The 56,312-nt window shown below is 60.8% G+C and carries 54 protein-coding genes; 23 read left to right on the plus strand and 31 right to left on the minus strand.

Annotation, left to right across the window (positions count from 1 at the left end):
* Nucleotides 1-214 precede the first annotated feature (214 nt).
* The 3 genes from dsbG to dsbD are packed head-to-tail and all read right to left on the minus strand — an operon-like array spanning nt 215 to nt 3,524.
* On the minus strand, nt 215-976 hold the full coding sequence (gene dsbG, locus BMH52_RS25885; protein WP_020302229.1) for a thiol:disulfide interchange protein DsbG: 762 nt from the start codon (nt 974-976) through the stop codon (nt 215-217).
* On the minus strand, nt 952-1,797 hold the full coding sequence (locus BMH52_RS25890; RefSeq protein ID WP_072433718.1) for a TlpA disulfide reductase family protein: 846 nt from the start codon (nt 1,795-1,797) through the stop codon (nt 952-954). Before BMH52_RS25890 ends, dsbG begins: the two co-directional genes overlap by 25 nt.
* Entirely contained in the window at nt 1,797-3,524 is a 1,728-nt protein-coding gene (gene dsbD, locus BMH52_RS25895; protein ID WP_072433719.1) for a protein-disulfide reductase DsbD, read from the minus strand. Before dsbD ends, BMH52_RS25890 begins: the two co-directional genes overlap by 1 nt.
* Nucleotides 3,525-3,699: 175 nt before the next feature.
* On the opposite strand from dsbD, the gene BMH52_RS25900 reads away from it, so the two are divergent.
* The 5 genes from BMH52_RS25900 (at nt 3,700) to BMH52_RS25920 (ending at nt 8,563) form a co-directional block, all read left to right on the plus strand.
* The gene (locus tag BMH52_RS25900; protein WP_014719307.1) at nt 3,700-4,380 is read left to right on the plus strand and encodes a response regulator; all 681 of its coding nucleotides are present in this window, start codon (nt 3,700-3,702) and stop codon (nt 4,378-4,380) included.
* The gene (locus BMH52_RS25905) at nt 4,380-5,699 is read left to right on the plus strand and encodes an ATP-binding protein (RefSeq protein WP_003192853.1); all 1,320 of its coding nucleotides are present in this window, start codon (nt 4,380-4,382) and stop codon (nt 5,697-5,699) included. The genes BMH52_RS25900 and BMH52_RS25905 overlap by 1 nt, the downstream gene beginning before the upstream one ends.
* 122 nt (nt 5,700-5,821) lie before the next feature.
* Entirely contained in the window at nt 5,822-6,595 is a 774-nt protein-coding gene (locus BMH52_RS25910) for an N-acetylmuramoyl-L-alanine amidase (RefSeq protein WP_073845506.1), read from the plus strand.
* Between the two features lie 260 nt (nt 6,596-6,855).
* A complete protein-coding gene (locus BMH52_RS25915; protein ID WP_003192849.1) occupies nt 6,856-8,256 on the plus strand; it encodes an aspartate aminotransferase family protein in 1,401 nt (466 codons plus the stop codon).
* A gap of 82 nt (nt 8,257-8,338) precedes the next feature.
* Entirely contained in the window at nt 8,339-8,563 is a 225-nt protein-coding gene (locus tag BMH52_RS25920) for an MbtH family protein (RefSeq protein WP_073845508.1), read from the plus strand.
* A gap of 117 nt (nt 8,564-8,680) precedes the next feature.
* Here BMH52_RS25920 and BMH52_RS25925 read toward each other — a convergent pair whose 3' ends face one another.
* The 8 genes from BMH52_RS25925 to minC form a co-directional block, all read right to left on the minus strand.
* Complete coding sequence (locus tag BMH52_RS25925; protein ID WP_073845510.1) at nt 8,681-10,027, minus strand: amidohydrolase; 1,347 nt, start codon at nt 10,025-10,027, stop codon at nt 8,681-8,683.
* A gap of 16 nt (nt 10,028-10,043) precedes the next feature.
* On the minus strand, nt 10,044-12,209 hold the full coding sequence (locus tag BMH52_RS25930; protein ID WP_019818612.1) for a mechanosensitive ion channel family protein: 2,166 nt from the start codon (nt 12,207-12,209) through the stop codon (nt 10,044-10,046).
* 72 nt (nt 12,210-12,281) lie between these two features.
* Entirely contained in the window at nt 12,282-12,449 is a 168-nt protein-coding gene (locus tag BMH52_RS29355) for a hypothetical protein (protein ID WP_014719301.1), read from the minus strand.
* 203 nt (nt 12,450-12,652) lie between these two features.
* On the minus strand, nt 12,653-13,942 hold the full coding sequence (locus BMH52_RS25935; protein WP_014719300.1) for a M18 family aminopeptidase: 1,290 nt from the start codon (nt 13,940-13,942) through the stop codon (nt 12,653-12,655).
* 195 nt (nt 13,943-14,137) lie between these two features.
* Nucleotides 14,138-14,773: an RluA family pseudouridine synthase gene (locus BMH52_RS25940; protein ID WP_003192838.1), complete on the minus strand. Its 636-nt coding sequence runs from the start codon at nt 14,771-14,773 to the stop codon at nt 14,138-14,140.
* 201 nt (nt 14,774-14,974) lie between these two features.
* Nucleotides 14,975-15,229, minus strand: a complete 255-nt coding sequence (gene minE, locus BMH52_RS25945) for a cell division topological specificity factor MinE (protein WP_003175252.1) — start codon at nt 15,227-15,229, stop codon at nt 14,975-14,977.
* A gap of 3 nt (nt 15,230-15,232) precedes the next feature.
* On the minus strand, nt 15,233-16,045 hold the full coding sequence (minD, locus tag BMH52_RS25950) for a septum site-determining protein MinD (protein ID WP_003192835.1): 813 nt from the start codon (nt 16,043-16,045) through the stop codon (nt 15,233-15,235).
* 199 nt (nt 16,046-16,244) lie between these two features.
* Nucleotides 16,245-16,982 carry a septum site-determining protein MinC gene (minC, locus tag BMH52_RS25955; RefSeq protein ID WP_014719299.1) on the minus strand — a complete coding sequence of 246 codons (738 nt, stop codon included), beginning with the start codon at nt 16,980-16,982 and terminating at the stop codon, nt 16,245-16,247.
* A gap of 119 nt (nt 16,983-17,101) precedes the next feature.
* On the opposite strand from minC, the gene BMH52_RS25960 reads away from it, so the two are divergent.
* Together BMH52_RS25960 and BMH52_RS25965 are read left to right on the plus strand one after the other, a co-directional pair.
* Entirely contained in the window at nt 17,102-18,037 is a 936-nt protein-coding gene (locus BMH52_RS25960) for a lipid A biosynthesis lauroyl acyltransferase (RefSeq protein ID WP_019818602.1), read from the plus strand.
* Between the two features lie 30 nt (nt 18,038-18,067).
* On the plus strand, nt 18,068-19,216 hold the full coding sequence (locus BMH52_RS25965) for a patatin-like phospholipase family protein (protein WP_073845512.1): 1,149 nt from the start codon (nt 18,068-18,070) through the stop codon (nt 19,214-19,216).
* A gap of 108 nt (nt 19,217-19,324) precedes the next feature.
* Here BMH52_RS25965 and BMH52_RS25970 read toward each other — a convergent pair whose 3' ends face one another.
* The 8 genes from BMH52_RS25970 to puuE all read right to left on the minus strand — a co-directional run bounded on the left by BMH52_RS25970 (nt 19,325) and on the right by puuE (nt 26,535).
* Nucleotides 19,325-20,110, minus strand: coding sequence for an outer membrane protein OmpK (locus BMH52_RS25970; protein ID WP_003192827.1), 786 nt, complete (start codon nt 20,108-20,110; stop codon nt 19,325-19,327).
* 23 nt (nt 20,111-20,133) lie between these two features.
* The gene (locus tag BMH52_RS29075; protein WP_133633034.1) at nt 20,134-20,502 is read right to left on the minus strand and encodes a hypothetical protein; all 369 of its coding nucleotides are present in this window, start codon (nt 20,500-20,502) and stop codon (nt 20,134-20,136) included.
* A 44-nt stretch (nt 20,503-20,546) separates the two neighbouring features.
* The gene (locus BMH52_RS25975; protein ID WP_003192826.1) at nt 20,547-21,890 is read right to left on the minus strand and encodes a nucleobase:cation symporter-2 family protein; all 1,344 of its coding nucleotides are present in this window, start codon (nt 21,888-21,890) and stop codon (nt 20,547-20,549) included.
* 195 nt (nt 21,891-22,085) lie between these two features.
* Nucleotides 22,086-23,369, minus strand: a complete 1,284-nt coding sequence (locus BMH52_RS25980) for a urate hydroxylase PuuD (RefSeq protein ID WP_003192825.1) — start codon at nt 23,367-23,369, stop codon at nt 22,086-22,088.
* A 51-nt stretch (nt 23,370-23,420) separates the two neighbouring features.
* The gene (locus tag BMH52_RS25985; RefSeq protein WP_003192823.1) at nt 23,421-23,924 is read right to left on the minus strand and encodes an ureidoglycolate lyase; all 504 of its coding nucleotides are present in this window, start codon (nt 23,922-23,924) and stop codon (nt 23,421-23,423) included.
* 135 nt (nt 23,925-24,059) lie between these two features.
* On the minus strand, nt 24,060-25,055 hold the full coding sequence (gene alc / locus BMH52_RS25990) for an allantoicase (protein ID WP_014719294.1): 996 nt from the start codon (nt 25,053-25,055) through the stop codon (nt 24,060-24,062).
* Between the two features lie 41 nt (nt 25,056-25,096).
* On the minus strand, nt 25,097-25,612 hold the full coding sequence (gene uraD / locus BMH52_RS25995) for a 2-oxo-4-hydroxy-4-carboxy-5-ureidoimidazoline decarboxylase (protein ID WP_014719293.1): 516 nt from the start codon (nt 25,610-25,612) through the stop codon (nt 25,097-25,099).
* The gene (gene puuE / locus BMH52_RS26000; protein ID WP_073845514.1) at nt 25,609-26,535 is read right to left on the minus strand and encodes an allantoinase PuuE; all 927 of its coding nucleotides are present in this window, start codon (nt 26,533-26,535) and stop codon (nt 25,609-25,611) included. The genes uraD and puuE overlap by 4 nt, the downstream gene beginning before the upstream one ends.
* A 441-nt stretch (nt 26,536-26,976) precedes the next feature.
* On the opposite strand from puuE, the gene uraH reads away from it, so the two are divergent.
* Nucleotides 26,977-27,330 carry a hydroxyisourate hydrolase gene (gene uraH, locus BMH52_RS26010; RefSeq protein ID WP_014719291.1) on the plus strand — a complete coding sequence of 118 codons (354 nt, stop codon included), beginning with the start codon at nt 26,977-26,979 and terminating at the stop codon, nt 27,328-27,330.
* Between the two features lie 148 nt (nt 27,331-27,478).
* Complete coding sequence (locus tag BMH52_RS26020) at nt 27,479-32,764, plus strand: dermonecrotic toxin domain-containing protein (RefSeq protein WP_158068766.1); 5,286 nt, start codon at nt 27,479-27,481, stop codon at nt 32,762-32,764.
* Here BMH52_RS26020 and BMH52_RS26025 read toward each other — a convergent pair.
* Together BMH52_RS26025 and BMH52_RS26030 are read right to left on the minus strand one after the other, a co-directional pair.
* On the minus strand, nt 32,748-33,386 hold the full coding sequence (locus BMH52_RS26025) for a LysE family translocator (RefSeq protein ID WP_014719289.1): 639 nt from the start codon (nt 33,384-33,386) through the stop codon (nt 32,748-32,750). The genes BMH52_RS26020 and BMH52_RS26025 overlap by 17 nt on opposite strands.
* Nucleotides 33,387-33,452: 66 nt before the next feature.
* Entirely contained in the window at nt 33,453-34,799 is a 1,347-nt protein-coding gene (locus tag BMH52_RS26030) for an NCS2 family permease (protein ID WP_073845518.1), read from the minus strand.
* A gap of 290 nt (nt 34,800-35,089) precedes the next feature.
* Here BMH52_RS26030 and BMH52_RS26035 point away from each other — a divergent pair, with 290 nt between their 5' ends.
* On the plus strand, nt 35,090-35,692 hold the full coding sequence (locus BMH52_RS26035) for a glutathione S-transferase family protein (RefSeq protein WP_073845554.1): 603 nt from the start codon (nt 35,090-35,092) through the stop codon (nt 35,690-35,692).
* 102 nt (nt 35,693-35,794) lie between these two features.
* Here BMH52_RS26035 and BMH52_RS26040 read toward each other — a convergent pair whose 3' ends face one another.
* Nucleotides 35,795-36,691, minus strand: coding sequence for a LysR family transcriptional regulator (locus tag BMH52_RS26040; protein WP_073845520.1), 897 nt, complete (start codon nt 36,689-36,691; stop codon nt 35,795-35,797).
* A 111-nt stretch (nt 36,692-36,802) separates the two neighbouring features.
* Between BMH52_RS26040 and BMH52_RS26045 the strand changes: the two genes are divergently transcribed.
* From BMH52_RS26045 to BMH52_RS26055, 3 genes are read left to right on the plus strand one after another with little or no spacing between them, the layout of a single operon-like run.
* Nucleotides 36,803-38,095: a CitMHS family transporter gene (locus BMH52_RS26045; RefSeq protein WP_073845522.1), complete on the plus strand. Its 1,293-nt coding sequence runs from the start codon at nt 36,803-36,805 to the stop codon at nt 38,093-38,095.
* Nucleotide 38,096: 1 nt separating this feature from the next.
* Complete coding sequence (locus tag BMH52_RS26050; protein ID WP_073845523.1) at nt 38,097-39,422, plus strand: acyclic terpene utilization AtuA family protein; 1,326 nt, start codon at nt 38,097-38,099, stop codon at nt 39,420-39,422.
* Nucleotides 39,419-39,739, plus strand: coding sequence for a hypothetical protein (locus tag BMH52_RS26055; RefSeq protein WP_014719284.1), 321 nt, complete (start codon nt 39,419-39,421; stop codon nt 39,737-39,739). Before BMH52_RS26050 ends, BMH52_RS26055 begins: the two co-directional genes overlap by 4 nt.
* Before the next feature lie 73 nt (nt 39,740-39,812).
* On the opposite strand, the gene BMH52_RS26060 is transcribed toward BMH52_RS26055, so the two are convergent.
* The 5 genes from BMH52_RS26060 to BMH52_RS26080 all read right to left on the minus strand — a co-directional run bounded on the left by BMH52_RS26060 (nt 39,813) and on the right by BMH52_RS26080 (nt 42,590).
* Nucleotides 39,813-40,184, minus strand: coding sequence for a glutathione S-transferase N-terminal domain-containing protein (locus BMH52_RS26060; RefSeq protein ID WP_014719283.1), 372 nt, complete (start codon nt 40,182-40,184; stop codon nt 39,813-39,815).
* A gap of 101 nt (nt 40,185-40,285) precedes the next feature.
* A complete protein-coding gene (folE, locus tag BMH52_RS26065) occupies nt 40,286-40,831 on the minus strand; it encodes a GTP cyclohydrolase I FolE (protein ID WP_014719282.1) in 546 nt (181 codons plus the stop codon).
* Nucleotides 40,832-40,909: 78 nt separating this feature from the next.
* A complete protein-coding gene (locus BMH52_RS26070) occupies nt 40,910-41,467 on the minus strand; it encodes a Smr/MutS family protein (protein WP_003192796.1) in 558 nt (185 codons plus the stop codon).
* Nucleotides 41,468-41,542: 75 nt separating this feature from the next.
* The gene (locus tag BMH52_RS26075) at nt 41,543-41,863 is read right to left on the minus strand and encodes a hypothetical protein (RefSeq protein WP_014719281.1); all 321 of its coding nucleotides are present in this window, start codon (nt 41,861-41,863) and stop codon (nt 41,543-41,545) included.
* Nucleotides 41,864-41,999: 136 nt separating this feature from the next.
* The gene (locus tag BMH52_RS26080; RefSeq protein ID WP_072433732.1) at nt 42,000-42,590 is read right to left on the minus strand and encodes a cysteine hydrolase family protein; all 591 of its coding nucleotides are present in this window, start codon (nt 42,588-42,590) and stop codon (nt 42,000-42,002) included.
* Nucleotides 42,591-42,830: 240 nt separating this feature from the next.
* On the opposite strand from BMH52_RS26080, the gene prmB reads away from it, so the two are divergent.
* Entirely contained in the window at nt 42,831-43,739 is a 909-nt protein-coding gene (gene prmB / locus BMH52_RS26085) for a 50S ribosomal protein L3 N(5)-glutamine methyltransferase (protein WP_072433733.1), read from the plus strand.
* Between the two features lie 128 nt (nt 43,740-43,867).
* Here prmB and BMH52_RS26090 read toward each other — a convergent pair whose 3' ends face one another.
* A complete protein-coding gene (locus BMH52_RS26090) occupies nt 43,868-44,671 on the minus strand; it encodes a hypothetical protein (protein ID WP_020302243.1) in 804 nt (267 codons plus the stop codon).
* Nucleotides 44,672-44,770: 99 nt separating this feature from the next.
* On the minus strand, nt 44,771-45,733 hold the full coding sequence (locus tag BMH52_RS26095) for an alpha/beta hydrolase (protein WP_019818577.1): 963 nt from the start codon (nt 45,731-45,733) through the stop codon (nt 44,771-44,773).
* A 143-nt stretch (nt 45,734-45,876) separates the two neighbouring features.
* Here BMH52_RS26095 and aroC point away from each other — a divergent pair, with 143 nt between their 5' ends.
* The 4 genes from aroC to BMH52_RS26115 all read left to right on the plus strand — a co-directional run bounded on the left by aroC (nt 45,877) and on the right by BMH52_RS26115 (nt 49,214).
* The gene (gene aroC / locus BMH52_RS26100; RefSeq protein WP_014719276.1) at nt 45,877-46,968 is read left to right on the plus strand and encodes a chorismate synthase; all 1,092 of its coding nucleotides are present in this window, start codon (nt 45,877-45,879) and stop codon (nt 46,966-46,968) included.
* Between the two features lie 76 nt (nt 46,969-47,044).
* Nucleotides 47,045-48,208, plus strand: a complete 1,164-nt coding sequence (locus BMH52_RS26105; RefSeq protein WP_073845556.1) for an MFS transporter — start codon at nt 47,045-47,047, stop codon at nt 48,206-48,208.
* Nucleotides 48,205-48,735: an acireductone dioxygenase gene (locus tag BMH52_RS26110; protein ID WP_014719274.1), complete on the plus strand. Its 531-nt coding sequence runs from the start codon at nt 48,205-48,207 to the stop codon at nt 48,733-48,735. The genes BMH52_RS26105 and BMH52_RS26110 overlap by 4 nt, the downstream gene beginning before the upstream one ends.
* 209 nt (nt 48,736-48,944) lie before the next feature.
* The gene (locus tag BMH52_RS26115; protein ID WP_014719273.1) at nt 48,945-49,214 is read left to right on the plus strand and encodes a response regulator transcription factor; all 270 of its coding nucleotides are present in this window, start codon (nt 48,945-48,947) and stop codon (nt 49,212-49,214) included.
* 59 nt (nt 49,215-49,273) lie between these two features.
* Here the strand turns inward: BMH52_RS26115 and BMH52_RS26120 are convergent, their stop codons facing one another.
* Nucleotides 49,274-49,552 carry a DUF3509 domain-containing protein gene (locus BMH52_RS26120; RefSeq protein ID WP_003172952.1) on the minus strand — a complete coding sequence of 93 codons (279 nt, stop codon included), beginning with the start codon at nt 49,550-49,552 and terminating at the stop codon, nt 49,274-49,276.
* Between the two features lie 468 nt (nt 49,553-50,020).
* Here BMH52_RS26120 and BMH52_RS26125 point away from each other — a divergent pair, with 468 nt between their 5' ends.
* The 5 genes from BMH52_RS26125 to BMH52_RS26145 all read left to right on the plus strand — a co-directional run bounded on the left by BMH52_RS26125 (nt 50,021) and on the right by BMH52_RS26145 (nt 55,736).
* A complete protein-coding gene (locus BMH52_RS26125) occupies nt 50,021-51,847 on the plus strand; it encodes a long-chain-acyl-CoA synthetase (RefSeq protein WP_073845525.1) in 1,827 nt (608 codons plus the stop codon).
* A gap of 106 nt (nt 51,848-51,953) precedes the next feature.
* Nucleotides 51,954-52,469: an ankyrin repeat domain-containing protein gene (locus tag BMH52_RS26130; RefSeq protein ID WP_060767627.1), complete on the plus strand. Its 516-nt coding sequence runs from the start codon at nt 51,954-51,956 to the stop codon at nt 52,467-52,469.
* Nucleotides 52,470-52,510: 41 nt separating this feature from the next.
* Complete coding sequence (locus tag BMH52_RS26135; RefSeq protein ID WP_032903736.1) at nt 52,511-53,041, plus strand: hypothetical protein; 531 nt, start codon at nt 52,511-52,513, stop codon at nt 53,039-53,041.
* Nucleotides 53,042-53,108: 67 nt separating this feature from the next.
* Nucleotides 53,109-53,300: a PLDc N-terminal domain-containing protein gene (locus tag BMH52_RS26140; RefSeq protein ID WP_003192770.1), complete on the plus strand. Its 192-nt coding sequence runs from the start codon at nt 53,109-53,111 to the stop codon at nt 53,298-53,300.
* Between the two features lie 348 nt (nt 53,301-53,648).
* Nucleotides 53,649-55,736 carry an LTA synthase family protein gene (locus BMH52_RS26145; RefSeq protein WP_034126149.1) on the plus strand — a complete coding sequence of 696 codons (2,088 nt, stop codon included), beginning with the start codon at nt 53,649-53,651 and terminating at the stop codon, nt 55,734-55,736.
* Between the two features lie 99 nt (nt 55,737-55,835).
* On the opposite strand, the gene BMH52_RS26150 is transcribed toward BMH52_RS26145, so the two are convergent.
* The gene (locus tag BMH52_RS26150; protein WP_003192767.1) at nt 55,836-55,988 is read right to left on the minus strand and encodes a DUF3309 family protein; all 153 of its coding nucleotides are present in this window, start codon (nt 55,986-55,988) and stop codon (nt 55,836-55,838) included.
* Nucleotides 55,989-56,312: the final 324 nt, after the last annotated feature.

Consider the following 56,312-nt stretch of genomic DNA (forward strand, 5'->3'; position numbering starts at 1 on the left):
CGTGGTTTGACGGGGCGCTTAAGGTCAAGATCAAAAGCAGATCAAGAGCAAGAGCGACTCGCTTCGCATCGTGGTTACCGTCTGCTGTTACAACCCACAAAGTTGTATAGATACCTATGCTCATCGCAGGCAAGCCAGCTCCCATATTTTGAGTTGCGAATACATTCAAATGTGGGAGCTGGCTTGCCTGCGATGGCGCCCGCGATGGCGGCGCTTATTTTGGTCCGAGAATTTTCACTAACTTATCCGGCGAAGGCGCCCCTTGCTGCTGCTGCAACCCACCCTTGTCATCCAGATAGAAGATCGCCGGCGTCGCCGACAACTCCAGTTCATCCATCAGCTTCATATTGGCATCAAGCTTGGCCTCGACCTCGGCCGGGATCTTTTCCAGCGCCTTGAGCTTGCTGCCCTTGCCGGCGGCTTCGTGTTCTTGCAGGGCTTTTTGCGGGTCTTTGGCGGCGAGCAGGGCGGCGGATTTGCCTGGGCTGTCTTCGCGGATGATGCCGACCATGATGTGGCGCAACTGCACCTTGCCGGCCTTCACCCACGGGCGCGCCTGTTCCCAGAACATGTTGCAGTACGGGCAGTTGGGGTCGCTGAACAGGTAGACGGTGCGCGGGGCATTTTTGTCGCCGTCCTGGATCCAGCTGCTGTTTTCCATCTTGGCCCAGACTTCCTTGGCCATCGGCGCGTACACCAGTTTTTCCAGGGGCGCGGTGCTCAGGTCATTGCCCTGGGCGTCGTACAGGTTGCCGGCGATCACGTGCTTGCCGTCGGCGGTCAGGTACAAGGCCATGCCACGGTTCTGGTACTGGGCGGCGTAGCCGGTAAGGCCACTGGGCGCATCGAATTTGCCGATGATCTTGGCACCCTTGGCTTCGATCTGTTTGATCGGGGCCGGCAGGTCTTCGGCCTGGGCCAGCGTAGCGGCTAGCGTCAAAGGCAGCAGGGTCAGCAGGTGGCGGAGGCGAGGCATGTCGGTTTCCTTGTCGTGGTGTTGTCGAAGGGTTCCATGGCACGAGCCAGGCTGGCTTCGGAGAGTTCGCCCAGGTGGCTGTTGATCAGGCGCCCATCGGCTTGGTAGAACAGCGTAGTCGGCAAGGCCATGGAACCCACGGCCTGGCCGAGGCGGCCGCTGGCGTCGAACAGCACGTTGTCCAGGGTCAGGCCCTGGGTGGCCAGGTAGGTGCTGACGCTTTGCATGCTTTCGGCCTGGTTGACGAACAGGAAGGTCACGTCGGGGCGCATGCGCTGGGCGTTTTCCAGTACGGGCATTTCGCGCCGGCACGGCGGGCACCAGGTGGCCCACAGGTTGATCACCAAGGGGCCGCCCTGATAATCCGCCAGTTGCACCACCTCGCCATTGGCATTGCGCAGGGTGATGTCCGGCAGGCGTGTGCCTTTTTCGTACAGGCTCAGGGACAGGCTGGTCATGCCCCAGAACAACAGGCCGGTGATCACCCCGGCGCTGAGCGGCTTGCGAAGGGCCGGGCGACGCCAGCCGTACGCCAGCGCGCCGAGGATCAGCGCGATGATCCCGGGCCAGGCGAGAAAGCCGCCGTCACGCAGGTCGACCATCTCCACCCAGTCGTTGCTGTAATAACTCCAATACATCAGCACAAAACTGACCCGGGCGGCGAGCAGGCCCAGCAGGAACAGGCTGAACAGCACCGACTCCGGGTTTTCGCCGCCGCGCTTGGCCACGCGCCAGCCCACCAGGGTGGCGAGAATCAGCGCGCTGATCAGCAGCAGGTGATTCAGGGCGATGGCGAAGGTGCCGATGGTAAGGGTCAGCATCAGAGAGCGTCCCGCGTCTGGGTCCAGCGTTGCAGGAAGGCGGCGGCGTCTACTTCCCCGGTGATGCGTTGGGCGCGGCGTTCTTCACCGTCCGGGCCGATCCACACGAAGCTCGGTGGCCCTGGCACTTTGTAGCGGCCCAGCAGCTCGCGGCTGGCAGCGTTGTCGGCGGTGACGTCCAGGCGCAGCAAGCGCACGTTTTTGAGCGCGTCCATCACCTCGGGTTTGCCGAACACCTGTTTTTCCATGATCTTGCACGACACGCACCAGTCGGCGTAATAGTCCAACAGCACCCACTGGCCCTGGGCCTTGGCGCTGTCGAGTTGGCTTTGCAGTACGGCCGGGTCGTTGATCGTGGTGAAGGCATCGTGGGCGCTCGGTGCACCGGCGACCTTTGAGCCGCTGTAAACCTTCAAGGGTTGCCACAGCTCATCGCTGCCACCGGCCGCCCCCACCACCAGCACCGCGCCCCACAGGCCCAGCACCAGGGAACCGGCGCCGAATACCTTGGCCGCCAGGCCGGACTCACGGGCCAGCGCCCAGCCGCAGTACGCCATCACCAGCGCCAAGGCGCCCCACAGGCCGATCCACAGGCTGTCGCCGACTACCGGGCGAATCATCAGCACCGCGGTGCCCAGGAACAGGAAGCCGAAGATGCCCTTGAGCACGTTCATCCAGGTACCCGGCTTGGGCAGGAAGCGGTTGCCCACAGTGACCAACAGCAACAACGGAATGCCGATACCGATGCCCATGGCGAACAGGATCAGCCCACCGTGCAGCGCATTGCCGCTCTGGGCGATGTACAGCAGGGCGCCGGCCAGGGGCGCGGTCATGCACGGCCCCACCAGCAGGCCGGACAATGCGCCGAGCACACCGGCACCCACCAGGCTGCCACCGCTTTGCTGGCGGCTGACGTTATCGAGGCGGTCGCGCAGGAAGGCGGGCAGTTGCAGTTCAAAGAAGCCGAACATCGGCAGGGCGAGCAGCACGAACAACGCCGCAAAGCTGCCAAGGATCCACGGGGTTTGCAGCAACGCCGCCAGGTTGGCGCCGAGCAACGCGGCCATCACCCCCAGGGCGGCATACACCAGCGCCATGCACACCACGTAACTGCCGGCCAGGGCAAAGCCACGGCGCGGGCTGGCGCCACTGCCCACCACCAGGCCGGCGAGGATCGGCAGCATCGGCAACGAGCAGGGCGCAAACGCCAACAGCAGGCCCAGGCCGAAGAACACCAGCAGGCTCCACCCCAGGCTGCGCTGTTGCAGGCCGCTGGCCAGGCTTTGGTCCTGGGCTTGCGCGGTGGCGGCGACGGCCGGGTTGCCGCCCAGGTCCACGGTGATCGACTGCGGCGGATAGCATAGACCCGCATCGGCGCAGCCCTGCCAGCCGAGCTTGACCTGGCCGGTGGTGCCGGCGGGGATCTTCACCTCCAGGCCCTGGCGATAGACTTGCTGCTCGCCAAAGAACTCGTCGCTATGGGCTTCACCCTCGGGCAGCACGGGTTTTTCGGCCAGGCCGTCGAACTTCATGCGTTGCTGGTACAGGTAATAACCGTCGGCAATCTGCCAAAACAGCTGGGTTTCGCCGCTCTCAAGACGTTCGGAGGTAAAGGCGAAGGCTTTGCCCACCGGGAGGAAGTCGGGTTTGGTTTCGAAGGGGCTGCCCGGCGCTGCCTGGGCGAATCCCGCGAACAACACCAGCAGAAAGGTAAACAGATGCCGCATGGTCAAGCCTTAGTTCGATGCAAGTGAGGCACACAATGTGTGGCGTTGATTAACCGATGATTAACCGCCGCTATTCTAGAGCGTAGGGATTATCCGGTGTTGCGAACTTTAGCGGCATAATGCGCGCTTAATCCGTGGCTTTTCTAATCGCGCCATCTTTTATGAAGGGTTAACCATGCACGTACTGGTCTGTGAAGACGACGAACTGATCGCCAGTGGCATCGTGGCCGGCCTGACCGCCCAGGGCTTCACCGTGGAGCGCGTGGCCACGGCCTCGGCTGCGCGGGCGATGCTCAAGGCCGCGGCCTTCGACATTATGGTGCTCGACCTTGGCCTGCCCGACGAAGACGGCCTCAAGCTGCTGCAACAACAGCGCAGCCAGGGGTTGGACATTCCGGTGCTGATCCTCACCGCGCGGGACTCGGTGACCAACCGCGTCGACGGCCTGCAAGCCGGCGCCGACGACTACCTGCTCAAGCCCTTCGACCTGCGTGAACTCGCTGCTCGCCTGCAAACCCTGCTGCGCCGTGTGGCGGGACGCAGCGTCAATCTGATCGAACATGGCCGCCTGGCCTACGACCCCAGCAGCCGCGAGACCTTCCTCGGTGGCCAGCCGGTAGATTTGTCCCGGCGTGAACAGGCGTTGTTGCAGGCGCTGTTGCACAACAAGGGCCGCGTACTGTCCAGTGAACAGCTCAAGGACAGCGTCTACGGCTTTAGCGACGAACTGGAAAGCAACGCCCTCAACGTGCATATCCACCACCTGCGGCGCAAGTTGGGCAATGGCATCGTCGAAACCGTCAGGGGGCTGGGCTATCGCCTGGGCACCGCTGATGGGGGAGAAAACACGCCGTGATGAGCTTGCGCCTGCGCCTGACGTTCAAGCTGGGCGCCGCTTTTGTGCTGATCTGGGTGCTGGCGGCCGCCTGGATGCTCAACGATTTGCGCAACCAGATGATGTTTTCCCTCGACCAGCGCCTGGTGGCTTCGGCGCGCATGGTGGCCGGGCTCACCGAGCAGATGCCGGGCCTGGCCAGCGTCAGCGGTGGCGCGCATTTGCGCACCGAACAACTGAATGTGCCGGGCGGCATGGCCTGCCAGGTCAGTTCCTTGCGCGGCGAGATCCTGGCGCGTAGCCATACCACGCCGGAGGAAGGGCTGGAGTCGCGCCGCAGCGGTTTTCGCGACCAGATCATCGACGGTGTGGGCTGGCGCAGTTTTACCCTGTCCCGTGGCGATTTGCTGATCACCACCGCCGACCGCCAGGTGGAGCGCGAAGCCCTCAACCTGTCGATCCTGCTGGCGGCGTCGGTGCCGGTCGGCGTGGCGTTGCTGGGCTGCCTGTGCCTGCTGTGGCTGGGCATCGGCCAGAGCCTGGTGCCGCTCAACCGTATGCGTGACGCGCTGATGCGGCGCAGTGTCGACTCCCTCGAACCCTTGCAGATTCACCCGCTGCCCAGTGAACTCAAGCCGTTGCTCGACACCCAGAACCAACTGCTGCAGCGCATTGCCAAGACCATCGAGCGCGAACGTCGCCTGACCGGTGACGCCGCCCATGAACTGCGCAGCCCATTGACCGCGATCAAGACCCACCTGCAAGTCGCACGCATGACCGAGGGCGCGGCCCGCGACCAGTCCCTGGCGCACGCCGAGGAGGGCGCCGACCGCTTGCATCGCACCCTGGAGCAACTGTTGTTGCTGGCGCGGGTGGAAGGCAGCCTGTCGTTTGATGATGGCTTGCAATCGAGTGCCGAGGAAGTCGCCCGGTTGGCGATCCAGGATGCCAACGCCGGTGACAATTCCCGTATCGATCTGATCCTGGCGCCGGATCTCTCCCACGCTCCGGTAGAAATGCCCGTGGGCCTGGCCGTCGCGGCCTTGCGTAACCTGCTGGACAACGCCTTGCGCCATACCCCCGCCGAGACTCGCGTGGAACTGCAGGTGTTTTCTACCCCGGATAACGTGGTGTTCCGCGTGCGTGACCATGGCCAGCAGATCTCCAGCGAAGACCTGCAATACCTCACCCAACGCTTCTGGCGCAATGGCAGCAGCGAAGGCTGTGGCCTGGGCCTGGCGATTGTCCAGGCGATTGTGCAACGTTGCTCCTGCTCGTTGCATTTTGACAGCCAGCCCGACGGTATGCGGGTCGACCTGGGCATGCCATTGCGGCGCTGAACTGACTTTTCACGTGGCAAATAATTACCGCCCGCCTGAGGCTCAAGCCTTCAGGATGGCGGTAATTTTTTTGCGCTTGAACGGGCCGAATGAGTCGGCCTGAATTGAAAAGGACCGTTCTTATGTTGGTGATCGACACCAGTTTCCCCGCCAGGGATTTCAACGACCGCCGCGGCGAAACCGTGCAACAGGTGGTTTTGCACTACACCGCTTCGCCCTTTGCTTCCTCGCTACGCACCCTCACTCAAGATGGCGTCAGCGCTCACTATCTGCTGCCCGACCCTGATGAACCCAGCTACCGCGCCGCCGGTTATGAAGAACTGCGGGTGTTTCGCCTGGTGGACGAGGGCCAGCGCGCCTGGCATGCAGGCGTGAGCTATTGGGCGGGGAAGGCTGACCTCAACAGCCGCTCGATGGGCATTGAAATCGTCAACCTGGCGCGGGATGACGCGGGCGTCTTTACCTTTCCTGAATATGCACCAGCGCAGGTTGATGTATTGATTGAATTGCTTCGCGACCTGCTGGAACGTTATCCGCAGGTCGGCCCTACTGACTGGCTCGGGCATTCGGACGTGGCCTACTGGCGCAAGAGCGACCCAGGGCCTCGGCTGCCGTGGCGGGTGCTGCATGAAGCCGGCATCGGGGCCTGGTTTGATGAGTCGACCCGGGCGATGTACCAGCGCCGCTTTTGTCTCGGCTTGCCGCCGGAAGTGGAAGTGGAGCGGGCGTTTCAGCGGTATGGCTACAAGCCCGCGCAGAATCGCCAGGCCTTTGAGCAGCGTACCCGAGCGTTCCAGATGCACTTTCGGCCACTGGATTATTGTGGGTTCCTGGATGCAGAGACGTGCGCGATTCTTTATGCGCTGAATGAAAAATACCGCGGGCTTCGGAGCTGAGCGCTGTTCAAATGTGGGAGCTGGCTTGCCTGCGAAAGCGGTAGTGCAGTAACCGATGCAGCGACTGACACACTGCCTTCGCGAGCAAGCCCGCTCCCACATTTTAATCTCCCCACAATCGGTAAATATCCGACCAACTTCCTAAATCCCCGTGCACCTGAAGCGTCTCCACAACAGGAAATCCGTGCGCATGCCCTTGGGCCAGACGCCAACGGATCGGCAGTTTGGTCACGATCAACAGCGTATTGAGGGATCCAGAGATGTCAGTCGCTACCAGCCGTATCGAAGACGCCCCGGTGCAGGCCGCGGAAACGCTCTATCAGTTTGACGAAAGCCCGCTGCTGGCCCGCCAGCGCCAGCAGGAATCCAACGCCCGCAGCTACCCTCGGCGCATCCCCTTGGCGCTCAAGCGCGCCAAGGGGATCTACGTGGAGGACGTCGAGGGGCGTCGGTTCATCGATTGCCTGGCCGGCGCCGGAACCCTGGCGCTGGGGCATAACCACCCGGTGGTGATCCAGGCCATCCAGCAAGTGCTGAGCGACGAACTGCCCCTGCACACCCTGGACCTGACCACGCCGGTCAAGGATCAATTCGTGCAGGACCTGTTCGGTTTGCTGCCTTCGGAGCTGGCGCGAGAAGCGAAAATCCAGTTCTGCGGCCCCACCGGCACCGATGCGGTGGAAGCCGCGTTGAAGCTGGTGCGCACCGCCACCGGGCGCAGCACCGTGCTGTCGTTCCAGGGCGGCTATCACGGCATGAGCCAGGGCGCGCTGAGTTTGATGGGCAGCCTGGGACCCAAGAAACCCTTGGGCGCCTTGCTCGGCAATGGCGTGCAGTTCCTGCCATTCCCGTATGACTACCGTTGCCCGTTTGGGCTGGGTGGCGCCGAAGGCGTGCGGGTCAACCTGCATTATTTGGAGAATCTGCTCAACGATCCGGAAGCCGGCGTGTTGCTGCCAGCGGCGGTGATTGTCGAAGTGGTCCAGGGCGAGGGTGGCGTGATCCCGGCGGACCTCGACTGGCTGCGTGGCCTGCGCCGTATCACCGCGCAAGCGGGGGTGGCGCTGATCGTCGATGAGATCCAGAGCGGTTTTGGGCGTACCGGCAAAATGTTTGCCTTCGAACACGCGGGCATCATCCCGGATGTGGTGGTCATGTCCAAGGCGATTGGCGGCAGCCTGCCGCTGGCGGTGGTGGTGTATCGCGACTGGCTCGACACCTGGCTGCCGGGCGCCCATGCCGGGACCTTCCGCGGCAACCAGATGGCGATGGCGGCGGGCTCGGCGGTGATGCGCTACCTCAAGGATCACGACCTGGCGGGCCATGCGGCGGCCATGGGCGAGCGCCTGGGCGAACACCTGCGCATCCTGCAGCGCGACTTCCCGCATCTGGGGGATATCCGTGGGCGTGGGCTGATGCTGGGGGTGGAGCTGGTAGACCCGACTGGCACGCCTGATAGTCAGGGCCACCCACCGGTGCATCGCCAGTTGGCGCCGCTGGTGCAGCGCGAATGCCTCAAGCGCGGGCTGATCCTGGAACTGGGCGGGCGCCATGGCAGTGTGGTGCGTTTTCTGCCACCGCTGGTGATCACCGCTGGCGAAGTCGACCAGGTGGCCGAGATTTTCGGGCGCGCCTTGGCGGCGGCCGTGGCCAGCGTCTAATTTTCCAGGCCCTTGGTACGTTTCTACAGATATCAGTGCTGCGCGTGGTGCGCAGCCAGCCTTTGAGCGACGGAGAACAGCAATGACCTCAGTATTTGACCGCGACGACATCCTCTTTCAGGTAGTGGTCAACCATGAAGAACAGTATTCGATCTGGCCCGACTACAAGGCCGTGCCGGAAGGCTGGCGCACCGTGGGCAAGAGCGGCATGAAGAAAGAATGCCTGGCCTACATCGAGGAAGTGTGGACCGATATGCGCCCGCTGAGCCTGCGCCAGAAAATGGGCGGCGCGGCCCTCGCCAACTGATTCACCCCAATACACTGTAGGAGCGAGCTTGCTCGCGAAGAACGCAAGAACGCAAGAACGCCGCGTTTACCCTGAATAAACGCGGCGTTCTGAAGTTTTTCGCGAGCAAGCTCGCTCCTACAGGGGGGTGTGGGTGTAAAGGTAATCCGTCGCCAACGACGCCAGCGTCCTCACGCCCACCACCAACGCCGACTCATCCACAAAGAACCCAGGGTTGTGATTCGGCGCCGCCTTGCTCATGTCCTGGTCCCTTGGGGTCACCCCCAGGAAGACAAACAGCCCCGGCGCCTCCTTGGCATAGAACGAGAAGTCTTCGGCGCCACCCACCAACGGGCCTTGCACCACATCATCCTGAGTCGCCCAGCGCAGGCTCGGCAGCATTTTCTCGGTCAGCGCCGGATTGTTGATGGTGGGGTCGTACTTCTCGATGATCGTCACTTCGGCCTTGGCGCCACCGCTTTCGGCGATTTTCTCTACGGTCTGGCGCACATCCCCATGCAGCTTCTGGCGAATGCCGTAGTCGTAGGAGCGAATGGTGCCGCTCATGTCCACCGACTCGGGGATGATGTTATAGCGGGTGCCACCGTTGATGGTGCCGATGCTCACCACAGAGGGGAATGACGAAATATCGGTACGGCGGCTGACTACGGTCTGCAAGCCGACAATGGTTTGCGCGCCGACGGTGATCGGGTCGATACCGTCCCAGGGGCGGCCGGCGTGGGTCTGTTTGCCGAGGATCCTGATGCGCAGGTCATCGGAACTGGCCAGGGTCGGGCCCGGGCGATAGGCGATTTGCCCTGCAGGCACACCGGCCCATACGTGCAGGCCAAACACCGCGTCAGGCTTGGGCGCTTTCATTACGCCTTCCTGCACCATCATCTTCGCGCCCCAGGTGTTCTTGCCGTCGGGGATAAAATCGCTGGGGCCTTCTTCGGCCGGTTGGAAATAAAACACCACGGTGCCGGGCAGCCGCTCGCGCATCCCGGTAAGAATCTTCGCAGTGCTCAGCAGGATAGCGGTATGGGCGTCGTGGCCGCAGGCGTGCATCACGTCGACTTCTTTGCCCAGGTAGGTGCCCTTGGCTTTGGAGGCGAAGGGCAGGTCGGCGACTTCCTTGACCGGCAGCGCATCCATGTCGGCGCGCAGAGCCACGGTCGGGCCGGGCAGGGCACCTTTCAAGATGGCGACGACGCCAGTGCGGGCCACCCCGGTCTTTACTTCAAGGCCGAGTTCGCGCAACTGTTTGGCGACCAACTCGGCGGTGCGGGTTTCGGTATTGCCCAGTTCCGGATGGGCGTGGATATCGCGGCGGGTTTCCAACAGGCTGGGTTCGAGGATTTTTGCCTGGGCGGCAATGGTTTCCCGAGCACTGTCCTGGCCGCTGCTGGCGGCGATCACTGCACTGCTCGCGACCGCGCCGAGCAGACCCAAAACCCATTGGTGTGTCAGACCGTTCATTCGCATACCAACCTCTCCTTGCTTATTGTTGTGGATCTTTCTCCTGCACGCTCCCGGCAGTCTGCACCTGCACGCTCAAGCGCGGTGTCGCCAGGTCAAGCCCGGCTTCATCCAGGTGCCGCTTGAGCGACAGGTTGAATGCCCGCGACACTTCCCACTGCTTGATCGGCGCGGTCTTGAAGCGTGCGCGCAGGATCGCGCTGCCGGATTCGAAGCTTTCCACGCCCTGGATCTCCAACGGCGACCAGATATTGCGGCGTTGCAATGGGTCGTTACGCATGGCGTGGCCGACCTCGCGCATCAGTTTGATCGCGTCGTCGATTTCCATGTTGTAGGGGATCGCCACGCGGAAGATCGCGTAGCCGAACTCCCGGGAGTAGTTTTTGATGCTCTTGATTTCGCTGAACGGGATGGTGTGCACGATGCCGTCGATGTCGCGCAGGCGCACGGTACGGATGGTCAGGCCTTCCACCGTGCCGAGGTGGCCGCCCACATCCACGTAGTCGTCGATGGCCAGGGAGTCTTCGATGATGATGAACAGGCCGGTGATCAAGTCCGCCACCAGCGACTGTGCACCAAAACCGATGGCGATACCGATCACACCCGCACCGGCCAGCAAGGGCGTGACGTTCATGCCCATGTTCGCCAGGGCGACGATGGCGGCGATGATGAAAATGGTCACGAACAGCACGTTGCGGATCAACGGCATCATGGTTTGCGCGCGGGCGTTGGCCAGGCCTTTACGCGAGCGGGTCAGGGCGTGGTGAATCGCGGTGTCGCTGAGGATCCAGATCAGCCAGGCAAACAGCAACGTGCCCCCGAGGCCGAACAGCTTCACGGCTATTTCATGGCCTTCACCTTCGGTAAAGCGAATCATCGACAGGCCCCAGACCCGCAGCCCCAGTTCGATAAATACCAGCCACACCACCAGGTGCACCAGGGTGTAGACAAAGCCTTTGAGGCGTTCGGAGTACAGCGCATGGCGCTTGTGCCCGCGGTGCGGCTTGAGGGCGTGGCGGCGCACCAGGCCGTTGATCACCATGCACAACACCAGCAACACCGTGCACAGCAGCGACTGGCGCAGGGCGGTGCTGGTGTCGCCGGCCGACAGGAAGGTGGCGAACAGTGAGATGCCCACCAGCAGAAGAGCCGGGATGTACCAGAAGGTGCCGATGATCGACAGGGTATCGGTGAGCGCTCGGCGGTTGAGGCGGCGCGACAGCGGTTGGTTGCGGATCAGGTGCGCAATCGGACGGCGGAACCGCAGGATAAACACCCCGGTGGACAACGCCGCCATGACATTGGCCACGGTCGCGGCGGTGTGGGCCAGATGCTGGCCGAGCGCGGCAACCAGGCGCGGGTCGCTCAAGGCTTCACCGAAGGCGGCAAAACTGCCGATCCACCACAGCGGGCGGAACGCCTGGTGGCGCAGGATATACAAGGCGCGGTGGCGGTGCGGGCCGTCGAGTACGGAGAAGGCAATCACGCAGATTGCCGAGAAACAGGTGCCGACCACCAAGGCATAGGCCAGCACCATGGCCAGGGATTTGCCCAGGGAGGAAGGCAGGGCGTAGCTCAGGTAAACCGTGATCACCAAGGCGATCAACCAGGGGCCCAGCTTGCGCAGGGCAAAGCGCAGCATGTCCCAGGTGCGCGGATGCTGCGGCAGCTCTTCGGGCAGGCCGAAACGCTCGCGCACCCGATGGCTGAGCCAGATCAGCGCAGCGGCCAGCAGGCTCCACACAGCCAGGATCACAGCAAACCCGAAGATGATCGGCAGCCATTCGCTGGCCGGCAACATCAGGGCGGCCAGTTCATCCTTGGCCAGGTCGACTTCGTTGGACCAGCGCCCCAACGGGCTGTCGGCGCCGGAAAACTGCTGCTCAAAGCCCGACAGCGTACTGCCGATCAACCCGAGTACGCCGAGTTCGGCGGCGGGCTGGGCCTTTTGCGTGGCGGCGCGCAGTTTTTTCAGGTCGCTGAGCAACTGGGTGCGTTGCTGGTCGTTTTCCAGGGTCTTGATCACTTCGTCCAGCGACTGCCCCAGGGGCACTTCCGCCTGGGGTTGGGTCTTGCTGGAGCCGCCCAGCATCCCGGGCAAGCCCACGGCTTGGGCGGGCATCACTGGCAGCAGCGTGAGCAGGGCGATCAGCAGGTAGCAGGGCAGGGCAAACAGACGGGAAAGCACGAGGCGGTCAACCTTGAAAACGACGAATTGACCGAGTGTACGAGGCCGCTATGCCCAATGCGAGCGCATTTGTCACTGCGCCAGTTTGGCGAGGATCTTGTAGAGCACGGTGCCGAGGATCAACAGCATGCCGATCCACATGCCAAACACGCCCAGAGGCTTGTCGCGAAAGTTGAAGCCGACCGCGAGCATGATCATGCCGATCAGGATGGGGATCAGCATGGCGTGGAATGAGGACATTGAGATCATGGCGAGGGGCGGCCTTGTCGGACTGGAAGTTCTGACAAGTCTAGGCCGGATTATAAAAGTTGCAGATGATTCAGGTCAGGTGTACTCAGCGTTAAATGTGGGAGCGGGCTTGCTCGCGAATGCGGTGTGCCAGTCACTGAATCTGTTGGCTGATGTACCGCATTCGCGAGCAAGCCCGCTCCCACAGTGCGCAATCAGGGTAAATCGCGGCTGGCGTAGAACGCCCCCAGCACCTTGACCAGATGCGCCAGGTCATGGCTGCCGCACAGCTCGCGGATCGAGTGCATGGCAAAGGTCGGCAAGCCGATGTCCACGGTGCGCACGCCCAGGTGGCTGGCAGTGATGGGGCCGATGGTCGAACCACAGCCCATGTCGCTGCGCACCACGAAGCTCTGCACCGGCACTTCCTGGGCCATGCACAGGTGGCGGAAGAACCCCGCGGTTTCGCTGTTGGTGGCGTAGCGCTGGTTGCTGTTGACCTTGATCACCGGGCCGGCATTGAGTTTCGGGCCGTGGTTGGCGTCGTGTTTGTCGGCGTAGTTGGGGTGCACGCCGTGGGCGTTGTCTGCCGACACCAGCAGGGATTTCTGGATGGTGCGTACGAATTCTTCACCTTCGGGCAGCAGGCGACGCAGGGTCTGTTCCAGCATCGGGCCATCGGCACCGCAGGCCGAGCAGGAGCCGACTTCTTCGTGGTCGTTGCACACCAGCACGCAGGTTTCATCGGTGTCGCTGGAGAGCAAGGCTTGCAAGCCGGCGTAGCACGACAGCAGGTTGTCCAGGCGTGCACCGGCAATGAAGTCGCCATTGAGGCCGATCACGGCAGCACTTTGGGTGTCGTAGAAACTCAGCTCGTAGTCGAGCACCACATCGGCATTCAACCCATGCTCGCGGGCCAACTGTTCGGTGAGCACGGCGCGAAAGTCCACGCGTTCGTCACCGGCAAACTGCGCCAGGATCGGCGGCAGCTCGGTCTGGGCATTGATCGCCCAGCCCTGGTTGGCTTCACGGTTGAGGTGAATGGCCAGGTTGGGAATGATAGCGATCGGCAGCTTGAAGTCGATCAGTTGGCTCTCGACCTTGCCATCGCGGCGGAAGGTGACACGCCCGGCCAGGGACAGGTCGCGGTCGAACCAGGGCGCCAGCAGCGCGCCGCCGTAGACTTCCACACCCAGTTGCCAGAAGCCGTGGCGTTGCAGCTCCGGCTGGGGCTTGACCCGCAGGCACGGGCTGTCGGTGTGGGCGCCGACCATGCGGATACCGTCCTGCAGCGGCGATTGGCGGCCGAGCTTGAAGGCGATGATCGAGGAATCGTTGCGGGTCACGTAGTAGCGACCGTTGGCCTCGGTGGCCCAGGTGTCGCGCTCGTCGAGACGCTGGTAGCCGGCGGCTTCCAGGCGCTGGGCCAGGGCGGCAGTGGCATGAAAAGGAGTAGGGGAGGCCTTGAGGAAGTCGATCAGGCCTTGATTCAACGCTTCGCGCATAAATAGCTCCAGACAGCAGTGGCGAGAGTTTACCGTATTGGCCAGATATTTGGAGTGAGCGTGCATGGCCGAGAACCACATCAAACCCTGTGGGAGCTGGCTTGCCTGCGATAGCGGTCTTTCTGTGCCAGATGTATTGGCTGGCACGCCGATATCGCAGGCAAGCCAGCTCCCACATTTGACCGCATCAGCCCTTCAAAAAGGCGCAGGGCACTCGAAGCGCAGGCGCTCGCCGCTTTGCGGATGGGTGAAGCTGAGCATGCTTGCATGCAGGCACAGGCGCGGCCAGGCGGCCAGGGCTTGTTCATGGGCGTACAGACCATCGCCCAGCAACGGATGCCCGATGGACAACATATGCACGCGCAACTGGTGCGAGCGCCCGGTGATGGGTGTCAGCTCTACGCGGCACCAGTCGCCGCAACGCTCCAGGACTTTCCAGAAGGTCAGTGCATGTTTGCCGAACTCATGGTCGACCACATGGCGGGGCTTGGTCGGCGGGTCGTAGCGCAGGGGCAGGTCAATGCTGCCGCTGTCCAGTGCCGGTTGGCCCCAGGCCAGGGCGGTGTAGGCCTTTTCGGTCTCGCGGTCGTGAAACTGGCGGGACAGTTCGCGGTGGGTGTCGGCGTCCCGGGCCAGCAGGATGATCCCCGACGTTTCCCAGTCCAGGCGATGGACGATGCGGGCTTCGGGGTAGCCGTTTTCCTGCAGGCGAGTGATCAGGCAGTCCTTGTTGTCGTCGGCGCGGCCAGGCACCGAGAGCAGCAGGGTCGGCTTGTTCACCACCAGGACAGCGTCGTCCTGATGCAGGATGTGGATATTGGACAGCGGCATTAAACAGCCTCGTAACAAACACCAACGGCGGCTCCACTGACCGCCCCCTCACCCTGTAGGAGCGAGCTTGCTCGCGAAGAACTTATCGGCACTGCGTTCATTGAGGTTAAACGCGGTGTTCTCAGGTTTTTCGCGAGCAAGCTCGCTCCTACAGCAGTACAGGGCCAGGTAGCAGAGCCGCCGTGGCGACCGCCCGTTCGATCAACGATCGGGCAGGGTGATATTGAGTTCCAGAATCGAGCAGCTGCCGTCATTTTCCAAGGCGACATGCACGTCATCGTTGCCGATATTGACGTACTTGCGGATCACCTCGACCAGTTCCTTCTGCAAGGCTGGCAGGTAGTCCGGGGTGCTGCGTTGGCCGCGTTCGTGCGCCACGATGATCTGTAGACGCTCTTTCGCGACCGATGCGGTACTGGGTTTTTTGTTGGCGCGAAAGAAGTCGAGAAATTTCATTGTTTAGTTGCCTCCAAAGATACGCTCGAAGAATCCCTTCTTCTTGACATCGAGGAAGCGGTGTTCCACGGTCTTGCCCAGCAAGCGATCGACGGCATCGCTGTACGCCTGGCCGGCGTCGCTCTGGTCGTCGAGAATCACCGGTACGCCCTGGTTGGATGCCTTCAGCACGGCCTGGGATTCCGGAATCACGCCCAGCAGGGTCACGGCGAGGATTTCCTTCACGTCTTCAACACCGAGCATTTCGCCGTTGTTGACGCGCTCCGGGTTGTAGCGGGTGAGCAGCAGGTGCTCCTTGATCGGGTCCTGGCCTTCTTCGGCGCGCTTGGACTTGCTGGCCAACAGGCCGAGCATGCGGTCCGAGTCACGTACCGAGGAGACTTCCGGGTTGGTCACCACGATGGCTTCGTCGGCGAAGTACATCGCCAGGTGAGCACCGGTTTCGATACCGGCCGGGGAATCGCAGACCACGTATTCGAAGGTTTCCTTGAGCTCGGCGAGGACTTTGCCGACGCCTTCTTTGGTCAGCGCGTCTTTGTCACGGGTCTGGCTGGCAGCCAGCACGTACAGGTTCTCAAGGCGCTTGTCCTTGATCAGGGCCTGTTGCAGGTTGGCTTCGCCGTTCACCACGTTGACGAAGTCATACACCACGCGACGCTCACAGCCCATGATCAGGTCAAGGTTACGCAGACCGACGTCGAAGTCGACGATGACTGTCTTGTGGCCGCGCAGAGCGAGGCCGGTACCGATAGCGGCGCTGGTGGTGGTCTTACCCACACCACCCTTGCCGGATGTAACCACGAGAATCTTGGCCAAGGTGTTTCACCCCTAAGGAAAAAGGACTTTCGGTCCCTGAAAAACATCTCTTGGAACTCGCCGCAGGCGGACAGCCTTTGCAGGAAAAAGACGGGGTTTCCATGGGGAAACACCAACTTCCAAAAAGTCCTACACAAGTCTTGCCGGTTTCGCTTTGCTATCAGAGTCTAGAGATGCTTGGAAAATGCGGCAGTATCCGTTAAAGACGGATGATGTTCAACACATCGCCCGACAGGTTGACCTGTACCGAAGCGCCCCACAGTGGATCGCGGCGCAAATCTTCGGAAACCTTGTACTGACCTGCGATGGAAACCAGCTCAGCGGTCAACTGCTGGCAAAAAATACGGGCCTTGGTATCACCCTTGATGCCGGCCAGGGCGCGTCCGCGCATCGGGCCGTATACATGGATGTTGCCATCGGCAAGAAGTTCCGCCCCCGGGCTGACCGAGGAGACCACCACAAGGTCGCCGCCCTGGGCGTAAATCTGCTGCCCGCCGCGTACCGGCGAGGTGATGATCTTTGTAGGCCTGATCGCAGGCTCCGGTGGTTTTTCCGGTTTTTTCTTTTCTTCGCCGACCAATGGTTCCAGCGGGCGCTCACGGGCACCGGACGGTGGCAGTACTGGCAGTTCAATGGCGATGGCGGCGGCAATGTCTTCGATGCGGCTGGCGCGAATCGCCAGGGTGCGCAGGCCATGGGAACGGCATACGCGCATCAGGCCGGGCAAATCAATCACGCCCTGGCCGGCCGGCAGCTTGTCCAGCGCCAGCACCAGCGGGGCGTTGTTGAAAAAGTTTGGCGCCAGGGCGACCTTGGCGGCCAGTTGGCGGTCCAGGGCGTCGAGGTCATTGCGGGCCAGTTCCAGCACGGTAATGGCGAGCATGCTGCCTTTTAGCTGGAACACGGGATCTTGGTCTAGCGGTTCGGTTTGGCTCATGGTCGGCGAAAGCGGCTTGTCACGAAAAGTGTCGAGACTTATAACGAGAACACTCACTCGCCGCAAGCCGAGTCGAACCGTTGTAGAATGCGCGGCCCTTGTCTTTACCGGAATCTGTAATGGATCGCCCGCGTTTTCGAGCTGTATTTCTTCACCCGCGTTTTTGGCTGCTATGGCTGGGGCTCGGCCTGCTGTGGCTGGTCACTCAATTGCCGTATCGGGCGCTGTTGAACATTGGTCGCCTGCTGGGCGCGGGCATGTACCGCGTGGCGGGCGATCGTCGCCGTATTGCGGCGCGCAACCTTGAGCTGTGCTTCCCGGAAAAATCCGCCAAGGAACGTAAACGCCTGCTCAAGGAAAACTTCGCTTCCACCGGCATCGCCTTCTTTGAAATGGCCATGAGCTGGTGGTGGCCCAAGCCGCGCCTGGCGCGCCTGGCCCATGTCGAAGGGTTGGAGCACCTCACGCAGGCGCAGTTGGACGGCAAGGGCGTGATCCTCATGGCGCTGCACTTCACCACCCTGGAAATCGGCGCGGCGCTGCTGGGGCAGAAGCACACCATTGACGGCATGTACCGCGAACACGGCAACCCGCTGTTCGACTTTATCCAGCGCCGTGGTCGTGAACGCCACAACCTCGATTCCCTGGCCGTGGAGCGTGACGACGTGCGCGGCATGCTCAAGCTGCTGCGCGCCGGCCGGGCCATCTGGTACGCGCCAGACCAGGACTACGGCGCCAAGCAAAGCATCTTCGTGCCGTTGTTTGGCATCCAGGCTGCTACCGTCACCGCCACCAGCAAGTTCGCACGCCTGGGCAAGGCGCTGGTGGTGCCGTTTACCCAGGAGCGCCTGGCTGACGGTAGCGGGTACCGCCTGGTGATCCATGCGCCGCTGACCGACTTCCCGGGTGAAACCGACGAAATCGACTGCCTGCGCATCAACCAGTGGGTCGAAGCCTCGGTACGCGCATGCCCCGAGCAATACCTGTGGACCCACCGCCGCTTCAAGAGCCGACCGCCGGGTGAGCCCAAGTTGTACGAAAAGCGCCGTCGATAAGCCCAACCCTTTCTCACATGGAGTGACGCAATGCGCCCAGCTGAACCGGTCACAGGCTTGATTCTTTCCGGCGGCGGGGCGCGAGCGGCGTATCAGGTGGGGGTGCTGGCGGCGGTTGCCGAATTGCTGCCTGCGGGGGCAGCGAATCCTTTTCCGGTGATCGTCGGCACCTCGGCTGGTGCGATCAATGCGGTGAGCCTGGCCAGCGGCGCCAGTGATTTTTCGGCAGCCATCCAACGGCTGACGGCCTTCTGGCAGGGCTTTCGCAGCCATCAGGTGCTGCGCAGTGACTGGCCGGGGGTGATGCGCCAGGCCAGTCGTTTCCTGATCCATAGCCTGTTGGGCCTGGGTAGCCAGGTGCCGGTGGCGTTGCTCAACAGTTCGCCACTGCGCGACTTGTTACAAGAGCGCTTGAACCTGGACGGCATCGACGAGGCTATCCGCCGCAAGCACTTGCAGGCTGTGGCGGTGACGGCCTTTGGCTATGAGTCCGGGCAAGCGGTGACCTTCTATCAGGGCGGCGGCACCATCGATGCCTGGTTGCGTCATCGGCGCATTGGGGTACCGACCCAACTGACGGTAGAGCACCTGCTGGCCAGTTCGGCGATCCCGCTGCTGTTTGCCCCGGTCAAGCTCGGTCAGGAGTATTTCGGCGACGGTGCGGTGCGCCAGTCCGCGCCCATCAGCCCGGCCTTGCACCTGGGCGCCAGTCGCGTGTTGGTGGTGGGGGTAAGCGGCAACCCACGGGGCAATGAACCTTCGGTGCAACGCACCTACACCGGCCAGCAACCGACCCTGGCGCAAATCGGTGGGCATATGCTCAACAGCACGTTCATTGACAGCCTGGAAAGCGATATCGAGCTGCTGGAGCGCTTGAATCAGTTCAGCCGTGTGGTGCCTGTGGATGCGGCGGTGCAGGGCCTGGCACCGGTAGAGGTGCTGGTGATTGCCCCCAGCCAGCCCATCGATGAAATCGCCGCACGACATCGCCAGGAGTTGCCGGCGGCGTTGCGTGTGTTTTTGCGCGGGCCGGGGGCGACCAAGACCAGCGGGGCAGGGGTGTTGAGTTATCTGTTGTTCGAGGCGGGGTATTGCAGCGAGTTGATCGAACTGGGGCGCAAGGATGCGCTGGCCAAGCGCGAAGAAATCACTCGTTTCCTCGGCCTGACGCCAAACTGAATGTGGGAGCTGGCTTGCCTGCGATAGCGGTATGCCAGCCAACACTGCTGGCACAGACACATCGCGATCGCAGGCAAGCCAGCTCCCACAGGGAACCGCGATCGACCTTTAGAAGTGGTACTTGACCAGGAAGCTTGCTGTGTCCTGAGTCGTTTTGAATGCTCCCGAATCCTCGATCCCGTATTTGTTCTTCCAGTAGTCGTATTCAAAACCCACATACAACTGCTTGTCGCCCCAATGCAGCGCCTTGCCCAAGTCGTATTTGACCTGCGGGTTGAAGTGCAGGTTGGCGTGATAAGTGCCGCGGGCGTTCTTGTCGTTATCCACCACCCAGTCCATGAAACCGTCGATCAGCACGTCGGAATTACCCACGGGAATGGTGTACGACCAGACCGGAGTGATCTGCCACACGCCGTCACCCGGGCGATTGCCCTCGGTCTGGCGCTGGTAGAAGTTCAACTGGAAGTAGTCGAAACCGGGGATGTTCAAGTCGAACGCCGGACCCAGCAGGTAGGACTCGTTATCGCCCTCGCCGAACTCATAGGTGAAGGCCAGCAGCACGTCCTTGATCGGGCCGAACGACAGGTCCTTGTCCAGGATCTTGCCGAACGACAAACGCGGGCTGAACTCGCCGTAGTAAGTATTCGGGCCCACATTGCCGTCTTCCTTGCCGTTGTAAAAGATACGGTCGAGGAAGAAGAAGTTGTCGCCGTACTTCCATGCGTCGGCATGTTCGAAGGTGACGGTTTGCTGGATCTGCGGGTTGACGGTAAAGCTCTTGCCCCACAGATAAGTCAGGCTGTTGTTTTGCCATTGCAACAAGTCACCGGCTACGGCCTGGCCACCGGCCAACAGTGATCCAGCCAGCATCAGGCCTTTGAACATAGGTTTCATTCGGTTGCTCCCGAGTTAAAATTTTATGGTTTTTCTTCTACGCAGGCGCTCTGGTGTGGCGCCTTTTGGTTCGCTGCAAAAATCGTCTGTTCGGTCAGCTTTGATGCTTTTAGCAAGAGCTGCGCCAAGGTGTTCAAAAAGCCAAAAAATCCCCGTCGGCTGCAGCGAATGCAGTCGAATACAGGGGGCTTTTGCGCACTTTGGCAGCAAACATCAGGCCGGGATAAGTTGGCCTTGAGGTCAGCTTTTACATTCGCTGTTTTTTTTTGAGTCGATTCGAGCGGGCGCGGAGAATACTGGCTCCCAGGCCTGGGCTCAAGTGCGCTGTAACAGAGCGCGAGGGGCAAGAATGGGGCGCGGCGTGTGGCCGGCCCCATGTCAAGGTTGTGCATGTGGGGGTTCCCTGTTTGTTGTTATTTTTGTACTAACAAAGGAATCAATGCGTATGTGCGACTTCGGGGCGCTCAGCGCCGCCGAGAATGTTGAACAGGATGTTCAGCGACAGCGCGCTGAGGGTGGCCATGGCGATGCCGCTGTGGGTAATCGGGCTCATCCACAACGGCAGTTGTGCGAAGAACTCCGGGCGTACCACGGGGATCAGGCCCATGCCGATGCTCACCGCCACCAGCAACTGGTTACGGCGGTCGGCGATGTCGGCTTCCTGCAGAATCTTGATCCCGGTTGCCGCCACCATCCCGAACATCGCAATCGCCGCGCCGCCGAGTACCGCAGGTGGAATCGATGCCACCAGATAGGCCGCCTTGGGTAACAGGCTGAGCACGATCAAGAACGCGCCGGCCATGAGCGTGACCGAGCGGCAGCGCACGCCGGTCATCTGCACCAGGCCGATATTCTGCGCGAAGGAGGAGTGGGTAAAGGTGTTGAAGAAGCCGGCAAAGAACGACGCGCCGGCATCACACAACAGGCCGCGTCGCAGCATCTTCGGCGTGACCTCCTGGCCGGTGATCTTGCCCAGGGCGAGGAACATGCCGGTGGACTCGACAAAAATGATCACCACCACCAGGCACATCGACAGGATTGGCGCCAACTCGAACTTGGGCATGCCAAAGTGCAACGGCGTTACCACCTGCACCCATGGCGCCTGGGCCAGGCCACTGAGGTCGACCATGCCGATCACGCCACACAGCGCGTAACCCAGGCCCATGCCGATCAGCACCGAGATGTTCACCCAGAAGCCGCGCATGAAGCGGTTGATCAGCAAGATAGTGCCCAGCACCAGGGCGGCAATCGCCAGGTAGACCGGCGAGCCAAACGTGGCGGCGGCGCTACCTCCGCCGGCCCAGTTCACCGCCACGGGAAACAGCGAAAGGCCGATGGCAGTGATCACCGTACCGGTCACCAGCGGTGGGAAAAAGCGCACCACCTTGGACATGAACGGCGCGATCAGCATGCCGAAGAACCCGGCGGCGATGGTCGCGCCAAAGATGCCCTGCAAACCGATACCGGGCATGCCGGCCATGGCGACCATGCTGCCCACGGCGGCAAAACTGGCGCCCATCATCACCGGCATGCGGATCCCCATCGGGCCGATGCCGAACGACTGCACCATGGTGGCAATACCGGCTACGAGTAGGTCGGCGTTGATCAGAAAGGCGATTTCTTCACGGCTCAAGCCGGCGGCTTGGCCAATGATCAGGGGCACGGCGACGGCACCGCCGTACATCAGCAAGACGTGTTGCAGGCCTACCAGAATCAATTGCAAGAGGGGCAGCCGCACCATGGCGGGCGCGGCAGGAGTCTGCGTTTCTAACTGGGACATGCAACACCTCGAATCTTTTTATTTTTGTGTTGTTTGGCATTCAATTGCCGGATGAAACTCAATCTTCAAGCCATCACTGATCTCCCTTGTGGGAGCTGGCTTGCCTGCGATGGCGGTGTGTCAGTCAACGAAAGCGTTGGTGATCTACCGCTATCGCAGGCAAGCCAGCTCCCACATGGGAACGGTGTGAAACAGTCAGTTGGTGCGCGCCCCCTGGTTGATCCAGGTGCCAATCAAATCCCGCTCCTGCTGGGTCATCTGGGTAATGTTGCCCAGCGGCATGATCTGGCTGGCCACGGCCTGCGCTTGAATGCGCGCGGCCTGTTGCTGGATCTGTGCCGGTGTGTCGAACATCACCCCAGCCGGAGCGGTGCTGAACAGCGGGCTGGTGGGCTTGGCCGAGTGGCACACGGTGCAGCGTTGCTCGATCACGTGGTGCACCTGGCCGAAGTCCGTGGTGGCCTGGGCCGGTGCCGGTTCAGCGGCGGGTGCGGCAGGCGCGGCGGGTTTCAAGCCACCGCCCAATGCAGTTTCCGGCAGGGGTTGGTACTCGATGGCAGCCGGTGCCTTGGCAATCGGTTCAGCCGGTTTGGGCCCGGTCACGTAGGCCAGGCTGATCATCGCCAAGGCGCCCACGGGCAAGGTCCACGCATACTTCTGGCTGTCATGCCGGGTGTTGAAGTAATGGCGCACCAACACCGCCGCCACCGCGATCCCGGCCAGGATCAGCCAGTTGTATTGGCTGCCATAGGTGCTCGGGAAGTGGTTGCTGATCATGATGAACAGCACCGGCAAGGTGAAGTAGTTGTTGTGGCGTGAGCGCAACAGGCCCTTGGCCGGCAGCGCCGGGTCGGGTGTGCGGTTCTCGGCGATGGCCGCCACCAGCGCGCGTTGGGCCGGCATGATGATGCGGAACACGTTCCCCACCATGATCGTGCCGATCACCGCACCCACGTGCAGGTAGGCACCCCGGCCGCTGAATACCTTGCTGAAGCCGTAAGCCGCCGCAATCAACAGCACGAACAGGATCAAGCCGAGCAGGGCAGGGCGTTTGCCCAGGGCCGAGTCGCACAGAAAGGAGTAGATGAACCAGCCGGCGAACAGTGAGCCGATGCCCAGCAACACGCCTTCGGTGCCGCTGAGGCTGCTGCCGGGGGCGAGCAGGTACAGCGTGGGGTTGAGGTAGAACACCACGCACAGCAGCGCGACGCCCGACATCCAGGTGAAATAGGCTTCCCATTTGAACCAGTGCAGGTTGTCCGGCATGGTCGGCGGGGCCAGTTTGTATTTTTCCAGGTGGTAGATACCGCCACCGTGGATCGCCCACAAGTCACCGGCCAGGCCGTTCTTGGGGTTGACGCGATTAAGGTTGTTTTCCAGCCAGACGAAGTAGAAAGAAGCGCCGATCCAGGCGACGCCAGTGATCATGTGAACCCAGCGCACGCTCAGGTTCAGCCATTCCAACAGATGTGCTTCCACAGTCTTTACCTCTCGCCTGTCACCCTTGTTGTCGGGTGATCAGACCTTCTCTTATTGGTGGGGGGCGAGGATCAACCGCTCATCCTCTTTGAAAAAATGCTCATCGCAGTTATTGCCTGTGCCACTGCGATCAACCACCAGGAAGTCATCCCGCTTTTCGATCGTCAGCACCGGGTGGTGCCAGACGCCGCGATGGTAATTAATGCCCTGCCTGCCGTTGGTGACGAAGGCGCGGACCAAGCCCGATACAGGTTCATCGCCAAGTGGCGCGACCACGATCAGAAAGGGGTTGCCGAGCAGCGGAATGAAAGCCTGGCTGCCCAGCGGGTGTCTCTCCAGCATGCACACGGTCAGCGGCATGTCCTGCGCGTCGGCGCGGAAGATGCTGATGATGGCGTGGTCTTCCGGCTTCGCGGTTTCGACCGTGGCCAGTTTGTGAAAGCGCATGGTCGACCCGTTGTTGATCATGAAGTGATCGCTGCCATCGGTTTCGATAACGTCTCCGAAAGGGGCGAAGGCTTCTTTGGTCAGGGGTTCGATCATCAGTGTGCGCATGGCTGTCTTCTTATCTTGTCTATAGATCGTTCCCACGCTCTGCGTGGCAACGCTGCCCTGGACGCTCTGCGTCCGCTGTGTGACGCGGAGCGTCACGGGATGCGTCCCCACGCAGAGCGTGGGGACGATCGGGTGTTATTTCGAGACTTTGCCCAGGACACGCAGGCGACTCACACCACCATCCGGGAACACGTTCAAGCGGATGTGGGTAATCGGCCCCAGCGCCTTGATCTGCTCGGCGAAGGTGTGTTCGGCGTGCATTTCCAGCTTCTGCGCCGGCAGCAGTTCGCGCCAGAACAGCGACTGGGTTTCGATCTGGCTGTCGGTGCCGCCTTTCACGAAAGCGCCCTGGATCGAGCAGGTATCCGGGTAGTTGCCCTTGAAGTGCAGGGTGTCGACCACGATTTTCTCGATCTCGCCCGGGTGGCCCAAGGCGACGATCACCCAGTCATTGCCCGGTGTACGACGACGCGCGGTTTCCCAGCCATCGCCCATGTTGATGCCGCGGCCCGGGTTGAGGATGTTGCTCATGCGGCCGAAGTGTTCGTCGGAACAGGCCAGGGCACGACCGCCATTGAGCGCGGCAGCCAGGTCGACCTGTTCGTTGTCGCCCACCGAAGACCAGTCGCGGAACGGCACGCCGTACACACGCAGACGGGCCACGCCGCCATCCGGGTAGATGTTGAAGCGCAGGTGGCTGAACGCCTGGTCGTTGTTGATCTCGTGGTAGTGGTGGCTGTTGCCTTGCAGCTCGACGGCTGACAGCACTTCCACCCACTGGGTGTTGGCATCCGGCTCGCCCGAGGCCAGGAAGCAGGCTTCCAGGGAAGCCGACGGCGGGAAGTTGCCGGTGAAGAATGAAGTGTCGATGTCCACGCCTTTGATCGAACCCGGCACGCCCAGGCGGATCACCGCACTGTCGTAGCCTTCGAAGCGCTTGCGGCGTGACTCCCAGCCGTCCATCCACTTGCCGTTGTCATCGAAAACGCCCTCCTTCCACACGGCCGGGGTCGGCTGGAACAGGCGGTTGGCGTCAGCGAACCAGTCATCGGTCACCGAGATGATCTTGGTGCCCAGGCGGGCGTCGGCCAGGTTGACGAACTTTTCGAAAGGTACGGCGTAAGCTTTCATTCTTCTTGTCTGCCTTAGATAGAGTGGCTGGGGATGGACTGCTAGAGGGTCAGTAAACGGAACAACGCGATCTTGTTGATCTCGTCCAGCGCGCACTTGAACTCGGTGTCTGCCGAATTGTGGATGCGCGTTTCGAACGCGGCGAGGATCTGATGCCGGTTGCTGCCTTTTACCGCCATGATGAAGGGAAACTTGAACTTGGCTTTGTAGGCCTCATTCAGCTCGGTGAAGCGAGAAAACTCTTCGGCCGTGCATTGGTGAATACCCGCGCCCGCTTGTTCATCGGTGCTGGCTTGGGTCAGTTGGCCCTGGACGGCAGCTTTTCCGGCCAGGTCCGGGTGAGCATTGATCAGCGCCAGTTGCGAGGCGTGATCAGCACTCAACAGGATATCGCTCATGCGCTGGTGCAGGGTTTCGATCTGGTCGATCGACGCGTCCTGGCCCAGGTCGAAGGCCTTTTCGGCCACCCATGGCGAGTGTTCGTAGATATCGGCAAAGGCCTGGACGAAGGCGTCGCGGCTCAAGGTCGAAGGTTTCAGGGTCTGGAACGCAGTCATTTCGCCGCTCCCGGGAAAGGGTGGGTTTGGTGCCAGTGACGGGCGATGTCCACGCGGCGGGTGAACCACACCTGGTCATGGCCTTTGACGTATTCAATGAAGCGCTTGAGCGAGGCCAGGCGTGCCGGGCGGCCGATCAGGCGGCAATGCAGGCCGATGGACAGCATCTTTGGCGCTTCGGCACCTTCGGCATACAGCACGTCGAAGGCGTCCTTGAGGTATTCGAAAAAGTCGTCGCCCTTGTTGAAGCCCTGCACCTGGGTGAAGCGCATGTCGTTGGTGTCCAGGGTATAGGGGATCACCAGGTGCGGCTTGCCGTTGGGGGTGTTGGGTTCCCAGTAGGGCAGGTCGTCGTCGTAGGTGTCGCAGTCGTACAGAAAGCCACCTTCCTCCATCACCAGGCGACGGGTGTTGGGGCCGCTGCGGCCGGTGTACCAGCCCAGTGGGCGTTCACCGGTGAGTTCGGTGAGGATGCGGATGGCTTCGAGCATGTGCTCGCGCTCCTGAGCCTCGTCCATGTACTGGTAGTCGATCCAGCGGTAGCCGTGGCTGCAAATCTCGTGGCCGGCGGCGACCATGGCGCGGATCACGTCCGGATGCCGCTGGGCGGCCATGGCCACGGCGAAGATGGTCAGCGGGATGTCGAACTCTTTGAACAACTTGAGGATGCGCCACACACCGGCACGGCTGCCGTACTCATACAGCGACTCCATGCTCATGTTGCGCTCGCCTTGCAGCGGTTGGGCCGAGACCATTTCCGAAAGGAAGGCTTCGGACTCTTTGTCGCCATGCAGGATATTGCGCTCGCCGCCTTCTTCGTAGTTGAGTACGAACGACAGCGCAATGCGTGCCTTGCCCGGCCAGTGGGGGTGAGGAGGGTTACTGCCGTAACCGATCAGGTCGCGTGGGTAGTCAGCGCTCACTGCAGTCTTCCTTCTTGTTCGTGGTAGCAGGTGTGTGTGGCGTCCGGGCAGTGGAATGACTGAGTGGCGTCACAGCGATGAGTGATTGTATACAACTTATCGCGAACTTTGTAAGCCTGCATTTCTGCATTTTTTCTGAACGGGCTCTCTACGGGTCTCTGCAAGAAACTTGCCTGAATGGTCAGATTAAAATGAAAAAGCCCACTGTAGGAGCGAGCTTGCTCGCGAAAAACCCGAGCGCGCCACTTTTCATCCTGAAAGCCCGCGTCATCGTTGACGTTTTTCGCGAGCAAGCTCGCTCCTACAGGGGATTGGAAGGCTGTGGAATTTATTGTGTACAATTTTCATAAAAAGTGTCTTAATCGGTCATCGCCGGCTTTTTCAACGCTCTGAAAAGGTGCGGGTTTCTCAATCACTGACTTCCGGAGGCGCATAGAAGCCATGGGACGTTTGACCACACACGTTTTGGACGCTGCACACGGCTGCCCTGGCAGCGCAATCAAGGTTGAGCTCTACCGTGTCGAAGGCACGCAGCTTGAGCTCGTCGCTACCGCCACTACCAACGGAGACGGTCGTTGCGACGCGCCGCTGCTGCAAGGCGACGACTACCGCAGCGGCGTGTACCAACTGCAGTTCAGCGCCGGTGATTACTACCGTGCCCGCGGTGTGCAATTGCCTGAACCTGCCTTCCTTGACGTGGTGGTGTTGCGCTTTGGTATCAGTGCCGAGCAAGACCACTACCACGTGCCTCTGCTGATTTCGCCTTACAGCTACTCCACTTATCGCGGTAGCTGAGTCGTCACCTCGCTTCACACCCCCAAATGCTCTTCGTTGGTTTCGCCCGCGCACACTGCGGGCTTTTTTTCGCTCAACTATCTAGCCCCTCTTGCTCATTGATGGGCCCTAGGCTGGTTTTTCCTCAGTGCATAGAGAAGAAAACACCATGACCTTGCCCCCTGATCAGCTCGGCGTTACAGCGCCCTCCAGTGACCCTGACGACACCCTTGAGGAGGACGCGCCGCCCTTTTTCGTCGATGCCGATTTACAGGCCCTACGCACTCCGTTGCGAGAACGGATCAACGCCTATCCCCATCCCAGCCGCCTGATCAATCAGATCGGGCTGGCCGACGCGAGATGCCGCGAGTCGACACGGGCGCTCACACGCCTGATAGGGCGCTCACCCAGGATCTTGAAGGTGATCCGCGCCCAGTTGCAGAAGGCGTTCGAGATTGACCCGGACAGTCTGCTCTTCACCGACCCCATGCCTCCGCGTTTACCGCAGAAAGTCGACACCTTGACTGATCGTGCGTTGTTGCTGCTGGTCCGCCCTTCGGTGCCTTTCAATATCAATCAATACACCCTCCTCAGCGTCAAGGGCGCGCCTGACCGTCGGTTGCCCTATACACCGCTGGAAGCGCTGCGGCGGGTTATCGCGTTGGGGCTGTTTGAGCGGTTGGGTCGCGCAGCCAATCAATATTGGGACGCGCTGGAGTACGGCTCCTGGCTCACACGCCGGGAGCGTTGGATCGAGCTGCACCAGGCGCTTTTTGCTGACCGGGCCTTTATTGCCAGGCAACTGAACGAGCTATCACGGGCTGGATTGGCCATGGTTCAGGCCGTGATCGATGCACCAACCGCTGAAGCACGCCTGCGTGCGGGCGGACAGTGGGCCGATGTGCGAGTAGGCCCGTTGATGTGGCCGGGTAACCCTGCGGTGGCTATTGCGGGCGCGTTGCATTTCTATCGTGAGGGCGATCCCGATGATGTGCCTCATGTTGTCTATTTACCGGGTGTGGCTCGCAATTTTTACGAGTACCCGTCTTTCGTCGCCCTGGCGTGCGGCGTGCAGGCGCTGGGCAGGTCTCGTCTACACGAGCTCTGGCAATGTTTGCCATTAAGTCGTCGCTCTGTGTTGCATCCACCTGCAACGTTCTCCTCGGTATCCACTGTCTCTCGAGGCGTGGAGCTTATGGAGGATGCGCTGGCGTCGAGCGCGCAGGCGTTGTTGGAAGGGCAATGGGCCAATGAATTGGCGTGTACGGTAAAAAGCAACCACGCCCATGTGTTTGCCGCCGGAACGTCACAGCCTCTGGAGTCAGCAGTTGTTCTCGCACGAGTGGAGCGTAACCGGCAGCAGTTGATCGGCGGGGCCCGACTTGGCCCGCTTCGAGAGCAGTTGCTCAAATGGGACCAGCAACGACGACACGCCGAAATAATCTTTGGCAGCACTGCGCCAGGCTTGGCCGAATACACCGTAGAACACCGGATCAAACGCTACGAAAAAGGGCTGGTTGCGTTGCTCGATCCCGATGATTTGAGTAACGATACGCCCGCATACCAGGCATTTGTATCGCTGGTATCCCAGCTCAACGCCCATGCCCAAACGATGGACAGGTGGGTGCAGGATGCCCAGCAACGGCTGTTCGAGGTGGCATTTTGGGCTGAGCGCCCTGGTGGAAAGGGTACGCTCAGGCGCGGCACGTTGTTTCTTGACGCCCAGACTGAGGCGCTACGCTGTGAGGTGCAATTGCAGCATCGACTCAAGTTGATAAGCACCGCGCATCGGGACCTGATCATCGAAGTGCTCGATCAGCCTTTGCCGTCAAAACGTCCAGACAGTCAAACCCGAGTGCTGTCAATTGCGATTGGCAATGACCCGGATGCCTTCTATCCGCTCCATAACATGTGGGTGGTGACTACGGCGGCGGCGGTACGGGTGCCGCGACGCCAGCATGCGGTAGTCCTGTGCGGTTTCGGAGCGGAAGGTGGGGTGCAGGGGTTTTCCGGACTGGACGCCCTGACCCGAAGTATCAAAGCGAGCCTTGAGAGTTGGGACCGCAGCGCGCTGTGGGACTATGTCGAGCACGACAAGCGTAACGACTTGCGCTCACACGCGGCGCGTGGAACGCTGGCTGTGCGCTACGTACCGATTAATGGCAAGCCCGCACTGGCTGCGATCAAGACATTGCTTGGGTGCTATCAGCGCCTGCACAACAGCACAGAAGACATCCCACGCATATTCAACGGCGTGAAAGATGCGCAGATAAGCCGCGCGCTGCTGCTGGCAGAACTGCAAGAGCAGCTCAAGGCACCTGTCAGTGACGCCCAGAGCCGCGCCCAGGCCAATGTCGAGTTGTTGCGCAAAACCGCACTGCAAGCGAAGAAACTGCCAGCTTGGCTGGAGCACGCATCCCGTTACCAGCGTAAGAAGTTCAGGCGATCGCAGCGCTTTTACCTGAGCAGTACTTTTGCATTCAAGACAAGGCTTGAAGACCAGTTGCCCGGTCTGGAAACCTTCGCTCGCCGTGCCCTGATCGATCGCTTGCGGTTGGACGGCATACCTGCGCAGTTTGATATCGACCAGCCCTTCATTGATATGCCCGATGATGTTCAAGGCAGTTATTGTGGATGGACAAGCGGTTGTGCCATTGGCGACCGCGCCATAAAACTTACCCCGACCCTGAAGCGCACCACCTACAGCCTGCTACAACTGGCGCAGCATAACCTGGACCCACTGGCGCCCTGGACGCAGTGGCGACTCAATCGCGCCCGCTATTTGCAACCTGAATGGAAAAATCAACTGAATGCCGCTTACTTGATCCGTACGATTTCCTCGCTGGATGTCGGCGGTCAGTACGACGCGTTGATCAACCAGGTTTTTTACCCGCCTGGCGATACCCTCCACACGCTCAGCAAAGGGCGCATTCCCGAGTTACTGAACCGGACGTTGCTTGCCGGCACTGAGCAACATCTGTTGTTGGCCACGCAACAAGGCTTGACGGCAACCGCGCAAAGTATCTTCACCACGGCGATGGCGGCACGAACGCCGCAAGACTTGTTGAAAAACCAACATGAGCTGCAACTGCATGTGCTTCATTTAGTGGGCCACACGATGCAGCATGACCGCTATATCGCGGGCCTGGTGATCGTGCGAGACCTGCGGTCGGGGCATTGCGTGATCTATTGGCCGAATGCTTCGCCCGCGTTGGTTCTCACCGAGTACTGCAGTTTGCAACAAGCCCAGGATGCATTGAACCGCCTTGGCGCACGGCCTGAAAACACCCAGATGCTGGCGAGGCAGATCGCACCCGGCTGGGCATTTCAGGCAATTACCCATCACCCGGTCAGGGTCGATAGGCTCGGTGCTGCCGTCAGTTACCTGGACGCTATACCTGCGTTTGCCATGGTCAAAGGGATATGGCAAGCGGTTGAGTTTGTTCGCTCCTTCGGTATCAAGCACTTGGAGCCGACGGTGCTGCCGGATGAGGTTGAGCAGGTAATCCTTGAGCAGATTGCCAGTGAACCTGAGGCTTGGCTGGCAATTGTCCCCACGTCCCACAGTGATGCCCAGGCATTGCTTTACGACGCCCCGGTGCTGGAGTTGAAACGTCAGACCCAGGCAGCCAGCCATTCCGGCAAAGCGCTGGATGAGTATCGCACTCGTCGCCTGGGCGAGCAGGGCGAGACACGCAGGCGCCGGTTGATCGCTTTTTTCTCTCCGTTATTCGGGATGTTCAATGATGCCTACGAGTTGCTGCTTGTGGCGCGGCGCTTTCATCGCTATGGGGACCCTCATGATGCCGTTGACGTGGGTTTTATGAGTGCGTTTATGGCGGCTGACCTGCTGACAAACTTTATACCGGGGCCCAAGGGGCGCGGCAGTGCTGTGGCCAAGGTGACGCGTCCTGCGCCGAGGGCTTTACTGGCACGCATACACCGCATGCGCATGGCCGTGCGCGGTAGCCTTGCGCGCGTGAAGGTGCCCGTTGTAACTCAGCTCAAGGTGTTCGACCGGTTCAAAATCAAGGCGATTGCTGACGACGCCGTGGCGCTGAAAGGCCCGGGCAAAAAGGGGATCCATGTCAAAAAGGGTGAGCTGTTTCTGGCAGACGATACGCACCATTACCCGATTTACCAGCGCGAAAACGAACAGGTATTTCGACTCAAAAATACCCGGCAGCCGGGCCAAGACGAGTTGATCTTGCACATCGATCAGCCCGGTGAACGCTTGTTGGGCTCGGGCGACCCTCAACCGGGGCCCAGCTCGGGGGTGCTCAACCCCTGGCGCGTAGAAGTAGAGGCGCTACGGGATTGGTTCCCACCGACTGTGCGTTCTGCTACACAAAGCACCATTGTCCAGTCCTCAACGGCCGCCACCCACTGGTTCGATTGGCGTATTCGAGCCCAGGCCATTGAGCTGTCGGACTCAACGATACCTGGCGTTTTACGTGTGCAATCGACTCCTCAAGGAGCCTTCTACAATGCCATCTATATCGGCGCGAGGTATGACACACCGAGCGCTGGATCGGGAATCGGATATTACAGGCTACTGGAAACGGGGGATCAGGCGCCATTGACCGACATTGCGTTTATTACCAGGGATACGCAGCAGGTTTCATTGGCTCGCACTGATATTGAGCGCTGGACAAGTACGGCAATCAACGATCAGCCCATTCCGGTATCACGCACTTCGGCGGGCGAGTGGCAGTTGCATGCGCCGCTGTTCGACAGGCCACTGGAGCGCTATGTGGGCAGTGCTTTTCCCGCCTTGACAAATACAAGCCAAGCGCTGGCAGTCGCCAGGCTGATTGAGTTGTCGGGGCCGCCACAACTGGCAACGGCCAGTCATTTACTGAATATTCGCGCAACGCTCGACAAGTGGTTGCTTGCGGTAAATGGGCGTGTTGGCCAGACGGATGATTTGCTGCAGATGTTGCGGCCCAATGAGCGGCGCAAAGAGATGGTGTACGTCGGTTACGATGGCAAGGCGCCAGGCTTCACGCGTGTTGACTTCACGCCGCCTCACCCGTTGGATCCGCGCCTTCAATTTGGCGTCACACCGGTCAGGACGCAGCGGCTCGAGGCAGAGCGCTCTGCCGTCAGAGCCGTGCTGGAGCAGCAGGGCTTCGCCGTCCAGGATTTGTCTTTGCGGCGGCAGGGGACACCCACTGGAGAATTCAGCCACGAATCAGTTGTGACGCATCGTCATTCGAACAAAATTTACTATGTCGCCTATCAATGGCTTGAGACGGGGCGAATGACATTGAGAACCAAGCTGACGGACAAGTGGATTCGGTTCGCAATTAAATTACACCCCGACTCTCTTCTATTGAAAGCGGTCGACAGCGCGCTGCAAGAACAGCGCTTGGTGCGGATCGTGGCGGGTATCCAATGGGCGACGAAGGGCAATCTGAACCCCAGCGTCTACTTCGTCAAATTGGCCCCCTAGCGTTGACGAGTGCCGCTGCTGCGGCGCCACCAAACAGTGCGGCACTGATCCGATTGAACCAGCTCTGGCCCGAGCCGCTGCGTAAATAGCGCGCAGCGCCATGGGCGCCCAAGCCGTAAGCCAACTTGCACAGCAGATCAAGCAGCGTCCAGGTGACGATCATGACCAGCAACTGCGGCAGGAACGGTTGCTGGCTGCTGAGAAATTGTGGCAGGAAGGCAGCGAAAAACAGGATGTCCTTGGGGTTGCTGGCGCCCAGTACAAAAGCCCGGCCAAACAATGCACGAAAGCGTGGTACTGGCGCAGCGTGCGGAACTTCAGCGCCTGCATTGGGCAGACGCGATTGCTGCCAGCTCTGCCACGCCAGGTAGAACAGGTAGAGTGCGCCGACAATTTTGAGCGCGCTGAACAGTTGTTCGGACGCCAGTAACAGCGCGCCCAGGCCCAGGGCCGAGGCGCTCAACAGGCAGATCGAGGCAAACACACCACCGAGAAACGCCGGGTACGAGCGGCGCAGGCCATAGTTAAGGCTGTTGCTGATCATCAGCAATGAGAGCGGGCCGGGGATCAGGATCACCACCAGCGCAGCGCCGCTGAACAGCAGCCAGGTTTCCAAGGTCATTTACATTCCTCCCTTTCATGCAAAAGCCTCACCCGAAGGTGAGGCGGTTTTTCAGCCCTTCCCGAACTACAGAAAGATGAACTTGGCGATAAAGATCGCGCACAGCACCCAAAGGCTGATGGAAATCTCGCGGTACTTGCCGGTGCCGGCTTTCAACGCCACGTAAGTGATAAAACCCAGGGCGATTCCGTCGGCGACCGAAAACGTCAACGGCATCATGATCGCGGTGACGATCGCCGGAATGCTGTCGGTGGCTTCATCCCAGTTGATATGGGCCATGCTCGCCATCATCAGCATCGCAACGTAAATCAACGCGCCCGCGGTGGCGTAGGCGGGAATCATGCCGGCCAGCGGCGCAAAAAACATCGCCGCCACGAACAATATGCCCACGGTCACCGCGGTCAAACCCGTACGGCCGCCAGCAGCCACACCGGAGGCACTTTCTACATAGCTGGTCACCGGCGGTACACCGACCATGGCGCCGAACACGCTGGACGCACTGTCAGCCTTCAAGGCGCGAGACAGGTTGTCGATCTTGCCATCGGCATTCACAAGTCCTGCGCGTTGCGCAACGCCCATCAGTGTACCGGCAGTGTCGAACATGTGTACAAAAAGAAAGGCAAATACCACGCTGATCATGCTCACATTGAACACACCCATCACGTCCATGGCCATCCAGGTCGGTGCCAGGCTCGGTGGAGTGGCGAGAATGCCGTTGTAGTGCACCAGGCCCAGGCCCCAGCCGGCCAGGGTCACGGCGATGATGCTGATGAGAATTGCGCCGAATACGCGGTGATAACTGAGGATAGCAATCAGCAGGAAGCACACCGCCGCCAGCAACGGCGCGGGCTCATGCAGGGAGCCGAGCTTGATCAGCGTAGCCGGGCTGTCGACAATGATGCCGGCGGTTTTCAGGCCGATCACCCCCAGGAACAAACCCACGCCGGCGCCCATGGCATGGCGCAGGCTGACCGGAATACTGTTGAGCAACCATTCGCGGATACGCGACAGCGTCAGGATCATGAACAGCACACCCGAGACAAATACCGCACCGAGGGCGGTTTCCCAGGTGTAACCCATGGTGCCGACCACGGTGTAGGTGAAAAACGCGTTCAAGCCCATGCCCGGCGCCAGGCCCACTGGCCAGTTGGCGTACAGGCCCATCAGCAGGCAACCCAGCGCCGCGGCGATGCAGGTGGCGACGAAAGCCGCGCCGTGGTCGATACCGGCATCGGCCATGATGTTGGGGTTGACGAAGATGATGTAGGCCATGGTGATAAAGGTGGTGAGGCCGGCGATCAGCTCGGTCTTCACTGTGGTGCCATGCAAGCGCAGTTTGAACAGGCGTTCCAGCCAACCGCCTCGGGGCGCGGCCAGGTCCAACGTAGGGGCTTCGGTTTTGCGGCTATCCACAGCGAGTACTCCTCAATCGTTTTATTGTTATTTCCAGCGCCGGTCACATGAGTGGGCAACAGCGCTTTGAGGTACCGGCGGGTTTGTTGACCAAAAGGTCAGGAACTCGCACGAAGCGAATTATGCTTTTGTATACAAATAAAGCAAATAATGTTTTCGATTGTCTCGGCGAAAAGGGATGAAAGGCGCAGGCCAAGGGATTTATTCTGCGCAACGCCTTGAAACAAGCCTTCGATACCCGCACCTTGTGGGCGCAAGCATTCGGTCAGCGCGGCGAAAAGGGGAGCCCCATGTACAAGGTTTATGGCGATTACAAGTCGGGCAATTGCTACAAGGTCAAATTGATGCTCAATCTGTTGGGCATCCCGTATGAATGGATCGATATCGATATCCTCAAGGGCGATACCCAGACCCCTGAGTTCCTGGCCAAGAACCCTAATGGCAAGATCCCGGTATTGGAGCTTGAAGACGGCACCTGCCTGTGGGAGTCCAACGCGATTCTCAACTTCCTCGCCGATGGCAGCGAATTCCTGCCGACCGAACCGCGCCTGCGTACCCAGGTATTGCAGTGGCAGTTTTTCGAGCAGTACAGCCATGAGCCTTACATTGCGGTGGCGCGGTTTATTCAGTTCTACCTGAACATGCCCGAGGATCGGCTGGAAGAATACAAGACCACCCACAAAGGCGGTTACAAGGCCTTGAGAGTGATGGAGCGTCAGCTTCAAGCCACGCCTCATTTAGTGGGCGAGCAGTTTTCCATTGCCGATATTGCGTTGTATGCCTACACCCATGTGGCCCATGAAGGCGGCTTTGACCTGGCGCCGTATCCGGCGGTGCAGGCGTGGTTGCAGCGCGTGGCCAGTCATCCCAAGTACGTGGCGATGCTCGACTGACTCCCTCGGTCCAATGTGGGAGTTGGCTTGCCTGCGATAGCGTCACCCTGGCGCCCCGGCTAAACCGAGGTGTCTGCATCGCAGGCAAGCCAGCTCCCACATTTAGCGCGGCGGCGTGTCAGGCAGTGCTTTGTTGAGCAGTTCAAAGCAGCGCTGCGCCGCCGGGCTCAAGCCCATCCCGCTACGGCTGATCAACCCGATCTCTCGATTCACCCCGGGATGATCGATGCTGATCCGCTTCAAACCTTCCAGGCTATCCGCCGCTGACTCCGGCAACACACTGATGCCCAGGCCCTGGCGCACCAAGGCCAATACGGTCGACATGTAGTTGGCCTCCATGCCGGCGTTCAGCGTCAGGCGTGTCTCATCGAACAGCGTGTCCACTTGCTCGCGCACACTGCTGTCGCGGCCGGTCAGGATGATCGGCTGGTCCGCCAATTGTTCCAGAGTCAGTTGGCGATGGCGGGCGAGCGCATGGCCCGATGGCACAAATGCGCACAGCCGATCATTGAGCACCGGCACGAAGTCCAGCCCGTGGCTCAGGCGGGCGCGCACGCCGATGCCGAAATCCACTTCGCCGTTGCGAACCTTTGCATGAATGCGCTGGGCCACCAGGTCATGCAGGCGCACTTCGATGCCGGCGAAGCGTTGGCGAAACAGGCGCAAGGCCGGGGGCAGAGCGCCTGCGCAGACTGAGGGCAGGGCGGCAATGGTCACCACGCCGCGGCGCAAGGCGGCGAGGTCGCGGGAGCCGGTGACGATGTTGTCCAGGTCCAGCAGCAGTTTTTCCATGGGCCCGCGCGCCTCCTGGCCCGCAGCGGTAATGCTCACGTGGCGCGGGCTGCGGTCGAGCAGGGCGACGCCGAGCCAGTCTTCCAGTTGTTGCACCTGCACGGTGAGGGCCGACGGCGAAAGGTGTAACTCGCTGGCCGCTTTGGTGAAACTGCCAGTGCGGGCCACCGCGAGGAAGGCCTGGATGTGCTGGATCGAGTTCTTCATTTTGTTTTTCCGAACGTTATAGGCCGAATATTCCAATTTACAAAGACTAACCCGCTTCCAATACTCCAGGGAAAACAATAACTGGCCAACAAGGCCGCTCTGGAGTAACCCATGCTCGCAACCCTGGGTGTCATCACCATCCTGTGCCTGCTCGCTGCCGTCATGAGCAAACGTCTCTCGCCGCTGGTGGCCTTGATCGCCTTGCCGATCATTGCCGCGCTGATCGGTGGATTCGGCCTGCAAACCAGCGCCTTCATCATTACCGGTATCAAGAACGTCGCCCCTGTGGTGGGCATGTTTGTGTTCGCGATCCTGTTTTTCGGGATCATGACTGACGCGGGCATGCTCGATCCCATCATTGATCGCATCCTGCGCACGGTCGGGACGCGTCCTACACGAATTGTGGTGGGTACTGCGACCCTGGCGTTGCTGGTACACCTGGACGGCTCTGGCGCGGTGACCTTTTTAGTGACGGTGCCGGCGATGCTGCCGTTGTATACGCGGCTGGGCATTGATAAACGCATCCTCGCCTGCGTGTGTGCGATGGCCGCAGGCGTCAACTTCCTGCCCTGGACCGGCCCGGTGCTGCGTTCGTCGGCGGCGCTGCATGTGCCGGTGGCCGACCTGTTCCAGCCGCTGATCCCGGTGCAGATCGTCGGGCTGATCTTTGTCTTCGCCTGCGCCTGGTGGCTGGGTCATCGCGAAGAAAAACGCCTGGGCCTGGGCGCCGGTTCCAGCGTGGAGGCGGTGCCGCAACGAGTGCTCAGCGACAACGACATCAAGCTGCGTCGTCCACGGTTGTTCTGGGTCAACCTGGTGCTGACCGTGCTGGTGATGGTGTTGATGATCGCCGGCTGGGTCGACCCGGTGGTGATGTTCATGCTCGGCACCGTGGTTGCGTTGTGCATCAACTATCCCAACGTGGACGCCCAGCGTGCGCGCATTGACGCCCATGCGAAAACCGCCCTGACCATGGCCAGTATCCTGCTCGCCGCCGGGGTATTTACCGGCATCATGCAAGGCACCGGCATGCTCAAGGCCATCGCCGAAGTGGCGGTGGCGCAGATTCCGGCGGGCCACGGCAAGTTGATCCCGGCCGTCGTGGGCTTTTTGTCCATGCCCCTGAGCATGTTGTTTGACCCCGATTCTTACTATTTCGGCGTGATGCCGGTGATCGCCGAAGTCGGCAAAGCCCTGGGCGTCGACCCGCTTCAGGTGGCCCAGGCTTCGCTGCTGGGCGTGCACACCACCGGCTTCCCGGTCAGCCCGCTGACCCCTGCGACCTTCCTGCTGGTGGGCCTGTGCAAGATCGAACTGGCCGATCACCAGCGCTTCACCATTCCTTTCCTGTTTGCCGCCTCGGTGTTGATGACCCTGACGGCGTTGCTCCTGGGAGTGATTTGAGATGAACACCTTGCGCATCGGCTCCGGCGCCGGCTACTCCGGCGACCGTATAGAACCTGCGGTGGAACTGGCCGAACACGGCGACCTGGATTACCTGGTCTTCGAATGCCTGGCCGAACGCACCATCGCCCTGGCGCAACAGGCGCGCATCAGCGACCCGCAGGGCGGTTATGACCCGCTGCTCGCTGAGCGCATGCGCCGTGTCTTGCCCTTTGTAGGGCAGGGGGCGGGGCGTCGTCGCCTGCGCGTGATCACTAACATGGGGGCGGCAAACCCGTTGGCGGCGGCCGGGGAAGTGCGGCGCATTGCCGGCGAGCTGGGCCTGGGCCTCAAGGTCGTGGCGGTGGTCGGGGATGACGTGCTGCATACCTTGTCTGCCGAACAGTTGCTGGATAACGGCCAGACCGTAGGCGCATTGGGTGAGCGGTTGATTTCCGCGAATGCCTACTTGGGTGTGGAGGGCATTCTTAACGCGTTGCACGCCGACGCCGATGTGGTGATCACCGGACGCGTGGCCGACCCTTCGCTGTTCCTGGCGCCGCAGATGTTCGGGTTCGGCTGGGCCTTCGATGATTGGCCGCGACTGGGCCGGGGCACGTTGGTGGGGCATTTGCTCGAGTGCGCGGGGCAGGTCAGTGGCGGTTATTTCGTCGATCCAGGCTTCAAGGATGTGGAGGATCTGGCGCGCCTGGGCTTTCCCCTGGCCGAGGTCGACGCCGACGGCAATGCAGTGATCACCAAGGTGGCAGGCTCCGGTGGGCGGGTCAGCCGCGCGACCTGCGCCGAACAACTGATTTATGAAGTTCACGACCCGGCAGCCTACTTGACCCCGGATGTGACGGCCGACTTTTCCCAGGTCGGGTTTGTCGAGGAGGGCGTGGACCGGGTGCGTGCCCAGGGAGCCAGCGGGCGTGCCCGGCCTGAACAGCTGAAGGTCAGCGTCGGTTATCTGGACGGTTGGATTGGTGAAGGGCAGATGTCTTACGGCGGTCCCGGTGCTGTCGCACGGGCTGAGTTGGCGCGGGAAGTGGTGCTCAAACGTCTGGCGTTGATCGGCGTCAACATGCAGGACCTGCGCGCCGAGTTGATCGGCATGGACTCATTGCACGGCCTGCGCAGCAGCGTCGAGCCTTGGGAAGTGCGCCTGCGGGTCGCTGCCCGGTGTGACGAGCGCAGCGACGCCGTGCGGATCGGCAATGAAGTGGAGACCCTCTACACCAACGGCCCGGCCGGCGGCGGTGGGGCGAGCAAGAGCGTGCGTCAGGTGGTGGCGGTGGCGTCGTTGCTGTTGCCCCGTGAATCGGTCAAACCGAGGATTGAAGAATGAAACTGCACAGGCTGGCCCATTCCCGCACCGGGGATAAGGGCGACACGTCGAACATCTCGATCATTGCCTATCGCGCCGAGGATTATCCGTTGCTGTGTGAACAGCTGACGGCTGAGCGCGTGGCCGAGTTCTTTGCCGATTTACGCGATCCCGATGCGGCACCGGTTCAGCGTCATGAGTTGCCGAACGTGCAGGCGCTGAACTTCGTCCTGCCGGGAATCCTGCGCGGCGGCGTAACCCGGTCGCTGGCCCTGGACGCCCACGGCAAGTGCCTGGGTTCGGCACTGTTGAATCTCGACCTGACAATACCGAATTAAGAACACAGCAGAGCAAATGTGGGAGCCGCCGTGCCCGCATCGCAGGCAAGCCCCACATTGACCGCAGTGGGCTTCAGAGCGCAGCGAAGCGCTTGTCCAGGTAGTCAATGATGACCTTGGAGTCATACATCCAGGTGGTCTGGCCGTTCTCTTCGATGCGCAGGCACGGCACTTTGATCTTGCCGCCTTGCTCCAGCAGGGTCTGGCGGTCCTGCTCGTTGTTCTTCGCGTCCTTGAGCGCCACCGGCACATTCAGGCGGTGCAGGGTGCGACGGGTCTTCACGCAGAACGGGCAGGCGTGGAACTGATACAGGGTCAGGTCCTTGGCTGCAGCATTGACCTTGGCCTGTTGCTCCGCCGGGCGTTGTTTTTTACGTGGGCGGGTAAGAAAGTCGCCCGCGATGATGACGTGGCCGAGGCCCACTCGAAGTGCTTTGACGAACATGGCTGAAACCTCTTGCCCATGACTGAGGGGGCGCAGCTTACCTGATTTCTGCAGGCGAAAAAAAACCGGCGATGAACGCCGGTTTTTTCCTGCCTGGCCGGTTACTTGATCAGGCTGAGAAATTCGCTGCGGGTGGCCGCGTTCTCGCGGAACTCACCCAGCATCACCGAGGTGATCATCGACGAATTCTGTTTCTCGACACCGCGCATCATCATGCACATGTGCTTGGCCTCGATCACCACGGCCACGCCCAGGGCGCCTGTGACTTCCAACACGGCGTCGGCGATCTGGCGGCTGAGGTTTTCCTGGATCTGCAGGCGGCGCGCATACATGTCGACAATACGCGCGACCTTCGACAGGCCCAGCACTTTGCCGCTCGGGATATAGGCCACGTGGGCCTTGCCGATAAACGGCAGCAGGTGATGCTCGCACAACGAGTACAGCTCGATGTCCTTGACCAGCACCATTTCGCTGTTGTCAGAGCTGAACAAGGCACCGTTGGTGACTTCTTCGAGTGTCTGTTCATAACCGCGGCAGAGGTACTGCATTGCCTTGGCGGCACGCTTTGGCGTGTCGAGCAGGCCCTCGCGGGACACGTCCTCGCCGAGTTGGCCGAGGATCGCGGTGTAATTCTGTTCCAGGGACATGAAACTACCTGTGGGATTTTCGCAAAGCGCAAGGTTACGGTGGCGGACACATCGCTGCAAGCCTGACGATGGCACTTGTTACTCGTCGCGCCCTTCCATCATGGTGCGCTTGAGCATCACATACACCGCGCCGGCGCCGCCGTGACGAGCCTGGCAGGAGGTAAAGCCGAGCACCTGGGCATGCTGGCGCAGCCAGGTATTGACGTGGCTTTTGATCATCGGCCGCTTGCCGTCCAACCGCACCGCCTTGCCGTGGGTGACGCGCACGCAGCGGATTTCGAATTTGGTCGCTTCGGCCAGGAAGGCCCAGAGGGTTTCCCGGGCTTTTTCCACGGTCATGCCGTGCAGGTCGAGGCTGCCTTCGAACGGGATCTGGCCAGCCTTGAGCTTGCGCATCTGGCTTTCCTGCACGCCGTCGCGGGCCCACATCAGTTCATCTTCGGGGCCGACGTCGATCACGAACTGGTCAGACAGGCCATCCACGGTGGTGGCATCGGTGCGCACGGTCGCGGCCTGGCGCAGCTTGGCGATCTGCGCCCGGTCAGTCTTGGGTTTGCCGGTGTCGGCGCGGTCGTGCTTGATCGGCTTGACGCCGCGCAGCTCGTTTTTGAACAGGGAAAAATCGTCGTCTTGCATGTCAGCCTCCGCGAAGGGCGGGCAGTTTACCTAAATCGCGGCGGCCAGGGCGCAGGAAACGCTATCCAAGCGCCATCAGTCGTGCTTTTTCATCAGGTGAGAGGCGATATTCAACGACAGCGGCTGGCGCATTTTCCGACGGCTGCGACGCCATAGCCACACGCCCAACCACAGCACCAGCAAGCCGATCCCCAGCAGAAGGGCCGAGCCGCCCGGGCTGGCATTCAGTTCGCCCAGGGCGGGCGAATGCCCAAACAGGCCGGCGCCACCAGCGCCCGCCAACAACAAGCCTACTATCGCCAGCAACGCGGCCATGCACGCTACCAGGCGCAGACGCCAATTGCTCGGGCCCTTGGGGCGCAAGCGACGAGCATCAAAACCATCGGATATCTTCATTCCGACCTTTCCTCCAGGGTATCGGCCCTTCGACCGGAAGATACACAGGTTGTTCCGGGGGGAGAGGTAAATGCGCCAAATGAAAGGGCTTTGCGGATGAGCGGAGCAATAAACACGCCGCTCACCGCCAGCAGGATCAGATCAAGTCTTTGGCCAGCGCCAGGGTGGCGAAGTTGTCTGCCATGATGGCCATTTCGGTTTGCTGCACATGCTCGGCGCTCAGGATACCGCCCTTGTAGGGCAGGTCGCGGGTGGCGCAGGCGTCTTCCACCAGGGTGCAGCGAAAGCCCAGGTTCTTGGCCGCGCGCACGGTGGTGCTGACGCTGGAGTGGCTCATGAAACCGCAGACGATCAGGTCCAGGGAGCCGAGGTCTTGCAGGTGCTTTTCCAGGCCGGTGCCATGGAAGGCGCTGGGCAGCAGTTTGCCGATGATGGTTTCGTCACCCTCAGGCTCAAGGCCCGGAATGAATTCGCCGCGCTCGCCCTGGGGGTCAAACAGGCCGCCCACGGTGCCCAGGTGGCGCACATGCACAATCGGGCGCCCGGCGCCGCGCGCTGCGGTCACAAGCTGCTTGATGTTCTCTACCGCCGCGTCCATGCCGGAGAGGGCGAGCGGGCCGCTGAGGTATTCTTTCTGGGCGTCGATGATCACCAGGGTCGCATGATTGAGGTTGGCTGCTGCGTAACCGCGACCGCTGAGTTGAAACATCGTCTTTGGAACGGACATTCTGGGGCTCCTGTGAGTGGGGCTTTTGCGACATTGTCCACTGGCTGAGCGCTTCTGTGAATCGCTACTATCGTAAGGTACGCCGTTGCTGGCGTGCAGCCATGTCAAGAGGCAGGCCTGTTTAACACAATGCGGGCAGATTGGATGAAATCCGACGTACGGCGCCAGGTTTTTCGTACATCGTCGGTACAGGTGAAGGCTGTTAGAATCGCCAGTCGTTTTTTCCAGGAGCTTGCCCCCGTGATCACTTCCCGCCTGCGCACCTTGCGCGACCATATCCGTTGGGCTGTCAGCCGTTTCCATGGGGAAGACCTGTTTTTTGGCCATGGCACCGACAATGCCTGGGACGAAGCCCGGCAGTTGGTGCTGGGCGCCTTGCACCTGCCGTGGGAAATCGCCGACAGCTATTTGGATTGCAACCTGGAAGAAGAGGAAATCTCCCACGTGCAGCGCTTGCTGCATCGCCGTATCCATGAGCGAGTGCCGACGGCCTACCTGTTGAACGAAGCCTGGTTTTGCGGCATGTCGTTTATCGTCGATGAGCGCGTATTGATCCCGCGTTCACCCATAGGCGAGCTGATTGAAGACCGCTTCGAACCCTGGCTGGCCCAGCCGCCGGCACGCATCCTCGACCTGTGCACCGGCTCCGGTTGCATCGGCATCGCCTGTGCCTATGAATTCCCCGAGGCCGAAGTGGTGCTGGGAGACTTGTCCTTCGAAGCCCTGGAAGTGGCGAACCAGAATATCGAGCGCCATGGCGTCGACGAACGGGTCTACACCGTGCAGGGCGATGGGTTTGACGGGCTACCCGGCCAGCGTTTCGACCTCATCGTGTCGAACCCGCCCTACGTGGATGCCGAAGATTTCGCCGACATGCCCGATGAATACCAGCACGAACCGGAACTGGGCCTGGCCTGCGGTGAAGACGGCCTGAACCTGGTACGCCGGATGCTGGCTGAAGCGGCGGACCACCTCACCGAGAAGGGCCTGCTGATTGTCGAAGTGGGCAACAGCCAGGTGCATGTCGAGGCGCTGTACCCGGAAGTGGACTTCGCCTGGCTGGACTTCAAGCGCGGTGGGCATGGGGTGTTTATGTTGACGGCTGAGCAGTGCCGCCAACACCAGGCCGTTTTCGCTGCCCGGATATAACTGCAGAAACTCGGTCAATGTGGGAGCTGGCTTGCCTGCGATAGCGGTGGGTCAGCTTGCACTTGTGCTACTGATACATCGCTATCGCAGGCAAGCCAGCTCCCACATTTTGATTGCATTTCAATCTATCAGCGGTGCGTGGCAATCCAGATCAACAACCCCGCCTGGAACACCGTAAACGCCACCAGACAAGTGATGGTAAAGCGCAGCCCGCTGTCTTCACGCTTGAACTTGGTGACTTTCTCCTCTTCCTTGCGCAGCTTCACTTCCTGCTCCGCCAGGTTCTGCTCGGCCTGTTGCAGCATTTGCGCGGCTTCCAGGATCTCCACGAACTGCACTTTCTCGGTGTTCCAGCTGTCCAGCACGTCGCTGACCTTGCCGGGCTGCACATTGCCCTTGAGGTGCTGCACATCGGCGTAGGCCACATCGAAACCCTGGATACGCAGGAAGTGATCGCGGCGCAGGCGCGTGGCTTCGTTGAGGGCGTCCTTGTTGGCCAGGTCCACGCCGTCGACGCGGTAGTGGGACCACTTCTTCTTCGCCCAGGCGGCGCCTTGGGCCACCAGGAAGCGCCCGATACCGCGGTTGGCCGGCTCGATTTCCAGGCTGTTGCCGGGCCCGAAGTGCACGCGGTGTTTATCGTGATCGACCCAGATATCCAGGTGGTTCTGCTCGCGCCGTACTCGCTGGCCCGGTAACTGGATGACCATGCGCAACAGGCTGTGGTGTTTATCATGGCGCTCGGCATAGCCGAACTGCACAAAGCGCAACGGCCGTGCGCCGGTCGCGCGGTCGGTGGCCAGCGGGGCCAGGCGCAGCATCTTGAAATGTTCGGCGTGAACGTCGGCCCACGGCAGGGCCGCTGCGGCGCCAGCTTCGGTTGCGGCCGGGGTCTCGGCGGTCGATTCGGGTGTTGTTTCGGTGGTTGTCATGCGGCGCGATCCTGTCCAAGCCCTGCGAGCCGACAGTCTTTTTACTGTCGACTCTGGACTTATCGGCCGTTTTTCCCAGGACTGGAGGCCAATTGCCGCTTAACGGGGTTGAAGACCTTCGATAAAGCTGACGATACGTTGGCCCAGCTCCGCAGCCAGCGGCAGTTTCGGGTCGTTGTAGGAGGCCAGTTGCTGCTTCACGTTATTGGGCACGATGCGCATCACGTGGTTCATGCCTTCGATCACCGTCAACTGCGCGTCGGGCTTGGCCTGCTTCAGTTGCCGGGCATCACCTACGCCAACCTGGATATCGTTGGTGCCTTGGATAATCAGCGCCGGCATGTCCAAGCGCGCAAAGGCGGCCGACGGATCGGCGCGGAACAGGCTGATCAGATACGGCTGCACGCTGGGTCGGAAAATACCCTCCAATGGGCGCGGCACGTCGGCGTCCACCTGGCCGGCCTTGAGGTGATCGAGTATTTCATTACTGCGCAGCAACAGGGCAGGGGGCAAGTGATCGGCCAGTTGCTGACGGATCACCTGGTCCACCGGGCGGGCGCTGCCAGACAAGGAAATGACCCCGGCCGGTTCAAGTTGCGGCGCGGCGAGGGCGGCGACCAGCGCGCCCTCGCTGTGGCCCAGCACAATCAGCGGGCCCATGCGCTTGTCGGCCTTGAGTAACTTGCCCCAGGCCACGGCGTCGGCCACATACGCCTCTAGGGTCAGGTTGCGCTCATCCGGCGTGGCCGCCAGGCTTGCAGCCACGCCGCGCTTGTCGTAGCGCACGCTGGCGATGTTATGCCGGGCCAGTACCCAGGCCAGGCGCTTGAGGCTGTCGTTGCGCGCGCCGTCGGCGCTGTTGCCGTTGCGGTCGGTGGGGCCGGAGCCGGCGATGATCAGCACCACCGGCACCGGTTTATCCGATTGCGGCAAGAGCAGCGAGCCAAAGAGTTGGCCGCTGCCGGTGTCCAGGCTGATCGGGCGTTGCAAGACGACAGGGGAGGCGGCCTGGGCCACGGCGGTGAACAGGGTGAGGGTGAACAGCAGAACTCGCAGCATCATAGCGCCATCATTGGAGAGGTGCCGGTTGGACCAACGTCTACCGGTAAGGTTTCGAGGATGAACTAGTCGGTTAGCCTGCGTATACTGGCCGCCTTAAGTTATTACGGTTGACTTGATTCAACTGATTTCACGGAGCGCCCTGCATGTCCGGCAATACCTTCGGCAAGCTGTTCACTGTCACCACCGCGGGCGAAAGCCATGGCCCGGCGTTGGTCGCCATTGTCGACGGCTGCCCGCCAGGCCTGGAGCTGAGCCTGGACGACCTGCAGCGCGACCTCGACCGCCGCAAGCCCGGCACCAGCCGCCATACCACCCAGCGCCAGGAACCGGACGAAGTCGAAATCCTCTCCGGAGTGTTCGAAGGTCGCACCACGGGCTGCGCCATTGGCCTGTTGATCCGCAACACCGACCAGAAGTCCAAGGACTACTCGGCGATCAAGGACCTGTTCCGCCCGGCCCATGCCGACTACACCTACCACCACAAATACGGCGAACGCGACTACCGTGGCGGTGGCCGCAGCTCGGCGCGTGAAACCGCCATGCGCGTGGCCGCCGGCGCCATCGCCAAGAAATACCTGGCCACCCAGGGCATCGTCATCCGTGGCTACATGAGCCAGTTGGGGCCGATTGAAATCCCGTTCAAGACCTGGGACAGCGTCGAAGACAACGCCTTCTTCTGCCCCGACCCGGACAAGGTGCCGGAACTGGAAGCCTACATGGACCAGTTGCGCCGCGACCAGGACTCGGTCGGCGCGAAGATCACCGTGGTGGCCGAAGGCGTGAAGCCGGGCCTGGGCGAGCCGATCTTTGATCGCCTCGACGCCGAACTGGCCCATGCGCTGATGAGCATCAACGCGGTGAAAGGTGTGGAAATCGGCGCCGGCTTCGCCTGCGTATCCCAGCGCGGTACCGAGCATCGCGATGAGATGACCCCTGAAGGTTTCCTCAGCAACAACGCGGGCGGCATCCTCGGCGGTATTTCTTCCGGCCAGCCGATCGTGGCGCACCTGGCGCTCAAGGCCACGTCGAGCATTACCACGCCTGGCCGTTCGATCGATGTGCACGGCAACCCGGTGGACGTGATCACCAAAGGCCGCCACGACCCGTGCGTCGGCATCCGCGCCACACCGATTGCCGAAGCCATGATGGCCATCGTGCTGATGGACCACCTGCTGCGCAACCGCGGGCAGAATGCCGATGTGCGCGTGAGTACCCCGGTACTGGGCCAACTGTGATCGCCTGGGGCAATGAGCGCGCTTATTGTGGTGAGCGAGCTTGCTCGCGCTGGGCTGCAAAGCAGCCCTGAATAAAATGAACCCAGCCCTCCCATACTGGCGCCTCTCCAGCTTCTACCTGTTCTATTTCGCCCTGCTGGGGGCGACAGCGCCGTTCCTGGCGCTGTACTTCGATCACCTCGGTTTCTCCAGCGCGCGCATCGGCGAACTGGTGGCGATTCCCATGCTGATGCGCTGCGTGGCCCCCAACCTGTGGGGCTGGATCGGCGACTACACCGGCCGGCGCCTGGCCATTGTGCGATTCGGCGCGGTGTGCACCCTGGCCAGCTTCTGCCTGATTTTTGTCAGCAAGACCTACGCCTGGCTGGCGATGGTCATGGCCCTGCACGCGTTCTTCTGGCACGCGGTGCTGCCGCAGTTTGAAGTCATCACCCTGGCCCACCTGCACAAGCAAACCTCGCGCTACAGCCAGATCCGTCTGTGGGGCTCCATTGGTTTTATCCTCACCGTGGTGATCATGGGGCGCCTGTTCGATTGGCTGAGCCTGGATATCTACCCGGTGGTGGTCGTGGTGATCATGGCCGGCATCATCGGCGCTAGCCTTTGGGTACCGAACGCACAGCCGGCCAGCCACGGCTACCGCCTGGCCGGCGATGGCTTTCTCAAGCAATTGCGCAGCCCCGGCGTGCTGGCGTTTTATGCCTGCGTGGCGCTGATGCAAATGAGCCATGGCCCGTATTACACCTTCCTCACCCTGCACCTGGAGCATTTGGGCTACAGCCGCGGCGTAATCGGCCTGCTGTGGGCGCTGGGGGTGGTGGCGGAAGTGCTGATGTTCCTGGCCATGAGCCGTATTCTTGCGCGCTTTTCGGTGCGCCGGGTGCTGCTCGCCAGTTTCCTGCTGGCCGCGCTGCGCTGGTGGCTGCTGGGTTCATTTGCCGAAGTTTTCTGGCTGCTGCTGGTGGCGCAGTTGATGCACGCCGCCACGTTCGGCAGCTTCCACGCGGCGGCAATTGCCTTTGTGCAACGCAGCTTCGGTGACCGCCAGCAAGGCCAGGGTCAGGCCCTTTATGCCGCGCTGGCCGGCACCGGCGGCGCGCTCGGCGCCCTCTATTCCGGTTACAGCTGGAACCTGCTGGGGCCCACCTTCACGTTCAGTATCGCCAGCCTCGCGGCCCTGGCCGCCGCCATTATCATTGGCCTTCGATTGCAAGAGCCGAACCAAGGAACCGTGCAATGAGCTATGTAGCCGTCTACTCCATCGCCTCCCCGGACACCCCGAACAAAGTGTTGACCCATGCCGACGACATCCAGTCGACCCTGGCCGAGCACGGCGTGCGTTTTGAGCGCTGGCAGCCCAGCCCGATAGAAAAGGGCGCCACTGATGCTGAAATGATTGCCGCCTACCAGGCTCAGATCGAAGCCCTCGGCTACGCCGCTGTGGAAGTGGTCAGCGTGACCCAAGACCATCCGCAGAAGGACGTGTTACGTGCGCAGTTCCTGGACGAACGTACCTACAGTGAAGACGAGGTGCGTTTCTTCATCGCAGGCCAGGGGCTGTTTACGCTGCACATAGGCGACTATGTGTACAGCTTGCGCTGTGAGAAGAATGACTTGCTGATCATCCCGGCCGGTGTACCGCACTGGTTCGACATGGGCGAGAACCCGCACTGTGTGACACTGCGTTTGTTCAACACGGCCCAAGGCGTTGTGCCCTCGTTGACCTGTGATGCGATTGCCACTCGCTTTCCAGGACTGGATGACTAAGCGTAGATAACTGAATGTTCAACCCTGGCAAGTTGGAAGTCGCTGTGGGAAGAAACTTAATTATTTGTAGGGTAAAGCTGTTTGTTCTCTGCCGTGCGCTTTGATTCCACTCGTTATGTAACTCTCTGTTCAGCGTAAATGTTTATGCCATCTGTCAATAGGAGGAATCCGAAAGATGGCAGCGCATCAGCAGACATAAGGAGAGAACAATGAGTGGCCCCGAGGAGACGTATCGCCCGTCGGTTATTGTGCCCACGGCTATCAGAAAACGCCGGAGCTTGTCCGGCAAGCCCCTGACTCCCACGGAGCTGGAAATCCTGCGATGGGCCTCCGAGGGCAAGACTGTCTGGGAAATCAGCCAGATTCGCGCCACCTCTGAAGCTACGGTGAAATTTCATCTGCGCAACATCTACGGCAAGTTGGATGTCACTAACCGTGTGCAGGCAAAGAATGAGGCGGTTCGGCAGGGCTTATGTTAATGGCATGAAAAAGGGCCGCGACGCTGAGCAGCGTCGCGGCCCTTTTTCAGAGGTGTAGATTAGGCCGAGTGATAGGTCGGCAGCGCAAAGCGGTTCTGGCTTTGCAACATCGAAATCTGCGGCAGTTCGCTGGCTTGTTCGGCCAAGTCACGGCGAATAGCGCTAATCACCCAAGTCAGTTGGTCGGCAGTGTGCAGCTGCTGATAAGAGATCGAGCGCTTGACCTGCTTACCTTCGCTGTTGCGCAGGGTCAACAGGATACCGCCGTCCGGACGTGGCTGGGTGGTGACGTCGTAGTTGGAGAATACTGAAGCGAATTTATCTTGGATCAGGCTCATGTCTATCAGCTCCATTGGCTCAAGTTGGCAAGCATGGAGTGATAGGTGCAGTGATTGTGCCAGTATTGGGTATTCTAAAAAATCGTTATAAATCAGCAGGTTATAAATTTATAGGATTTTCATTTTCGTGCAATTTGCATGAAGGGCCATCGTGCATCCTGCATTTTGCGCTATCTGCCCGGTGATTTTTCCGGCTGGAAGGGGGAGGGCTGTAATGATACTGACCGTCTTTTGCTCGGAAAAATCCCGGTCGGCTGGGAGGTCGTCATCGCAGCGATGCGCCGACCCGACAAGCCAGCTCCTACATTTTGAGGGTGGGGTGTCAGGGAGATAAGCATCGGCCGGCCGCCACGAGATACAAAACTTTTCAAATCCCGCGTGTACAGCCAAAGAACCGCTGACGTATTTTCCGCTACACCAGTCGATGTACCTGGACCAGACCAAGAATAAGAAAAGGGACGTCCCGCCATGACTCATCAGCAAGTCGACATGATCACCTGGCGCATGATGCTGCGTAAGGTGCCTGCCATTGTTCGGGCGCTCCCACGGGTGGTGCGCGGCATGCGTGCGGCCAACGTCACCGACCCCAACCAACCCTGCGGCCTGGGCTGGCATTTCGAACAAGCCACCTTGCGTAACCCTGACGGTGCTGCCCTGCTGTATGGGGACAGCGTGATCAGCTACCGCGACGCCAATCAGTGCGCCAATCGCATTGCCCATCACTTGCAGGCCCAGGGCATCCGCAAGGGCGATGTGGTAGCGCTGTTTATCGAGAATCGCCCCGAGTTGCTGCTCAACGTGCTGGCCGTGGCCAAGCTGGGCGGCATCTGCGCCATGCTCAACACGGCGCAAATTCAAGGGGCGCTGGTACACAGCCTGACCCTGGTCAAGCCGGTTGCCATTGTGGTCGGTGCCGAGTTGCTGAGCCCTTACGCAGCAGTGCGCGATCAAGTCCAGATCCCGGCCGAGCGCACTTGGTTCGTGGCCGATCAGCCGGGCAGTAGGGTGCCCGACGGCTACATCGACCTGATGGCCGCCAGTGCCGAAAGCCCGGTGGACAACCCGGCGAGTTCCGCGCAGGTGTTCTTCCACGATCCCTGCTTCTATATCTACACCTCCGGCACCACCGGCTTGCCCAAGGCCGGCATCATGAAGCACGGGCGCTGGACCAAAACCGCCGTGAGCTTCGGCAGTATCGCCCTGGACATGGGGCCACAGGACGTCCTCTATTGCACCTTGCCGCTGTACCACGCCACCGGCCTGTGCGTGTGCTGGGGGGCGGCGATTATCGGTGCGTCCGGCTTTGCCATTCGGCGCAAATTCAGCGCCAGCCAGTTCTGGGACGATGCACGCAAGTTCAAGGCGACCACCCTGGGCTATGTCGGTGAGCTGTGCCGCTATCTGCTCGACCAGCCCGCGAGTGCGCAGGACCGTGATAACCAGGTGACCAAGATGGTCGGCAACGGCCTGCGCCCCGGTGTGTGGGCGCAGTTCAAGCAGCGCTATGGTGTGGAGCATATCTGCGAACTGTATGCCGCCAGCGACGGCAATATCGGCTTTACCAACGTGCTGAACTTTGACAACACCATCGGCTTTTGCCTGCAGCATTGGGCGCTGGTGGACTACGCCCATGACACTGGTGAACCGCTGCGCGGCAGCAACGGGTTCATGGTCAAGGTGCCCACCGGCGGGCAGGGCCTGTTATTGGCGCGCATTGATGATAAGTCGCCCTTCGACGGTTACACCGACCCGGAAAAGAACCGCAAGGTGGTACTGACCGACGTATTCGAAAAAGGCGACAGCTATTTCAACACCTGCGACCTGGTGCGCAGCATCGGTTTCGGGCATGCGCAATTTGTCGATCGCCTGGGGGATACCTATCGCTGGAAGGGCGAAAACGTCTCGACCACCGAGGTGGAAAACGTCCTGCTGAAACACCCGCAGATCGCTGAAGTGGTGGCCTATGGCGTCGAAATCGACAACACCAACGGCCGCGCCGGCATGGTCGCCATCACCCCCAGCGAATCCCTGGCCAGCCTGGACATGCGCGAACTGCTGCAATTCGCCCACGGCCAGTTGCCCCCTTATGCGGTGCCGTTGTTTTTGCGGATCAAGGTGAAGATGGAAACCACCGGCACGTTCAAGTACCAGAAAGTGAAGCTCAAGGAGCAAGGGTTCGACCCGGACAAGGCTGGCAATGACCCGGTCTACGCCTGGTTGCCGGGTTCGGACAGCTATGTGCCGGTGACCGGGCAATTGCTGGCGCAGATCCAGGGCGGCCAATTCCGTTATTGATTCTGGCTATGGCGGCTTTTGACAAAAAAGCCATGACACCGGGGAACTCCATCGCGACACTGGGCGCCTTAAACAGTTATGTCCGTCGCCTCAGCAAGGAGCCCCCATGTCAGATCAGCCTAAACAAATGACCGAAGACGAAGCCGCCGAGTTTGCCGAGCAAGTCTTTGACGTCGCCCGACGCGGCGACGCCGCCATGCTTGCCGCATTGTTGGCGAAAGGCCTGCCGGCCAACTTTCGTAATCACAATGGCGACACCCTGTTGATGCTTGCGGCGTACCACGGCCATGCCGAGGCGGTCAAAGTGCTGCTGGAGTTCAAGGCCGACCCATTGATTGCCAACGACAAGAACCAGTTGCCGATTGCCGGGGCGGCGTTCAAAGGCAACCTGCCGGTGGTGCAGGCGTTGATCGAAGGCGGCACGCCGGTTGAGGCGGCCTCCTCGGACGGGCGTACGGCCTTGATGATGGCGGCGATGTTCAACCGCGTTGACATGGTTGATTACCTGCTTGGTAAAGGCGCAAACCCCAAGGCCACCGATGCACAAGGCGCGACGGCACTGGCCGCGGCGCAGACCATGGGCGCGGTGGATACGGCGGCGCAGTTGCAGAAACTGGTGTAGGCTACGCGCCCTTCAAAACTTGCCCGTTACAGGATCGCCCCATGAAAACCGCCCTCGTCGAACTCATCAGCAAAATCAGCGCCGGCGTCATGGGGGAGGATGAAGTAGCGCGTATTGCCGACGAAGCGGCCCAGGCCTACGCGGACCCGGCGGCGTTCCTGGCGGCCAATCCGGATATCAACTACGACGACAGTTTCCCGATTCCGCTGGGAGAGTGGGTGGTGGTCGGTAGCCTGCCAGACACGGTGTTGTTCCAGGCCGATACCTATGGCGACCTGTTTGCCCAGATCGTCGCGTCGTTCGGTCCGGGCGTGGCGTTCAACCTCAAGCCCAAGCAATTGGCCAAGACCGAAGACCTGACCGCGCTCAACCGCATCCAGATCCAGATGAGCGCCCTGAGCCCGGAAGACGGCGGTTATGTGCTGATGAACTTCAGCCAGTTGCTGGACGACGAGATCCAGGCGGTGCTGGTGTTCGGCAACGACCTGGCGCGGGTACTGGAACTGTGTGCCGAAGTCGGCATCAAGGCCGAACCATCATTGGAAGCCTTGAAGATTGCCGTACACGTCTGAAATAAAACGGAACCCGCGCCAAGGCTGACTATCCTACAAGTGCATGCCCTCACTTAGGAGCGACACCATGGGTTCCACGTTTAATAGTCTGATTGGCCTGATCATCCTCGCGCTGGATATCTGGGCGATCATCAACGTGTTCAAAAGCGGCGCCAGCACCGGCGCCAAAGTGCTGTGGATCCTGTTGATCCTGCTGTTGCCAGTGCTGGGCCTGATCATCTGGGCTATCGCCGGGCCGCGCGGTAACGTGCGGATCTGACGACCCACCCGATTTGGAGCGGGCACAGTCAATGTGGGAGCTGGCTTGCCTGCTCCCACAGTGGGGTTTACGGCGTTAATTAAATTTGTGTGTCGAAAGTATTCGCCGCACGAAATTTTCACATCCCATCCAAGACAATTCGCCGGCTTTATCCGGCTGCCAGGGCTCTATCTCCAGTGCCCTTAAAGGCAGGGCCGTGCCTTACGTTCAGTAATTAATAGCCTTGCCGGCCTCGATCGGGCACCATTTGTGCCACCGCGTTAACCGCCTACCCCAGCCAGCCTGGGCGAGGGACGGACGCCACTGCATTATTTCGCAACTTAAACTTCCAATGGGTCCTAAAACGACATGGCAAACCCGGACGCCCTGAATCAGCAGCGAGCTTCAAATCGCCTGCTGCAACCGACCGTCAAATCCCATCTGGCGTACACGCTGCTCTGCGCATTGGTCATGATGGTGATGTTTTCCCTGCTGCGCCTGGCGTTGCTGGTCTACAACCGCGAGATGATCCTCGATACGCCGGCCTCGACGTTCCTTGAAGCGTTCGCCAACGGCCTGCGCCTGGACATTCGCCTGGTGATGTACCTGCTGATTCCGCTGCTGTTGGCGCTGTTCAGCGTGCGGGCCATGGCGGCGCGCGGGTTCTTCCGTTTGTGGCTGACCGTCGCGTCCAGCATCGCCTTGTTCCTGGGCTTGATGGAGATGGACTTCTACCGCGAATTCCACCAGCGCCTCAACGGCCTGGTCTTCCAGTATGTGAAGGAAGACCCGAAAACCGTGATGAGCATGCTCTGGTACGGTTTCCCGGTGGTGCGTTACCTGCTGGCCTGGGCCGTGGGCACGCTGATCCTGAGCATGGCCTTCAAGGGCGCTGACCGCGCAACGCGCCCACGGGGCCCGTTCAGCGGCGGCACTATCAGCACGCGCCAGGTGGCGCCATGGTACAGCCGCATCGCAGTGTTCATGGTTTGCCTGCTGGTCGCCGTGGTCGCCATCCGTGGCACCCTGCGCCAGGGGCCACCGCTGCGTTGGGGTGACGTCTACACCACCGATTCGAACTTCGCCAACCAGTTGGGCCTCAATGGCACCTTGTCGCTGATCGCGGCGGCCAAGGCGCGCTTTGGTGAAGACCGCGCCAACATCTGGAAGGCGACCCTGGAACAACCGCTGGCCACCCAGACCGTGCGTGACATGCTGGTGCTGCCGCAAGAGAAGCTGGTAGACACCGACACCGCTGCCGTGCGCCGTGACTTCACGCCACCGGCCGAGAAAACCCTGCCGATCAAGAACGTCGTGGTGATCCTGATGGAAAGCTTCGCTGGTCATTCGGTGGGCGCATTGGGACGTCCGGGCAATATCACCCCGTACTTCGACAAGTTGACCCACGAGGGCTTGCTGTTCGACCGCTTCTTCTCCAACGGCACCCACACCCACCAGGGTATGTTCGCCACCATGGCCTGCTTCCCGAACCTGCCGGGTTTCGAATACCTGATGCAGACTCCGGAAGGCAGCCACAAGCTGTCGGGCCTGCCGCAGTTGCTCAGTGCGCGTGATTTCGACGATGTGTATGTCTACAACGGCGATTTCGCCTGGGACAACCAGTCGGGCTTCTTCAGCAACCAGGGCATGACCAACTTCATCGGCCGCAATGACTTCGTCGACCCGGTGTTCTCCGACCCTACATGGGGCGTGTCCGACCAGGACATGTTCAACCGTGGCCTGGAAGAACTGAAGGCGCGCGAAGGCGGCAAGCCGTTCTACGCACTGCTGCAAACCCTGTCCAACCACACGCCGTACGCATTGCCGACCCCATTGCCGGTTGAGAAAGTCACCGACCGTGGCAGCCTCAACGAGCATTTGACGGCCATGCGCTACTCCGACTGGGCCTTGGGCCAGTTCTTTGAAAAGGCCCGCAAAGAGCCGTACTTCAAGGAAACCCTGTTTGTGATCGTCGGTGACCACGGCTTTGGCAATGAGCAGCAGATCACCGAGATGGACCTGGGTCGCTTCAACGTGCCGATGCTGATGATTGCACCGGGCATGCGCGAGAAGTTCGGTGAGCGTGACCACACTGTGGGCACCCAGATCGACATCGTGCCGACCATCATGGGCCGCCTGGGCGGCGATACCTTGCACCAGTGCTGGGGCCGCGACCTGCTGAACCTGCCCGAAGGTGACAAGGGTTTCGGCGTGATCAAGCCATCGGGCAGCGACCAGACCGTGGCCTTGCTCACCGGCGACCGCGTACTGGTATTGCCCAAGGAAATGCCACCCAAGTTGTGGGAATACACACTGGGCGCCGAGCCGACTGGCAAGGTGATTCCGGAGTCGCCGGACGAAGCTGTGCTCAAGCAGAAGCTCGAGTCGTTCCTGCAGACCGCGACCAAGAGCCTGCTGGATAACACCGCAGGTGTGGTAGATGGCAAACCGGACTAACTGACCGACAATAAAATAGAGGCCTTCTAGAAGGCCTCTTTTTTTGCTTCTCAATTGTAGGAGCGCTTGCTCGCTCCGATAAAAAGCGTAGCGCGGTGTTTATATCTTGCCGAGCAACAACAGCACCAGCAGAACAACCAGTACCACACCCAGGATACCCGACGGTCCATAACCCCAGTTACGCGAGTGCGGGAACACCGGCAGACCACCGACCAGCAGCAGGATCAGGATAATAATCAGAATGAGGCTCATGGTTTTATTCCTTATAGGTTCTTTGCAAAAACCGGCTGTTTAACCGTTGGTTCGTCCATGTACAGTGGGACGCCTTACCCATTCCGACTCTGCCACTTCGTAAAAAATTCATTGTTTTTATAAAACATTTTGATGTGTCGCTTATTTCTTTTAACGCGTGCGCAACTTGAACTAATCAGTTGAAAAAAATTGAACTTAGTCTATGGCACGCTTGCGACCGAGCCCACGGTTTGCCCGGGGCATTCATCACCCTGATGGTGCGTGGGTAGAGCAAAAACCTTCGCTACACTGCCGGTCACTTCTTTCGTGAACCACAAGGCTACT

The sequence above is a fragment of the Pseudomonas sp. BTN1 genome, assembly GCF_001907715.1.
Taxonomy (GTDB): domain Bacteria; phylum Pseudomonadota; class Gammaproteobacteria; order Pseudomonadales; family Pseudomonadaceae; genus Aquipseudomonas; species Aquipseudomonas paracarnis.

Bases quoted from the DNA above. Each gene is read 5' to 3' on its own strand.
- dsbG (WP_020302229.1), bottom strand. From the start codon at position 976: ATGCCTCGCCTCCGCCACCTGCTGACCCTGCTGCCTTTGACGCTAGCC.
- BMH52_RS25890 (WP_072433718.1), bottom strand. From the start codon at position 1,797: ATGCTGACCCTTACCATCGGCACCTTCGCCATCGCCCTGAATCACCTG.
- dsbD (WP_072433719.1), bottom strand. From the start codon at position 3,524: ATGCGGCATCTGTTTACCTTTCTGCTGGTGTTGTTCGCGGGATTCGCC.
- BMH52_RS25900 (WP_014719307.1), top strand. From the start codon at position 3,700: ATGCACGTACTGGTCTGTGAAGACGACGAACTGATCGCCAGTGGCATC.
- BMH52_RS25905 (WP_003192853.1), top strand. From the start codon at position 4,380: ATGAGCTTGCGCCTGCGCCTGACGTTCAAGCTGGGCGCCGCTTTTGTG.
- BMH52_RS25910 (WP_073845506.1), top strand. From the start codon at position 5,822: ATGTTGGTGATCGACACCAGTTTCCCCGCCAGGGATTTCAACGACCGC.
- BMH52_RS25915 (WP_003192849.1), top strand. From the start codon at position 6,856: ATGTCAGTCGCTACCAGCCGTATCGAAGACGCCCCGGTGCAGGCCGCG.
- BMH52_RS25920 (WP_073845508.1), top strand. From the start codon at position 8,339: ATGACCTCAGTATTTGACCGCGACGACATCCTCTTTCAGGTAGTGGTC.
- BMH52_RS25925 (WP_073845510.1), bottom strand. From the start codon at position 10,027: ATGCGAATGAACGGTCTGACACACCAATGGGTTTTGGGTCTGCTCGGC.
- BMH52_RS29355 (WP_014719301.1), bottom strand. From the start codon at position 12,449: ATGTCCTCATTCCACGCCATGCTGATCCCCATCCTGATCGGCATGATC.
- BMH52_RS25935 (WP_014719300.1), bottom strand. From the start codon at position 13,942: ATGCGCGAAGCGTTGAATCAAGGCCTGATCGACTTCCTCAAGGCCTCC.
- BMH52_RS25940 (WP_003192838.1), bottom strand. From the start codon at position 14,773: ATGCCGCTGTCCAATATCCACATCCTGCATCAGGACGACGCTGTCCTG.
- minE (WP_003175252.1), bottom strand. From the start codon at position 15,229: ATGAAATTTCTCGACTTCTTTCGCGCCAACAAAAAACCCAGTACCGCA.
- minC (WP_014719299.1), bottom strand. From the start codon at position 16,982: ATGAGCCAAACCGAACCGCTAGACCAAGATCCCGTGTTCCAGCTAAAA.
- BMH52_RS25960 (WP_019818602.1), top strand. From the start codon at position 17,102: ATGGATCGCCCGCGTTTTCGAGCTGTATTTCTTCACCCGCGTTTTTGG.
- BMH52_RS25965 (WP_073845512.1), top strand. From the start codon at position 18,068: ATGCGCCCAGCTGAACCGGTCACAGGCTTGATTCTTTCCGGCGGCGGG.
- BMH52_RS25970 (WP_003192827.1), bottom strand. From the start codon at position 20,110: ATGAAACCTATGTTCAAAGGCCTGATGCTGGCTGGATCACTGTTGGCC.
- BMH52_RS29075 (WP_133633034.1), bottom strand. From the start codon at position 20,502: ATGCACAACCTTGACATGGGGCCGGCCACACGCCGCGCCCCATTCTTG.
- BMH52_RS25975 (WP_003192826.1), bottom strand. From the start codon at position 21,890: ATGTCCCAGTTAGAAACGCAGACTCCTGCCGCGCCCGCCATGGTGCGG.
- BMH52_RS25985 (WP_003192823.1), bottom strand. From the start codon at position 23,924: ATGCGCACACTGATGATCGAACCCCTGACCAAAGAAGCCTTCGCCCCT.
- alc (WP_014719294.1), bottom strand. From the start codon at position 25,055: ATGAAAGCTTACGCCGTACCTTTCGAAAAGTTCGTCAACCTGGCCGAC.
- uraD (WP_014719293.1), bottom strand. From the start codon at position 25,612: ATGACTGCGTTCCAGACCCTGAAACCTTCGACCTTGAGCCGCGACGCC.
- uraH (WP_014719291.1), top strand. From the start codon at position 26,977: ATGGGACGTTTGACCACACACGTTTTGGACGCTGCACACGGCTGCCCT.
- BMH52_RS26020 (WP_158068766.1), top strand. From the start codon at position 27,479: ATGACCTTGCCCCCTGATCAGCTCGGCGTTACAGCGCCCTCCAGTGAC.
- BMH52_RS26025 (WP_014719289.1), bottom strand. From the start codon at position 33,386: ATGACCTTGGAAACCTGGCTGCTGTTCAGCGGCGCTGCGCTGGTGGTG.
- BMH52_RS26035 (WP_073845554.1), top strand. From the start codon at position 35,090: ATGTACAAGGTTTATGGCGATTACAAGTCGGGCAATTGCTACAAGGTC.
- BMH52_RS26040 (WP_073845520.1), bottom strand. From the start codon at position 36,691: ATGAAGAACTCGATCCAGCACATCCAGGCCTTCCTCGCGGTGGCCCGC.
- BMH52_RS26045 (WP_073845522.1), top strand. From the start codon at position 36,803: ATGCTCGCAACCCTGGGTGTCATCACCATCCTGTGCCTGCTCGCTGCC.
- BMH52_RS26050 (WP_073845523.1), top strand. From the start codon at position 38,097: ATGAACACCTTGCGCATCGGCTCCGGCGCCGGCTACTCCGGCGACCGT.
- BMH52_RS26055 (WP_014719284.1), top strand. From the start codon at position 39,419: ATGAAACTGCACAGGCTGGCCCATTCCCGCACCGGGGATAAGGGCGAC.
- BMH52_RS26060 (WP_014719283.1), bottom strand. From the start codon at position 40,184: ATGTTCGTCAAAGCACTTCGAGTGGGCCTCGGCCACGTCATCATCGCG.
- folE (WP_014719282.1), bottom strand. From the start codon at position 40,831: ATGTCCCTGGAACAGAATTACACCGCGATCCTCGGCCAACTCGGCGAG.
- BMH52_RS26070 (WP_003192796.1), bottom strand. From the start codon at position 41,467: ATGCAAGACGACGATTTTTCCCTGTTCAAAAACGAGCTGCGCGGCGTC.
- BMH52_RS26075 (WP_014719281.1), bottom strand. From the start codon at position 41,863: ATGAAGATATCCGATGGTTTTGATGCTCGTCGCTTGCGCCCCAAGGGC.
- BMH52_RS26080 (WP_072433732.1), bottom strand. From the start codon at position 42,590: ATGTCCGTTCCAAAGACGATGTTTCAACTCAGCGGTCGCGGTTACGCA.
- BMH52_RS26090 (WP_020302243.1), bottom strand. From the start codon at position 44,671: ATGACAACCACCGAAACAACACCCGAATCGACCGCCGAGACCCCGGCC.
- BMH52_RS26095 (WP_019818577.1), bottom strand. From the start codon at position 45,733: ATGATGCTGCGAGTTCTGCTGTTCACCCTCACCCTGTTCACCGCCGTG.
- aroC (WP_014719276.1), top strand. From the start codon at position 45,877: ATGTCCGGCAATACCTTCGGCAAGCTGTTCACTGTCACCACCGCGGGC.
- BMH52_RS26105 (WP_073845556.1), top strand. From the start codon at position 47,045: ATGAACCCAGCCCTCCCATACTGGCGCCTCTCCAGCTTCTACCTGTTC.
- BMH52_RS26110 (WP_014719274.1), top strand. From the start codon at position 48,205: ATGAGCTATGTAGCCGTCTACTCCATCGCCTCCCCGGACACCCCGAAC.
- BMH52_RS26115 (WP_014719273.1), top strand. From the start codon at position 48,945: ATGAGTGGCCCCGAGGAGACGTATCGCCCGTCGGTTATTGTGCCCACG.
- BMH52_RS26120 (WP_003172952.1), bottom strand. From the start codon at position 49,552: ATGAGCCTGATCCAAGATAAATTCGCTTCAGTATTCTCCAACTACGAC.
- BMH52_RS26125 (WP_073845525.1), top strand. From the start codon at position 50,021: ATGACTCATCAGCAAGTCGACATGATCACCTGGCGCATGATGCTGCGT.
- BMH52_RS26130 (WP_060767627.1), top strand. From the start codon at position 51,954: ATGTCAGATCAGCCTAAACAAATGACCGAAGACGAAGCCGCCGAGTTT.
- BMH52_RS26135 (WP_032903736.1), top strand. From the start codon at position 52,511: ATGAAAACCGCCCTCGTCGAACTCATCAGCAAAATCAGCGCCGGCGTC.
- BMH52_RS26140 (WP_003192770.1), top strand. From the start codon at position 53,109: ATGGGTTCCACGTTTAATAGTCTGATTGGCCTGATCATCCTCGCGCTG.
- BMH52_RS26145 (WP_034126149.1), top strand. From the start codon at position 53,649: ATGGCAAACCCGGACGCCCTGAATCAGCAGCGAGCTTCAAATCGCCTG.
- BMH52_RS26150 (WP_003192767.1), bottom strand. From the start codon at position 55,988: ATGAGCCTCATTCTGATTATTATCCTGATCCTGCTGCTGGTCGGTGGT.